Genomic DNA, 48,101 nt, shown 5'->3' with positions numbered 1-48,101 from the left:
ACCCGCAACCCCTTTTTTGGGAATTTTCACGGTTAGTCAAAAAACCTTCATAAACGCCTGTTTTATTGGCGTTTTGAGCCTGCGGAATTCCGCCAAGGTAAAAAGCCAACAAGCTTGATGCCCTTATTTTCAACTTTTTAGGGTGTTCTCGTGGACTGATCCACCTCGGGTTGGCCTAAATCATCCTCGATTGGCGACTCGGCCCCACGGTTCGGGTGGAATCGGTCGCACCTTACAGATGATGGACCTGCACCTGATCCCCACAGGCCTCGCGGGCGATATCGACCACATGCTGGTGGTGCGTCAGATAGATCGCCTGCCCCCTCTGTCCGACCCGCTGCATCAGCCGACATGCAGCCCGCGTGCGGTCTTCGTCGAAGGTCTCGAACACGTCATCGCAAAAGAACGGCAGGATGCGCCCGTTCTGTGCCATCTGGTCATAGGCCGCCGCCCGCAAAGCCAGATAAAGCTGGAACCGCGTCCCCTTTGACATGTCGGCGGCCTCTTTGAGGGTCATATCCGACGCCTGTACAGCTTGCAGGATATCGCCTGCGGATGTCGGCACCGTCTTGAGCTGGGAATACGCCCCGTTGGTCAGGTCGTGAAAGGCCTGTTCGGTCGCTGCCAACATGCCGCTTCTATGGGCATCGCGATACCGGCGGATCGCTTCCTCTGCCAAGGCATGGCCAAAGCGCCCTTGAAGATAGCGCAGCGCGGCATCTTCGAGCTGTGCCTCGAGGGTCCGCTTTTGCGCGACTAGGGCGGCAACCGTGTTATCTCCCCCCACAGCATCAAGGGCCATTTGCGCACGTGCCCGCGTCTCAATGGCCACCTCCAGCGCAGCATCAAGCCGGGTCAGATCTTGTGTAACCGCTTCCAGTTCCACCTGAGCGGCCTGTGCCGTCTGTTCATTCAAGAGGGCATCGGCTGCCGCCCATGATGGCACGGCCAGCAGAGCGAAAAGCTGCGTCTGTGTTTCCTGTGCCTGCGCCCGAAGTGCGATGACATCCTTGGCAAGGGTTGTCGCCTTGCGCAAATCATCCAGACTATCTGTCGGGATCGCCGGGTCGAACACCGATGCGATCAGGCGGACCTGTTCATCCAGAACCTCGATCTGCCGCGCCGCATCTTGCGCGACGTCCTGATGATGGGCGTATCTTGCGTCCAGATCCCTGCGTTGGCGTGCGGTTTCCTCCGCCTGGTTCACCTGCAAAAGATACGCCGCATAGCGATCAAGCGCGGGCATACTGCCGCTGTGGTCGAGCTTGATGTCGTCAAGACCGCGCTCGAAAGCGGCGATATTGGCCGACATCGTCTCGACCTGACGGGCAAGTTTGCGGATGATGGTATCGCTCTCGCGGATGCGGTGCAGCGTACGCAGACCGTCCCAGACAAGCGGGTCGGTTTTTAGGTGTGGTATATAGTGTGTGATCGCATTGACCCAATCGGCGCTTGCGGCCTTTGCAGTGCTTTGCGCGATGTCTTGGGCGGCAGTGCGACGGTCCACTTCGATCCTGGCGGATTTCACACTTGTTTCGGCCAATGTCAGCACTTGTTTTTGGGCAAGCTGCCCTGCCAATTGCGCCTTGGCCAGCTTCATCAAACCGGCAAGTGATCCGCTTTCAATGTCTAATATAGTAGACAGAGTTGATTTGAGCGTTTCGACCTCGGCGCGCAGATCGGTCTGCGTGGCCTTAACGGCGTTGAACGTGGCCGCGACCTCGGCTGCATCAGATGCGTCCGCAGTCCAGCCTGCGAAATCTTCGGCAGTCATGTTGTCGGGCAAACGATGGGCAACCAGATGGTCCGCCAATTGCGCGGTCAGCTTTGTTAGGGCAGCGGCTGCGGCGTCATGCTGGGCGCTGGCCTGAGCATGTTCTTGCGCGGCCTCGATCTCGCGGCGCTGCGCCTGACGGTTCTCGGCGATTTCCTTGCTTTGGGTCGCGCGCAATCTGGTTTGGGCATCATCGGTCTGCATGGCGACCTCGAACGCGTTGGCCGATGCGGCGTCCAGCGTGGCTTTATGTGCTGTCCACAGGCTGTCCCGCGCGTCCCGCGTTGCGACAGCCGTTTCATCGTCAATCATATCCGGCGAGGCTTGCGACAGCTTCATCTGGGTCTGCGCCTGCTGCCAGCGCGTTTGCGCGGCCAATTGTTGTTGCGCGGCGGTGGCAGCGACCTGGCTTGCCGCTGCAATATCCCGGCCAAGCTGGGCCGCCTGGGCTGGGGTCACCTGCAAATCAGGAACGGCGTCAAAAACCACGCCGGGGCGGGCCAGTTTGCGCAGGGCAGCATCAGCGTTTTGCCGCGCTGTGGCAAACGCATGCTCGGCTGCGGTAAAGCGCGCTACGATATCTTCGGCATCCGCGCTGGCAATCACCCGCTCCAGTGCCGGATCGCCCTTGACCGTTTGTGCGGCATCTTGGGCCTGCAATGTGGCGTCTTCCAGCTTTGACCGCGCGCCTTGGGTTTCCCCGATCGCGGCGGCATGGGCTTTATCCGCATCCGTCATCGCGGTTCTTAGCCGTTCAAGCGTGGCCAGATCGGCCTCGTCCAGCACATATTGGTCGGGATCGTCTGTCGGCAGCCCGATCCCCGACAAGCGCAGGCCCAACTCCGCCTTTTCATGTTCAAGCTCGGCCTGCCTGCGCGGCAAATCCAACAGCCCGGTCTGCGCGCGGCTTTTCAGTTCTTCCAACGCCTGCAACTGGTCTGCGGCGGCCAGCGCCTGCGGATCAACGGCCAGTGCCGTGCGCTGCGCGTCAATCGTCTCGACCTCGCGGGTCGCCTGTTCAAACGTCGACGTCAAAGCCACCCGTTGCGTCATCAGGGCCAACAGGTCCTCAGGCTCTATGTCCAAGGATGCCGGATAATGCGCAAGCGGCTGCACCTGTTGATCCAGCTCGTGCCACCGCGCTGCCAAGGGATAGGCCTTCAGAAGATTTTCAAGCTCCAGCTTGCGCAGGGCAAGGTCGGTCTTCTCCTGCCGCAAACTGTCTTCAGCCGCTTGGGCCTTTTCAAGGTCCGACCGCAATCCGCGGTAGGCCTGCGCGCTGACGTCCTGGTCTTTGATCTGCTTGTTGACCTGCGCAAGTTCGGCTTTTAGCCCCGCGAATTCCGACTTCGTGCCGCCCTTGCGGTAAATCTCGAGCGATCTGGCGTTCACGTCTTCCAGCACCTGCGACAGATCGCTGATCCCGGCCGCCGCTGAAAACAACAGCTTGCCGATCTCGCCTTTGCTTTTGGTGATCTCCTCGCCGCCTGCCTCGATCGTCTCGTCATCCAGACACAAAAGCTTGCGGTATTCTTCGACCGTCAAATCGCGCAGCGCGGATGTGAGTATGGTGTCGGGCGTGACCTGCCCCTGCCCGTCCAGCAAATTGGGCGCGCGTTTGGACAAACGGGTCAGGCTATGGGCCCTGCCGTCGATTTCCAGCACACCGCCCACCCGCAAATTGGCGCGTTGGTGTTTGAACGCATAGGCGTCTTTCGCCGGAAAGCCGAACAACAGCCGCAGATACCCTTCCATCAGAGTGGTTTTACCGGCCTCGTTGTGGCCAAAAACGATGTGGAAATCCGAGCCGCCTGCCGGGGCTGCGCCAAAATCAATGGTCCGGTCGGTGAAATGCCCAAAGGCAGCCAGATCAAGCTGGCGCAGGCGCATCATGTGCCCTGCCCCTGCATTCTGGCGACCATCGACAGGATGGCATCTTCGGTCAGACGGGTCAGCAGGTCGTCTTGCGCCGCTTCATCGGGCACCAGATCGCGGCGACGGTCTGCGGGCAGCAGCGCCAACATCTGTTCCAATTCGCGGCCCAAGCTGTCCAGCGACGCAGGCGACGCGGCAATGTCATGCATCAACTGTTCGACTTCGCCCACCGCACTATCCGTCGCCACAGCCGATACCGGGGCGACATCAAAGGTCAGTTTTTCGAGCCAAAGCCCGCCGATGTTTTCGGCCATCTGGGTGATTTCGGCCTGCCAGTAATCGGCCAGTTGCCGCAACCGCCACGCCAGTGCCGTTTGCCCCACCAAGCGCAGCCGCAAGATCGCAGCGCCCCTGCCCGCCTGCGCCCGCAAGCAGTCTCGCAGGGCGTCGCGCACATCATCGTCAGTTTCCGCCCCCTCCAGCACACAATCGCAGGCGCGGAATTCCAACAAAGATGTCGGCAGTTCAGATACCTCGATCCTGCCGTCCTGCACGGTCAGGATGCTGGCAGATTTCGGCCCTGCCTCGCCAATGTCGCGCCCTTGGGGCATCCCCGGCATCACGATCCACGGGTTTTCGCTGTGGATCTGCCGTGTGTGGACATGCCCAAGCGCCCAATAGTCAAACCCTGCCTGTGCCAGATCAGCCGCCGAACAGGGCGCATAGGGGTCGTGCCCCGCCGCCCCCGTCAGGGACGTGTGCATCATGGCGATGTTCACCGCCGATGGCACAGGGGGTTTGAACTTGGGCAGCAGGCTGTCGGGCGCATAGCGGTCGCGGAAACTGACGCCGTGTATATAGACGGGGTGATCGCCAAGCTGGACCATGCCGCCCTTGCCATCGAACACATGCACATTGGCGGGCAATGCGATTTCACCGGCGACGGGGTTTTCCGCATCATGATTGCCCTTGATATAGAAGACCTGCACGCCCGCCTCGGCCAGCCGCTGCATTTGCCCGGCAAGATAGGCGGCGGTCTTGGCGCTGCGTTCCTGACCGTCGTACAAATCACCCGCGATCAGAAACGCCGCGACATCTTCGTCGATACAGTATTGCACCATCGTTTCCAGCGCGTGACGGCTGGCATTACGAACCTGTGCGACAAGCCTGTCGTCCTTTAGCGCCAAACTGCTCAAAGGTGAATCCAGATGCAGATCGGCAGTGTGCAAAATGCGAAGTGTCAAACAAACGGGCCTTGTGGCAGGAAAATCAGCTGTGCATTCTTTGTCACGCAGTTCACTTTCGGTTGCAACCACTGGCTGCTGCTTTGATCCTTGGGATCAACGCGGTATGACACCGATATCCCTGTTCCAGAAAGCACGCCAATGAATTCGCCTGATGTCCCCCTGACCCAAGACCTTGTGCTGGTTGGGGGCGGGCATGCCCATGCCTTGGTCCTGCGCAAATGGGGGATGAACCCGTTGCCGGGGGCGCGGCTGACGGTCATCAACCCCGGCCCGACCGCGCCTTATACCGGCATGCTGCCCGGACATGTCGCGGGCCATTACAGCCGCGACACGCTGGAGATTGATCTGGTGCGCCTGTGCCGTTTCGCCGGTGCGCGGCTGATCCTTGCCCATGCCACAGATATCGACCGGACCGCCCGCCTGATCACGGTCGAGGGGCAAGGCCCGATTGCCTATGATGTCGCGTCGATCGACATCGGCATCACCGCAGAAATGTCGATTGCGGGCTTTGCCGACCACGCCGTCGGGGCCAAACCGCTCGATATCTATGCGCAGCGCTGGCGCGATTTTGTTTCCGCGACCACCCAAGGCACCGCCACCCCCACCGTTGCCGTGATCGGCGGCGGTGTTGCCGGATGCGAATTGGCGCTGGCGATGTCACACGCGTTGCAGCAGGCGGGCGTCAAACCGGCCGTTACAGTGATCGAGGCAGGCCCGCAGATATCAGGGGTTGGCGACACTGCGCGGCGCAAATTGCTCAGCGCGATGTCACAGGCCGGCATTGCCCTGCGCACCGATGCCCGTGTCACGCAGGTCACGGCGTCACAGGTGCTGCTTGATCGGCAAGAGCCCGTGCAAGCCGCATTGACCGTTGGTGCGGCGGGCGCATTTCCACACGGCTGGCTGGCCCGGACCGACCTGCCCCTGATCGACGGGTTTATTGAGACGACCCCCGATCTCAGCATCAAGGGCGATACATCGGTCTTTGCCGTGGGCGACTGTGCCGCAATGCCCTTTGCCCCGCGCCCCAAGGCCGGTGTCTTTGCCGTGCGCGCGGCACCTGTGTTGCACCACAACCTGCGTGCCGCATTGACGGGCGGTGCCCGCAAGATATTCAAACCGCAAAAGAACTACCTCAAGCTGATCTCGTTCGGCGGCAAATCCGCCATGGCCGAGAAATTCGGCTTCGCGGTTTCCGGCCCGCTACTTTGGCGTTGGAAAGACCGCATTGACCGGGCGTTTATGGACAAGCTGGATCACCTGCCCCCGATGAAAGCCGCCCGGATCCCCGAAACCTTGGCGCTTGGCGCACGCGAGATCATGCAGGAAAAGCCCCTGTGCGGTGGCTGCGGGGCCAAGGTTGGCGGGGCGCTGCTGGCCGATGCGCTGTCAAACCTCGATACCCGCGCCCACCCGCAGGTGGTGACGGGCGTAGGCGACGATGCTGCGGTGGTCAAAATGCCGGGGGGCGGTCTTCAGGTGCTCAGCACCGATCATTTGCGCGCAATGGTCCACGACCCCGTTCAAATGACCCGCATCGCGGCGGTCCATGCCTTGGGCGATGTCTGGGCGATGGGGGCCGCACCTCAGGTCGCGCTGTCCAGCCTGATCCTGCCGCGCATGTCCCCGCCCCTTCAGGCGCGCACCCTGCGCGAAATCACTGATGCGGCCCGCGCGGTTTTTGACGCCGCCGGGGCCAGTTTGGTCGGCGGGCATACGACGATGGGGGCCGAACTGACGATCGGGTTCACCGTGACGGGCACCCGTGACACGATGCCCATCACCATTGCCGGCGCACAACCGGATGATGTCTTGCTGCTGACCCGTCCCATCGGGTCTGGCGTGATGATGGCCGCCCATATGGAGGGAACCGCCCAAGGTCGCGATGTTGCGAACACTTTGGCGATCATGCAGCAACCGCAATCACAGCAGGCCGACATCCTGCGCGATGCCCATGCGATGACAGACGTGACCGGATTTGGTCTGGCGGGTCATGTGCTGGCGATGTGCAAGGCATCAGGCCTCTGCGCGACCTTGAGGCACGCCGACATTCCCGTCTACGCAGGTGCACGCGCCTTGTCTGATGCCGGGGTCGGGTCCTCGCTCTTGCAGGCGAACCGCGACAATGCACCCACCGCAGGGATCGACGACCCGCTGATCCATGACCCGCAAACAGCCGGTGGATTGCTGGCCGCACTCCCCCCAAAGGCGGCTGAAACCGCCCTGAGGCAGCTGGAAAGCAAAGGATTGCAAGGATGGATCATCGGAACGCTTCAAACCGGTGCGCCGTCCCTCACCCTTAGGTAACGCGCCGCGCCAGATCCCGTGCTGCTTGGGCAAGTGTGCTGTCCTCAAGATCCGCCAGCGCGATCACTTGCGTCGCCTTTTCGGACCGCCCCATCGACTTGGCATAGCGCGGGTCATAATGGGCCGACACCAGCCCTGTGGCCAGTTCTTCCCACGCGCCTTCATCCGCCAGTGAATGCCATGCAGCGATCACATCGCTCGCGTGATAGGGGCGCAGCATGTCAATCCGGCCATGCAAACGCGCGCTGTCTTCGGTCAGATCGGCATAGGCGGTGGCCAGAAACCGCGCCCGCGCGGCAAGCGGTGCCTGAACCTCGATCCGGGGGGCATCGCGCATGGCGTGCCACAGGCCCGAGGGCACCACACGTGCGCCGATCTTGCTGCTTTCCGCCTCCACCCAGGTCATGCGGGTCGGGTCCATTTTAGCCAATTGCGCTGCCAGCCGCGTCTCGAACATCTTTTGCGATGGCTGCCCGTCCCCGCGCGCGCCAAACAACGATCCGCGGTGGTTTGCGAACCCCTCAAGGTCGATGACCTGCTCGCCCGCGAGCGCCAGATGTTCCAGTAAACGCGTTTTCGCCGTGCCGGTCCCGCCTTCGATCAGGGTCAGCTTGTGAGGCAGCGGGGTGTCATACACGGTCTGGGCCACCAGCCGCCGATAGCTGCGATACCCCCCCTTCAGCAACTGGACCCGCCAGCCGATCTGTTCAAGGATTGTCGCAAACGACCCCGACCGCTGCCCGCCGCGCCAGCAATAGACCATGGGCTGCCAGCCACCGGGCTTGTCCGCCAGCGGCCCCATCAAATGTACCGCCGCGTTTTGCGCCACCAAGGCCGCCCCGATCTTGCGCGCCATAAAGCTGCTGTCTTGCTTGTAAATCGTGCCGACCTTTGCGCGCTCTGCATTGGACAGAACCGGCAGGTTGATCGCGCCGGGAATGTGATCTTCGGCAAATTCATCCGGAGATCGCACGTCAATGATCGTATCCGCGCCACAGGCCGCAATATCGGACAGGGCATTGAGGTGAAGAAGTGTCATGACGCGCTTTCCAAGATGGGGTGTCCTTGTTCTACCCGCTCAGATGCTGGCGTCCAGCGCGAAGCATATGTGGCCGATCTGCCGTTGGGAGGGTCGCGGCACGCCCTGCAAATTTTTGATCACGCCGGATTTGATGCCATACTCGCGACAAATAGTGTCACTATCCCCACAAGCAATCGACAGGATGGGCAAGTTTGGGTAGTCAACCTGCAAGGAATATAAAGTGCGAAGGTATTATTCGAATGCAGATTGAACAGACGCCGTTATCGGGTGTTTTGGTGATTACACCGGCGCGTTTTGGCGACCATCGGGGTTTTTTCTCGGAAAGTTACAGCGCGAAGGCGTTGGCAGAGCACGGGATCACCATTCCGTTCGTGCAGGACAACCATTCGCTGTCGATGACGCCGGGCACCGTTCGCGGGTTGCATTTTCAGGCACCGCCCCATGCGCAGGACAAGCTGGTGCGCTGCGGCCGCGGGGCGTTGTTTGATGTGGCGGTCGATATCCGCAAGGGCTCGCCCACCTACGGGCAGTGGTTCGGGGTCGAGCTGAGTTTCGAGAACGGCAAGCAATTGTTGGTACCTGCGGGGTTCGCCCACGGGTTTGTGACGCGCGCCCCCGAGACCGAGATTATCTATAAATGTTCGGACTATTATGCGCAGGCGACCGAGGGAGCGATTGCCTGGGATGATCCCAATATCGGGATCGACTGGGATATGGGCGATCTGTCGGCGGTTTTGTCAGATAAAGACGCAAATGCGCCCTCTCTGGCGGATCTTAACAGCCCGTTTACGTTTGAGGGTGCATAGATGAAGCTATTGGTAACAGGCGGCGCGGGGTTTATCGGCTCGGCTGTGGTGCGGCTTGCAGTGGCGCAGGGCCATAGCGTGGTGAACCTTGATGCGCTGACCTATGCGGCTTGTCTTGAGAATGTCGCCAATGTGGCCGACAGCCCGCTTTATGCGTTTGAACAGGCCGATATCTGCGACCGCGCGGCACTGGACCGGGTCTTTGCCGATCACCAGCCTGACGCCGTGATGCATCTGGCGGCGGAAAGCCACGTGGACCGCTCCATCGACGGCCCCGGCGCGTTTATCCAGACCAATATCACCGGCACCTATACCCTGCTTGAGGCCGCCCGCGCCTATTGGCAGGGGGCTGGCAAGCCGGACGGCTTCCGCTTTCACCACATCTCGACTGACGAGGTCTTCGGCTCGCTCGGCCCCACTGGGCAATTCACCGAAGACACGCCCTACGATCCGCGCAGCCCCTATTCGGCGTCCAAAGCCGCCAGCGACCATCTGGTGCGTGCTTGGGGCGAGACCTATGGGTTGCCGGTGATCATGACGAACTGTTCGAACAATTACGGGCCGTTCCACTTTCCGGAAAAACTGGTGCCGGTGGTGATCCTCAAGGCGCTCGCCGGGCAGCCGATCCCGGTTTATGGCGACGGGGCCAATGTGCGCGACTGGCTGTTTGTCGAAGACCACGCCGACGCGTTGCTGACCGTGCTGACGAAGGGCGCGTTGGGCCGCAGCTATAACATCGGCGGGGAAAACGAGGTCAGCAATCTGGAGCTGGTCAAGATGATCTGCGCCTTGCTGGATGACCGTCACCCCAGCGGTGCACCCCATGCCGATCTGATCACCTTTGTCACCGACCGCCCCGGCCATGACCAGCGCTATGCGATCGACCCGACGCGCATCCGGACGGAATTGAACTGGAAGCCGTCGGTCACGGTCGAGGAAGGGCTGGCGCGGACCGTCGACTGGTACCTCGCGAACGAAGACTGGTGGCGCGCCTTGCAAAACCGCCATGGCGTTGGCGAACGGTTGGGCAAAGCATGAAGATCCTCGTATTCGGCCACAGCGGCCAGGTCGCCACGGAATTGCGCGCGCTGGATGGCAACGGCATCCAGATCATCGCGCTTGACCGCGCTGCCGCCGATCTGACCGACCCCGCCGCCTGCGCCGCCGCGATTGACGCGCACGCGCCTGATGCGGTGATCAACGCCGCCGCCTATACCGCGGTGGACAAGGCCGAAAGTGACCGCGCCACTGCCGATCTGATCAATGCACAGGCACCGGCGGCCATGGCGGGTATCTGTGCGGCGCGTGATATTCCCTTCGTCTCGATCTCGACCGATTATGTGTTTTCCGGCGCAGGTTCAGACCCTTGGCAGCCCGATGATCCCACTGATCCGCAAGGGGTTTACGGGGCCACCAAACGCGACGGAGAGGTCGCGATTGAAGCCGCCGGTGGCCGCTATGCGATTTTGCGCACATCCTGGGTGGTGTCGGCCCACGGCAATAACTTCGTCAAAACCATGCTGCGCCTTGGTGCGGACCGCGATGCGCTGACCATCGTTGCAGACCAGATCGGTGGGCCAACAGGGGCGGCCGAAATCGCACAGGCCTGCGTAGCCATCGCGCAAACGCTTGTTTCAGATCCGGAAAAATCCGGGATCTACCATTTCTCCGGCGCGCCCGACACCAGCTGGGCCGATTTCGCCCGCGCGATCTTTGATCAGGCAGGCATCACCTGCGCTGTCACCGATATTCCTTCGACCGATCACCCCACGCCTGCCAAACGCCCGCTGAATTCGCGGATGGACTGCGGCACCACGCATACCGCATTCGGCATCACGCGCCCTGACTGGCGCGAAAGCCTGAACCGGATTATTGCCCAACTTGATGTTTCCAAGGACTGATTTCCATGACGCAGACCATGCCCCAGACGCCCAAACGCAAAGGTATCATCCTCGCCGGAGGTTCAGGCACGCGGCTTTATCCGATCACCATTTCCGTGTCGAAACAGCTGCTGCCGATCTATGACAAACCGATGATTTACTATCCCCTGTCGGTCCTGATGCTGGGCGGCATCCGCGAGATCGCGATCATCACCACCCCGCAAGACGCCGAACAGTTCAAACGCGCGCTTGGCGATGGCAGCCAGTGGGGCGTGTCGCTGAGCTATATCACCCAACCCAGCCCCGACGGTCTGGCGCAAGCCTATCTGCTGGCCGAGGATTTCCTTGACGGTGCGCCGTCCGCGATGGTTCTGGGTGACAACATTTTCTTTGGCCACGGCCTGCCCGAGATATTGGCCGCCGCCGATGCGCAGGAAACCGGCGGCACCGTCTTCGGCTACCGCGTGTCCGACCCCGAACGCTATGGCGTGGTAGATTTTGACGAGGCAGGTCAAGCCCGCCAGATCATCGAAAAGCCCGCCGTGCCGCCGTCGAACTACGCCGTTACGGGCCTGTATTTCCTAGACAACACCGCATCCGAGCGTGCCAAAACTGTGCAGCCCTCCCCGCGCGGAGAGCTTGAGATCACCACCCTGCTGGAAACCTATCTGCACGACGGATTGCTCAACGTCCAACGCATGGGCCGCGGCTATGCGTGGCTTGATACCGGCACCCACGGCAGCCTGCTGGACGCCGGCAACTTTGTCCGCACGCTGGAAACCCGCCAGGGTTTGCAAACCGGCAGCCCCGACGAAATCGCGTTCAACCAAGGCTGGATCACTGTCGCTGACATGGAAAAACGCGCCAAGCTCTTCGCCAAGAACGACTATGGTGACTATCTGGAAGGGTTGTTGAAGCCGGGCAATCGCGGTCCGTTTTAAGTTGATCCACGTCAAGGACCATCGCATAGTCTCGCTTTGATAGTTGGAGCACCGACGTGAAGGGGAGCGCTAAGTCTTGGATGAAGTGAACAGCGATCAGACCACGGGGCAGCCATCGCACGGGGCCCCCAAGTTCAAGCCTGTCACAGTGGCTGATCTTTCAAAGGCGCTTGGGCTGGGTTGGGCCGACCTGAAACGCGCACCGATGTTCGGATTGGGGTTCGCCGCTGTTTACGTGATCGCGGCATGGGCAATGGCATGGATTACATGGCAAACTGGCACGACCTTCTGGCTGGTGCTGGCGGTGTTCGGCTTTCCCCTGCTTGGTCCCTTTATCGCGGTCGGCCTGTACGAAGTGTCGCGCCGTGTTCAGGCAAAAGAACCGCTAGGCTGGGCTGAAATTCTGGGGGTGGTTGTGCTGCAACGCAAACGATCCTTGCCGATGATCGGCGCGATCAGCATCGTGATATTCCTGTTCTGGTTCTTTCTGGGCCACATGATTTTCGCGTTGTTTCTGGGCCTGTCCCCCATGTCCAATATCTCGTCCTCGGCCGAAGTATTCCTGACCCCGAACGGCTTGGCCATGTTGTCGGTGGGCAGTGTCGTCGGCGCAATTTTTGCCCTGCTTTTATACATGATCACCGTGCTGTCCATCCCGATGGTCTTGGACCGTGAGGTGGATTTTGTCACGGCAATGGCGACCAGCTTTGGCTATGTGGCGGCGCATCCGGCCGTGATGCTGGGGTGGGCTGTGTTCATTGCTGTGGTGACCTTGGTGTCACTTGTGCCGCTGTTTCTGGGCCTGTTTATCGTGCTGCCCTTGCTGGGGCACGCCACATGGCACTTGTATCACCTGCTGAGCGCCCCCCAGACAGAGTGACCGGCATCGATGTAGCCTACCGCAGCCGACCCTAGCCTGAAACGATTGCGCGATAGATGATCGACGCGATAAAGACGCCATTCGCAAACAGCAGACACATGGTGGCAAGCGATCCGAGGTCTTTGGCATCGCGGGCAAATTCCGCCCATTGCGGGGCCAGATGATCGACAATGCATTCGATCGCCGTGTTCAATGCCTCGACTGCGACAAGGACGAAAAACAACACCAGCAAGGCGCAGAATTCCATCAGGCTTGCGCCGCAAACGGCAAAGACAATCAAGCAGATCGGCAAGGCCAGCATGATATGGCGAAAGGCCGTTTCCTGCCACAGACGGCGCACCCCGCCGATGGAATACCCCGCCGCTGCGAACAGATGCGCAATGCCTGTGACGCGGGCAGGTTTTTCGCGGGGGGGCTCGGTGCTGTTGATCAATTGCTTAACCCTTTGGTCGCATTCTTGCAGGTCGCAAAAATATCCAGCGCATTGTCCCGTTCGGCGGTTTGGATGTCCAGCATTCCCAGCAGGGAATGGAACAGATTGTCATGCGACAGCGCTTCGCCGGCTTTTGCGGCCATGCAGCGCCGATCAATGCCAAGCTGGTCCTCAAAGTTCTGCGACATCCACAAGATGGCAGGTACTTTGGTTTGGGTGTCAGGGGCCATGAAATAGGGTGCCCCGTGCAGATACATCCCGCCCTCGCCCAGCGATTCACCGTGATCGGACATATAGATCATCGCCGTCGCAAGAGCGTCACGGGATTGCAAAACCCTGATGATGTCGGCCAGAACCTTGTCCGTATAGGCGATGGTATTATCATAGGCATTGGCGATTTCCTGCGGGGTGCAACTTTTGAACTCTGCGGTCCGGCAGGACGGTTTGAATTTCTCGAATGTTTCGGGATAGCGCAGATAATAGGTCGGGCCATGACTGCCGATCTGGTGCAGGACAAGTACGGTATCTTGCGTTATGGCATCCGCGAAATCCTCAACCTCTTTGAGGAATATACCGTCCATACATTCACCTGCGGCGCAGAATTCGGTGTTCGGGGTATTTGTGAGAGACCGCTTGGTCAGGCGGCTTGCGATGGCTTTGTCGCCGGTGTTGTTGTCCCACCATTCAACGTGAAACCCTGCGTGGGCCATCACGTCCAGCACGGATTCAGTCGCGATGCCGTTTTCGAAAGAATAGGTGCTGCGGGTGAATTTCGAGAACATGCACGGCAGGGAAACCGCCGTTGCCGTCCCGCAAGACGACACATCGGTAAAGCTGACAACCGGGAGCTTGGCCAGTTCGGGGTTGGTTTCCACGCCATAGCCATTGAGGCTGAAGTTCTGGGCGCGTGCGGTTTCACCGGCAACGACAATGGTCAGCACCGGCTTTGCATCCGGGCCATAGGCCGGGCCCTTGACGGCATCCTCCCCCGATTTCGCCACTGTCACATTCGCAGACCTGCGCATCATCTTGGCATAACGGATTGCGCCGACAATGGGCATCCCGGGTTGGAAGCTGCTCATGAAATCCTTGCGTTCGCGCAGGATCGACGCATAGGCTTTCATGTCTGACCACAACAGCCCGACCGTCAGCCCAAGGCACAACAAGGTGCTGACGACGGGTGTTAGCAGGGTTCTGGTCCGGCCGTGCGGTTTGATTTTTACGGCAAAAATCACCAGCACTGGCAGCACGCCAAACACTAGATTATGCAAGACAAAGCTGGCTGTGATCAGGTGTTTTGATTCAGTGACCGTTGTCACCATCACGTTCTGGATCATGTCGCGGTCGATAATGACGCCCAGATTATCCATATAATAGGATGTGATGGCGCTGAGGATGACGATGAATGCCAGAAACGGTTTCACCACCCACGGAAATGCAAAGACGCTGAAAAACGACAGCATCAGGGTGAACACCGCGAGGATATAGGCACCAAAGGACAGCGGATGCCCCGCGAACACATCCGACCCGATGGACCAGAACGTGTCGTTATCAATGTAGAATACGAAAACAAGCGTCGCGATGCTAAGCACCAGCGGCGAAACGGGGTATGCATCCCGAAGGTATGCGATGCGGGTTGTCAGGGTTTTGGAGAGGGTCATGAGTTCTTTGGCGCTAGGGGGTCGCGCGCTTTTGACCATCCGAAGCTTACGGCAACCTTATAATTTCGACCTGATGCAAAAATATATCTGTGAGCCGGACGTGACGCATACGGACCTGAAACGCCCCGATGCGTGCCTGTCCAATAGCGGTGACAGACACGCATGCGGTCTTGCGGTCATGGGCAATTCAGCACGGCAATGGTCAGGCCCCCATCGCCTTCCACGCCTGCATCCGGCGAAAGACATCTTCGGTGATGCGGGTCGATCTGTTTGCGCAGCCGCCATAATTGTGGATGCCCACCACATGACGCTTGGCCAGCATCTTTGAATAGCGCCACGCGGGGCTGCCGCTTTGGCCCGGTGCGGTGTCGAACATATAGGCCAGCCGGTCGGGTTCCACTCCCGTGATGCGACCCGCGTTATACCATTGGGTGCCAAACGCCTTGTCCCCGGGATAGCCGGAGTTGTTGGCCAGCAGGTTCTTCAGTTCGGCGTCCGGCAGGGAGGCAAAGCCGAACCATCCGGTCTTGTCCCCCAAGCGGGCAGTTTCGGGCAGGATGATGCAGCCATAGTCGTCTGCGACCTCACCCCGGTTTACCCATCCCGAAACGCTGTGGAATTCCTGACTGATGCCAGACCCATAGGGACGCAACTGGCCCGACATGCCCGGCACCACCTCGATGGATTTGACCCAGCCGCCATTGGGGGCGGAATGCACGCAATGCCCCGCTGTCATCACCGTTCGGGGCGAGATCAGCCACCCCGTGCCGCGGCTGCGCGCACCGTTGGACATGGTGATCAGCAACTGGCAGATCATCCGCCAGGGCGGTGTGCCGTCATGGCCGATCTGAACCCGGTCGTCGCGCCCGCACACCGCTTCGGTCGGCCCGCCCCCATAGTGGATAGAGGCCGCGACGGGCATCTGGTCGAATGCCTCTGGCAGACCGCAAGGCGCGGATTCACCCAGCCCGTGCACCATCGGTTCCAGCAGGGAAAACCCCGGTGCGCTTTCCAGGCTGCCGCCGCCGTGGGTCAGCAGGTCATGGCCGTCTTCCAACAAGGCCACACCTGCGGCCTCATCTGTTTCAGCCGCTTCGGCGATTTCCGCATCGGGCTGATCCAAAAAGCCGTCCAGCGCTGCATAATCTTCTGCCGTTGGTGCAGGCGGCGGTGGTTTCACACCCTTCTTGATGCGTGGTTTTGATTTCTTCGCGGTCATATCACGTCCTCTGGATTAAGGCGCACCGGACACAGGGCCCGGTGCGCGATTGCGCTTTAGACCCGGATCAGGCTTTGGACCGGATGCAGGAGAAAGCCGCCAAAGCTTCCTTTAGTGCGGTGCCGTATTTCTTGGCCGCAAAGGACCGGACAGCCTTTGCAACAAGCGGGACACAGGGCGCGAATTTGGCCGCCTTGCGCACCAGCTTGACGATTTTGGCGATGATCTTTTGCGCACGCTTTTTGAGGGCATTCACAACGGGATTGAAGATATCAAAGAAACCCTCTTGGCCGCCGGTGTTCCCATCCGCGATATCCAGCAGGCTGAGCGTGCCACCGGTTTCGGCGGACGGGGCGGCAAAGACCGTCCCGGAAATCGCGTCATCCAGTATGTCGTGCTCCGCAGCAGCGCCAAGACGGCCAGTCAGCTCGATCCCAAAATCGCTTTCCAGCTGCTCGAACTCCGCCATGATTTCCGCGATCTCGGCGTTTTGTGCGCCGGTGTTGGGGGCAGATGTGCCAGCGGATGTTGCTGTGGTGCTTGCAGTGTTGCTTACGACTTCGTTGTCCATGTTGGTCTTCCTTTTATCAGGTTGGGTGCCTCTCTTGTCGGAGGCGGGGTTCACCGCATCCACATGCTGTGGCTTGCGGGGGTGACCGGTGATCACCTGACGACAACCATGACGGCGACCCATCAGTGCAGCGCCATGCTGGCATCAGGGCACCGTCAGGCTGGCGCAATGCGGGACAAGACAAACGTCAATCACTCGGCTAGGTTGAAGGCCGAGGGGCCAGTGGATGAATAAACCAGCTTGTGAGAATCGGATTGTGTTGCGTGCCTTGGGTGGCGCGTGGATTGAACTGCCGGGGACGCCTGTGCGCATCACCGCGCGCAAGCAAGTCGCCGTCATTGCCTATCTGGCGCTGGACCGTTTCAGCGCGTCGCGTGACCTTTTGGCGGGGTTGCTCTGGGGCGATGTGCCCGATGCCAAGGCGCGCGCATCGCTGCGACAGGCATTGTCGGAATTGCGCGCGGCCCACCCGGTGCTGCGCGATGCCCTCAGGATCGACCGGGCCAATGTCATTCTTGATCCCGACAGGATCGAGATCGACACGGTTCAGTTGCTGGACGAATTGAAGGCCGGCCACCTGCCCGCCGCAATACGGTCCGGCAGCGAGTTGGTGAATGACATCCTTTACGGGTTCGAGACGATGGGCAGCCGTTTTGCCGATTGGCTGGCCGATACGCGGCGGCAGATTGCGGGCGGATACCTGGAGTGCATCACCCAAGCCGCCGCACGCGCAGACCTTGCCCCGACGTTGCGCATGGACATGGCCGATGCGGCCCTTGGCCTTGATCCGCTGGGTGAAAACCATTGCCGGTTCGCGATGCAACTGGCCAATGATCTGGGCGATATCGGGCGCGCGTTGCAGACCTATGCCGCGTTTTACGCCCGGATGGAGGCCGAGCTGGACATGGAGCCGTCGCTGCTGACCCAAGACCTTGCAGCGGCCATCAAGATGGGTGCGACCGAACGGAGCATGACGGCCCCTGTACCGGCACCGCGGGCAGAACCCGCACCGCTCCAAGACGCCCCGCCTGCCGCCGCAAACCCGCACTCGAGGCACGGCAGGCCGGTTCTGGCGGTTCTTCCGCTCAGGGCGATCGGCCCGCAGGATCTGAAGGACAGCCTGACGGAAATGCTGGTGGATGATGTGGTGATGAAAATTGCCCGCCAGCGCGAGATTTCGATCATCTCGCGGGTGTCGGTCCGGCATCTTGCCAGCCGCCCCGACGTCGCCGCCGTGTTGCGCGACAAGATGAACGTGCGTTATCTGCTCAGCGGGACCATCCGGTTGACCGACGGTGGCTATCATCTGAACGTCGAACTGTCGCGCACCGATGACGGGCTGCTGTTATGGGCGCACAGCCTTGAAGTATCAGAGGACGATCTGTTTCGCGCCAACAGCGACACCGCCGAACAGGTGGTGCACATGCTGGTCCCGCAATTGCACCGCTCGGAGCTGAGCGACATCCGCGTCAGCGACATCAGCAATCTGTCGGCCTATCAAAAGCTGCTCAAGGCGCAGGAACTGGTGTACACCCTGTCCGCCCCCCAGCTCGATACCGCCGGTCACCTGCTGCATGATGCGGTTGCAACTTGGCCCGGATACGTGCCCGCGCGGGTGGCATTGGCCGATTGGTACAGCCTGCGGGTGGGCCAGGGCCTGTCGGACACACCGGCCGCCGATATGGCTGCCTTGAAAAACGCGCTGGAACAGGCGCTTGCGCTGGACGGGCGCAGCGGTCGCGCGATGGCGATGCTGGGCCATAACATTGCGATCTATGAACGCCGCTATGACGAAGCGCTTGTCCTGTTCGACGATGCCTTGCGCGCCACCCCCGGTGATGCCGAAACCCTGCTTTGGACAGGCCCCACGCTGGCCTATGCGGATCACGAATGTGATGCAGTCGAGCGGTTGATGCAGGCCAGCAGGCTGACGCTCGATGATCCGTTGCGGTTTCGCTATGACCATTTCCTGAGCATCGCGCATTTCGCATCCGGTGACATGAAGGAAGCCGCCCGGATCGGCCTCGCCTCCATGGCGCGCAACAGCCGCTATACGTCGAACTTGCGCATCACCGCCGGTGCCTGCGTCGCCATCGGTGATATGGACAAGGCCCGCGAATTGGCGACGCGGATCATGCTGCTGGAACCCCGGTTCCGGGTGTCGAATTTCATCAGCAGACAGGCGTTCCGCGACCCTGCCCGCCGCGCCGATTTTGGCGATCTGCTGCGGCAGGCCGGCTTGCCGAATTAGCCCGCCCTCCCCGTCTTGACGATAGCTTGACGGCGCAGATTGCATCTTTCCCTTAACGCATCCACGCGAAAAAGGGGGACGGCAATTGTTTGGCTTTATGAATGGTGGCAGCAACGGGGGCAGCAATGGTGGCTCCAACGGCGGATCGAATGGAGGGTCCAACGGCGGGTCGAACGGCGGATCAAACGGCGGCAGCGCAGGGTTTTCCGTCCCCGCTGAAGGGATCGGCAGCACTGCGGGGGTTCTGCCTTTTGACGGTGTCGTCGCACTTGAAGACATTGACGTGGCCTGCCTGCCCACGGGGCTGAATTTCCCGACCGCATCCTGGTCACCCGATCTGCGCGCGCAATTGGTGCTGGGCGAATTCGGCAGCAGCGGTTGGCGCGATACCAACCCCGCCGGCACCGTCCCGCTCGAGCGGTGGGAACATAGCGACGGCTTTAGTCTGGCACCTGCCCCGCTGGATCACGTGGGCAGCGCCGAGGCCGAAATCGCCGCCCTGCTGGAAAAGCGCGACACCCAACGCAACGGCGCGCGGATGGCGGAAATCGCATGGCAAGCAGACCGCCCTGCCGATTACTGGACCACGCTTTTGTCAATCGACAGCGCCAGCAAGCCGGCCACCATGGCCGTGATCGCCTGCGCCTATACCGTGGGGCAGATGGTCGGGATGTATTTCAAAGACTTCTTTGCCCGAGCCCGCCCTGCGCATCTGTTGCCGACCCTGATGACGGTCGTGCCCACGCCCAATCATCCGTCCTATCCATCAAATCACGCGTTGCAAAACGAACTGGTGGCGTTGTTGCTGGTGCGCTTGCTGCCGGATTCATTGAAACATTGTTATAGCGACGCGATCAATTCGATGGCGTTCAGACTGGCCGAAAACCGCGAGATCGGCGGGCTGCATTTCTCGCAGGACACGGACGCGGGGCGCAAGATCGCCCGCTGGCTGGACACATCGTATCTGCGCAATCTCGATACGATGCAGGCGCTTCTGGCCGAGGCCCGGTCCGAATGGCATGTCACCGGCCACAGTGCCATGCGCAACCTGCCCTACCTGAACGGCATTTCCTACGCGAACAGCTTTCAGGGCTCAACAAACACCCCCAAGACGGAGGAAACGGTATGAGCATTCGCCCATCCTTTGGCGCTGTCGTTCCGGACAAGAACGCCTACCAAGCAGACCTTGGCACCAAGATCACCCGCGCGGCCCCGCTGCGGCTCGAGGTTGACGGCCCGATCTCGCTGGACGAGCCGTGGCGCTATCTGTGGCCGACACGCGACCAGTTCGGGCGGGGCACCTGTGTGGCCTTTGGCACGATTGCCGCCATCGAACTGTTCCGCGCCCGCGAAATGGATATGCCCCCCGAACGTTTGTCCGAACAGTTCTTGCACGAACAGATGTTGTCGCAATTTCCGCTGGCGCTTGCCGAAATTGATACGATGCCCGAAGGCGGATCGCTGCTGCGGCAGGCGTGGCAGGTGATCGAAAACCGTGGTGTGCTGGACGCCGACAAACAGCCCTACCGCCCCGCGGCACATGGCATTGGCCCCAGCGGTCCGCGCGCTGCGGCTGACCTTGAGGCGGCAGCGGATACGCAACGGTTTACCTGCCTGAGCTACGGCAGGGTCGGCCACCCCAAAAACGGCGACGACCCGCGCACCGTTTTCTTTTCGTCGGGTGACGAAATCGCGCTGACGCTGCTGAACTATCTCAAGGATGGCTATCCGGTGGTGATCGGCATTCCGCTGTTTTTGCATCCCAGCGGGCTGACCAACTGGACGTTGCCGTCGGTCTTGGCCCAAGGACGCGTGCATTGCCCCGATGATGCAGATGCCCCCGCCCTTGAGGGGCCGCGCGACGACGGGCATGTGATTTGCCTGACCGGTTTCATTCCGGATGCGGCCGAGCCCTTGGGCGGCTGGTTTACCTTTCGCAACAGTTGGGGAACCGAATTCGCCGCGCGCGCCCTTGGCGATGCAGCCCCCGTCGGATCGGCGGGCCGTGGCAACGGGATCCTCTCGGCGACCCATGTGAACGCATATTGTTGGGAATATCTGGTACCCGGACCGGGCCGCGACGATCAACCGGCGACAGCGCTGCCAACAACCTCGTGACCCGCAGCAATGCGGTATCTGACCTCCGTTAATCCAAGAAACCAAGGACGACCCCCATGGACTATGTCTTTGTTGCACGCGGCAAGAAGGGTGACGGGTTCAGCAATGAACCCTCTGCCAGCCATTTTCTGGCCATACCCGAAACATCAACCGACATGCTTTATTCACACCGGATCAGCAAAGCCGACTGGACCCGCGCCATCTTGGCCAAAGCAAAGGGCGGAACGCCAAACCCCAATACCGAAGGCGATATCCTGTTCTATGTTCATGGCTACAACAATTCGCAAGCCAAGGTGCTGGAGCGGCATCGAAAGCTGAAAAAGGGTCTTGAGTGGCACGGGTTCAAGGGCGCTGTGGTCAGTTTTGACTGGCCCAGTGCATCGTCGGCGTTGAACTACCTCGAAGACCGTATGGATGCAAAGCTGTCGGCCTTCCGGCTGGTCAAGGACGGGGTTGCCACGTTTTCAGCCCTGCAAAGCCCCGATTGCCGGATCGACATGCATATTCTGGCGCATTCGATGGGGTCTTATGTGGTCCGCGAAGCATTCGATGACGCAGATGACCGCGCGCGCATTGCTGGCAAAAGCTGGGCCGTCAGCCAGATCATGCTGGTCGGGGCAGATATATCGGTCAGTTCATTGAATGCGGGCAATCCCAAATCCTCGTCGCTGTACCGGCATTGCGTGCGGCTGACCAATTACTACAATCCCTTCGATGATGTTCTGTCGATCTCGGCGGTGAAACGCATCGGCGTGGCCCCCCGCGCAGGGCGTCACGGTATGGACCAGCCCCGCCATGAAAAATCCGTTAATGTCTATTGTGGCCGCCATTACGACCAAAACGTCCCGACAAAAGACATCTGTTCCGGCCATATCTGGTATTTTGACGACCGGATATTCATGCTGGACGTTTTCCATACCATCTCTGGTCGGTTGGACCGCGCCGCGATCCCGACGCGCGAACCGACGGACAAGGGCAATCTGGCTTTGGTGAAACCAAAGTAGGTTTGGCAGACCGGCCCTTACGGGTGCCCTTTTCTTCTGCCGGTACTGGTGCGAAAACAGGGGATGTCGAAAAAGACCCTGAACAAAGCAAATCTGGAGGCACTGGGCGCGGACCGTCTGGCCGAGCTGTTGATCGAGGTCAGCACCGGCAGTGCCGACATCAAACGCCGCCTGCGTCTGGAACTAAGCCACAACCTTGGCCCCGAGGAACTGGCGCGGGACGTGCGCAAGCGTCTGGTGTCGATCCGGCGGTCAAAAAGCTTTGTCGGATGGCGCAAGCGCAAGGCGTTGGTCAAAGACCTCGGCACCCAGGCCGAGATGATAACCGCCAAGATCGCCCCCGATGCCCCGACAGAAGCATTTGAACTGCTGTGGCAGTTCATCGAACTTGCCCCGTCGGTGTTCGAGCGCACGGACGACAGCCGCGGCGAGATCGCAGAGGTGTTTCATACCGCCCGCACCCATTTCGCCGACATCGCCCCCAATGCGGTGCTGGACCCGATTGATCTGGCGCGCCGGGTCTGGGACGCGGTGCAGGCGAACGATTATGGGGAATTTGACGGCATCATCGGCTTGCTTGCCCCTGCGATGGGGGCTGACGGGCTGGCCCATCTCAAGACGCTTGTGCTGGCCCACAAGGACCGGCCACTGAACGAAGGCGAAGACCACGCTGCCTTGCAGTTTTTGCGCGACTTGCGGGGCACCCGCGGTTCTCCGGCTGCCACGCGAAAGGCCCGCCTGATCAAAGCCAGCCTGCAAGACATCGCGACAGCGCAGGGTGATACCGACACCTTCATCGCGCAATACACCAAACATGATCTGGCCCGCCCGCGCATCGCGGCCGAGGTCGCCAAACTGCTGCTTGACGCAGGTCGCCCCCAAGACGCGCTGGACCGGCTGGAGGCCGCCCCCCCAGAGCCACATGACGCAGCCGTGGCGGATTGGGATACGGCCTATATCACCAGCCTGTTGGCACTGGACCGCCTAGCGGACGCGCAACACCACCGCTGGGAACGGTTTTGCGAAACGCTCGCGCCCCAGATGCTGCGGGACTACCTCAAGGTGCTACCCGACTTTGATGACATCGACGCGGAAGATGCCGCAAAAGCCCATGCCTTGACGGTTGAGGACCCGATGGCCGCGCTGCGGTTCTTTCTGGCGTGGCCGGACATTGCGATGGCCGCGCGTTTGATCGAAGAGCGGGCCAATACGATGGACGGTGACCAGACAGAAACCCTGACAGCTGCTGCCGATGCCTTGCGCGGCAGATATCCTTTGGCGGCTGTGCTGGCCTGGCGCGCGATGATTGATTACGTCCTGTGGTATGGCCAAAGCGCACGTTACGGGCATATCGCCGACCATCTGATGGATTGCGCTGCGGCAGACCAAGATATCGCCGACTATGGTACGTTTCCGTCCCATCAGGCCTATCTGGATGCCCTACAGAGACAATATAAACAAAAAACATCTTTCTGGACACGCGTATTTTAGGATCAGCGCTGTCGTTTGCCTGAAATCGGACAGCACGGTGCCACATGACCGCCCCCGTCGCGATCAACGCGCCGCGCCACTGTTTCTAGAAACGTCACAGAACCCGCCGCCACAATGTTTCTGTTTCTCGCCCAATTCCGGCCTCATTTCGTCGATACTTACCTGAATCAGCGGTCGAGTAGTCTTTTGATTGCTTGATAAACACCAGACCCCGGGGCGCTGAGCAGCCCCAGCAAGACGTAGAGCAGTGAGATCGAGCACCTGATGATGTCGGATTATAATACCTGTTTGGCACGCCACGAGCACAGCCCGATTTTTGCGGATTTTGACGGTATGCCCGCGCTGACATCATGCCCGCAGTTTACATCGCAGGGGGTGAACTGAAATGGCTGATACTTTTGGTGTATTCTACCTAGGCAACTTTGCAGCGTTGGACCCTACCGAAGGAAACAACACCGCTGAGAACGCAGGTGCCCTTGTTAACCAGACTTTCGGCTCCGCGACCGATCCGCTGTATGATGACCTTCAGGAACTGTCCCCCGGCAGCACTGGCTATGGCAATGATGCGGCCGGGGTCTACAGCTCTGACAACTCTCTCGGGTTTTTTCAGCAGCCCGACAGTTTCCGGATCGATGACGGCGCGGACCAGATATTTGATACGATCGTCACCTATACAGCGACGATTACCTATGCCAACGGGCTGCCGCCTGTCGTTGTCACTGCGATTATCATTCAAGACACCAACGGCAATCTGTATCTCGCACCAGCCCCGACCTCGAATTCCTATCAGGCGGCGTTGGAAGCCGGTCCTCTGGAGTCGATCCAGATCAACAGCGTTGTAACGGACACCTCGAACTTCACCGGTAGCCGCGTTGACGGCAATTATGTCCAGCCCGACGGCTGGGTCGATGGCACGACCGGCAACGACAACATGACCGAAACCTATGTCGATACTCAGGCAGACGAGATCGACCAAAACGCGAATGCAATCAACGCCGGTTCAGGCGATGACACTGTTAACGCGGGCGGCGGCAACGATACTGTTCTGGGTGGCGCAGGCAGTGACGTCATCAATGGCGGCAGCGGCAATGACGTCATTCGCGGCGATTCCTCGTTAGGGACGCAAACAACCTATTCCTGGGCGAACCAGGGTATCAGCGACGGCACCAGTATAACTGGCGGCATCACAGGAAATGCTGCGTCCGGCGACATTCGCGTCGCCATGACCATCCAGCAAGAGCAGAACTTTAATTCTGCCACGATGGAGCGGACCGACCCGCTTTATAACTATAACAGTGCAAACGACTCTTCATCCATTCGCCTGCAAGGCGGCGCGCCGGGGTCCGATGTTAACTCGGTAACGATGACGATCGATTTCTCGTCTTTGAATTCCACTGTATCAGACGAAGTAGCCAAAGTCAGCTTTGGGATCTTCGATCTTGATCAGGCGGCCGGTTTCAAAGACGAAGTCTTTATTCGGGCCTATGACGCCAACGGCAACCTCATCCCGGTTGACCTGACCGCAGGTAATACAGATACCATCCTTGTCGATGACGCGACAGGCCGGGCGGTAACGACCGGCGCTGGTGAGGGCCTCACAGATTCAAAGACCGGCTTTCTTCAGGTCGAAATCGCCGGCCCCGTCGCGCGGATTGAAATCGATTATAACAACATCGATCCGGGTGATGCGAACCATGCGATAAACGTTGGCGACCTGCAATTTACCACGATCAAGAATAACGACATTGGCAATGACACCATCGATGGTGGCGACGGCAATGACACCCTCTTTGGCGAGGCCGGTAACGATTCACTGACCGGTGGAACGGGCAATGACAGCATCAGCGGCGGTACCGGAAACGACACCATCGCAGGTGGGACCGGCGACGATACCATGTCCGGCGGTGACGGTGCCGACCGCTTTGTCATGGAAGACAGCTTTGGCACCGACGTTATTACCGGCGGCGAAGGCGGGACCGATACCGATACCCTGACCTTCAGCACATTGAGCAGCGGCGTCACCCTGAACTATAGCGGTGCAGAAGCCGGCACCGTGACCAATGGTGCCAACTCTCTGAGCTTTAGCCAGATCGAAAACACGGTTCTGACCAGCTCTGCCGATACTGTGAACGCGGTGGCAGGCGGTGTCACCCTTGATACCGGCGGCGGCAACGATACGATTACCGTAGGGTCCGGCGTTTATAACATCAACGCCGGTGATGGTGATGACACGATCATCCGCAATACCCTTCCAACGGCAGGCGATGTCGGGTCGGTTATTGATGGTGGCTCGGGTACGGATACCTATGTGGCTGGCAGCGGGCTGGGTGCCGCGACCATCAACCTTGAGAACAACCAGCTTGAATATCTCGGCCAAAGCCATGGTACCCTGCTGAACTTTGAAAATGTTTCCCTCGTTGACAGCTCGGCCAGTGTCATTGGTGATGCAGGCAACAACGTCATCACCGCCACTGGCAATTTCGACAACGTCTTGTTCGGTGGCGGCGGCGACGATTACATTGATGCGGGCGGCGGCAACGATTCACTGGACGGCGGCACTGGCAACGATACGCTGCTGGGCGGCGACGGCAACGATACATTGCTGGGCGGCGATGGCGCGGATTCGCTGGCGGGTGGCATCGGCAATGACAGCCTGTCGGGTGGCATCGGCAACGATACGCTGCTGGGCGGCGACGGCAACGATACGCTGGATGGCGGTACCGGCAATGACGTCCTGACCGGTGGTGCTGGCGACGACACCTTTGTCTATTCCGGCGGCAACGACCAGATCACCGATTTCAACACCGGCAACACCGGTGCGCTGAACGACGGTATCGAGACCAACAATGATTTCATCGATCTGGGCACCTACTACGGCAACATCTTTGATCTGCGGGCTGACTTTGCCGACGATGGCATCCTCAACCAGTCGAATTTCGCGACCACCGATTACACCGGAAAAACGCAATTCGCAGGCGGTTCGCTTGAATTCTTCGGCGTCTCTGCTTCGGGTCTGACCACCGATAACACCGGCGTCATCTGCTTTGGCGAGGGTGCCGCCATTCGCACGCCATCCGGCGATGTGCTGGTGCAGGACCTTAAGGTCGGCGATCTGGTCACGACAATGGACAACGGCCCGCAGCGCATTCGCTGGATCAACCGCCGCAGCTATGATGCTGCCGCGCTTGAGCAACACGAGCATCTGCGCCCTGTTGTGATCCGCCGCGGCGTATTCGGGGCCGAGCGGAACTTTATCGTGTCCCAGCAGCATGGCATTCTGACCGGCCGCAACGACGACCATTTCGCGCGTGCCAAGCATCTGGCCGAATGTACGCGCGGTGTGCGGATTGCCCATGGCAAAAAGCAGGTGACCTATATTCACCTCATGTTTGAAAGCCATCAGGTGATCTTTGCCGAAAACGTCCCCTCCGAAAGCTTCTTCCCCGGACCAATGGCGTTGAAAGCCATGCAGCGGCATGATCGCAAGGCTTTTTCAAAGGTCTTGCCGGGTCTTGGCAGGGGGGCTGTCACCCGCGCGCAGGTCGTCGACGTCTATGGCCAAACCGCGCGTAAATTTATCGGTCGAAGCGCGTTGCTGGCGGCGCATAACATCGTGCCCACGCCAAAACCTGCCCAGATCAAGATACCCTCTGCAAAGCTGATCCAAGCCAGCGCCGAATTGGTGCAGTCCGGTTTCGGACGCAAGGCGTTGATCAATGCGCCCATCCATCTGGCCTCTGCCGGTTAAGGGTTCAGCCCTGCCCGCAAACCCCCACCTGTCCTGAATTCACTGACAGTTGGGCCGCCCCTCATGTGATGTCGCATGGCCTGTCACGCTGTCACGCTGTCGCAACCAGCGCAGTTTGCGCCCCGCACAATGATGCAACCGGTTGCACCAAGGGGACCGGGGCATTGCGTTCGAGCGTCATGGGCCAGGTCACCAACAAGATCGCGCAGCCCGAAATACCTGTGTCGGTTACAAGAGCGGCCAGATCGCTGACCGGTGCCGAATGAAAGGCCTGCGTCGGTTTGGACACATCGACAGCCACCTGCACGATCGTATCTGCGGGCAATCCGCGCGCTTGCAATGCGGCGCTGATGCGGTCGGCCTGACGCACAGACATATAAAGCGCGGTGGTTGTGCCCGGCCCGGCAAAGCGGGTGCAATCGGGCAGCGGGTCTTGGGCGCTGCCGGTTCCGGTTGCCAAAACAAGCGTATCGGATATGCCCCTTTCGGTCAGGCTTTGCCCCATTGCGGCCCCCGCAGCCGAGGCCGCAGTCACACCGGGAACGATCTCGATGGCGATGCCTGCCTTGCGGGCACTGTCCAGCTCCTCTCCGGCGCGGCCGAAAATACCCGGATCGCCGGATTTCAAGCGCACCACACGGCGGCCCTTGCGGGCCTCTGCGACGATGACATCATTGATCCGGTCTTGGGGCCAGGCGTGGGCACCCACATATTTTCCGACAAACACCCGCTCCGCATCGCGGCGGGCCAGTTCCAGAACCTCGGGTTCGACCAGCCTGTCATAAAAGATCACATCAGCCTCTTGCAGCCGTTGCACCGCGCGCAGGGTCAGCAGATCACGCGCACCGGGGCCTGCACCAACCAGTGCGATGGACCCCGCGGTGTCACCCTGCGGCCGACCGCCAGAAGCGATAGCGCTTTTGATGGTTTCGGCCGCTTCGCGTTCACCGCCCCGTACCCAGGTCATCCGCGGCGTATCCGAGAACACCCAAGCCCAGAACGCCCGCCGCTGCGCATGGGCTACGCGGGCCGACACGGCCCCCCGCAAACGCCCCGCCAAAGCGGCCAACCCGCCGATGTTGACAGGCAACATCTGTTCGACCTGCGTTTTGATCTGACGTGCCAGAACCGGTGCTGTGCCTTCGGTCCCGATGGCCACAACAACCGGATCGCGGTCCACGATCGACGGGGTGGTGATCTCGCACAGGTCGGGTTGATCGACCACATTGACGGGGCATCGCGCGATCTGCGCCAAGCGGTGCAGGCAGGCATCAGCGGCGGGTGAACCGGTGGCAATAAACGCCATCGCAGCACCGTCAAACAACGCCGGGGTAATCGTGCCCGCGTGATGAACCGCGCGGTTCTGGGCGACCAGTGCAGAAAGCTCGGCATCCAGCGACGGCGCGGCCAAGACGATCTGCGCATCGGTTTTCAGGATCAACCGGGATTTCTGCGCGGCCTGTTCGCCGCCGCCTGCGATAACAACACGGCGTCCGGTGGTGCGGATAAACATCGGAAAGCTTTTCATGCGGCTGTCTCCTTATCTGTGGTGCGTGGTGCTGCGCGGTCGGCCCAAAGCGCGTCTGCTTTGGCCCCGGCGTCCGGGTATCCCAACGCAGCCAGCGCCAAAGCTGCGGTGCCGGTCACGACCCCTTGGGCAAAGGGATCGGCCTGATCGCCGGACCACAGCCCCGCCAGTGTCGTCGCGGCATCCGGCCCGTCACCCAGCCGCGTGTGACCGTCCAGAACTGCGGCTGACGGGCTTTCGAAGGCGACACCATTCTGGACGCCAAAAACGGTCACGGCCTTGCCCGGATGGCGTTCAAATTCACCACCGCCGCCCTTGATCACGCAAAGCGATGGCAAGCCCATGACTTGGGCCGCATCGCTTTGCAGCAGGCGGTATGAGGGGTGGAAAACACCCTGCACGCTGGCGCTGGCACCCGCAGGGTTCAGCATCCGGCACACCGTGTTGATACAGGACCGAAGCCCCAGCACATCGCGCAAGTTCAGCAATGCAAACAGGGCGGGGTGCAAATTTTCCAACGGCAGATATGCGATGCCATCGCGACGCAGGGTCGTCTCCGCCTCCGCGATCGTTTCGGCGCGGTCGATCCCCGCGTCCTGCAAGCCCGTGCGCACCGCCGGATCGCTGCCGTTCCAGCCGTGCAACAGCACCCCGTGCCCTGCCTGCGCAACCAGCCGCGCCGACAAAAGAAACCACGGCAGCCCCCGCGTCCGCCCTGCGGCATAGCTGGGCCAATCCAGATCGACACTGCTGATGGGGGGCAAAACCCCTTGGGCGGCCTGCGCAAAACCTGCGATTTCCTGCGCTGTCTCGCCCTTCATCCGCAGCAGCATCAACAGCGCACCAATCGCCTCGGGGGCGGCGGTGCCGTCCAACATCAGGCGCATGGCACCGGTGGCTTCCTCAAGCGTCAAAGACCGCGACCGCCCCGGCCCCCGCCCCAGAATGCGCACATATTCGGCCAAGCTCATTCCGCCGCCTCGCGCAGGTTAAGCTTGCCAATCAGGGCCGCAATTTCGGGGCGGCACGATCCGCAGTTGGTTCCGGCCTGCAAGGCAGCGCCGACGGCGTCGACAGTGATAAGCCCCTGTTCCTCGATCGCCTGGACGATGGTGTTTACCCCCACCCCGAAACACGAACACAGCATCGGGCCGGGGTTGGGCATGTCGGCAGCAGGGCGGCCGATCAGCACGTCGGGCACATCCATGCCCGGCACCGTCGCCAGATAATCGCGCATCACCGCGACCGGTTCGGGCGACACGAATAGCGCCGCCTCGACCCTTCCGTCTTTCATCAAGGCGACACGCGCCATACCCCGCGACATGTCAATGATCGACGATATTTCGCAATCGTAAATGCCGAAAAGTGTGGTCGCATAGTCGGCCCAATCCCCCACCGGTTCGGAGCCAGCCAGATCGGCACGGTATCCTGCCGCCGTTGTCGCCAGCGCCCAATAGGGCAGATCAGGTTTGATCGGAGCGCGCGAGACCGCGAACCCGTACCAGCGCGCCTTGAACCGTTGCACCGCGACCACGGCAGCCTTGCTTTCCGGCTGGCCTGAAACCGGGTCTGTGACCCCTGCGACCAGATCGTCAATCCGGGCCGAGGGCGCGGTTTCGCCAGTCCAGTGAATGGGGGCAAACACCTGCCCCGACTGCACCGTATCGGTGATCCGTGCACGCAGGATGGCGCTGCCTTGGGGGGCGGTGACGGCCACAAGATCGGCGGGCACCACGCCAAGCGTTGCCGCGTCATCAGGGTGAATTTCCAAAAACGGTTCCGCCATATGCGCCGACAAACGCGGGCTTAGGCCGGTGCGGGTCATGGTGTGCCACTGGTCGCGCACCCGCCCGGTGTTCAGCCGGAACGGATAGCGCGGGCCGGTGCGGGCAACGGGTGGGCGATGGGTCACCGGCACCAGCCGCGCCTTGCCATCGGGATGGTAAAACTGCCCGTCCGCAAAGAACCGCCCCCCCTGCCGTGTCGCGGTGACGGGCCAGCGTGTGGGGTCAAACGCCGCGAATTCGGCGTCGGTCAAATCCGACAGGCCCGAGATATCAAAGTCGCGCCCGAATTTACCAGCGACACCGGACAGCGCCGCAAATTCGCGAAAAATCTCGGCCGGGGTAGTGTAGTCAAACGCGGTTTTCCAGCCCATCCGCTGCGCGACCTGCGCCAGAATGGCCCAGTCCGGGCGGGCCCCGCCGGGCGCGTCCAGCACCGCACGTTGGCGGCTGATCGTGCGGTCCGAATTGGTAACGGTGCCGTCTTTTTCAGCCCATGCAGTGGCAGGCAGCAGCACATCGGCAAGCCGCGCGGTGTCTGTGGCCTGGGTTATGTCGCTGACCACGGTAAAGGGACAGCCAGCAATCGCGTCGCGCACGGCCTTGGCATCGGGCATGGAAACGGCGGGGTTGGTGTGGATGATCCAGATCGCCTTGATCGTGCCATCGGCCACGGCGCGAAACATGTCGACAGCTTTCAAACCGGGGGCATCCGGCATATGCGGCGCATCCCAAAAGCCGCGCACGGCCGCACGGTGGTCGGCGTTTTCCAGATCCAGATGGCAGGCCAGCATATTGGCAAGGCCACCGACCTCGCGGCCACCCATCGCATTGGGCTGGCCCGTCACCGACAGCGGCCCGCAGCCCTTGGTGCCGATGCGACCCGTTGCCAGATGGCAGTTCAGGATCGCGTTGACCTTGTCGGTCCCGCTTGAGGATTGGTTGACCCCTTGGCTAAAGACCGTGACGACCTTTTCGTGGCCCAGCCACATTGCACAAAACTGGTCGATCAACGCAGGGTCCAGCCCGGTGACAGAGACATCACCGGCCATGGCGGCGTGCAGCGCTTCGTCAAACCCGTTGCTGCGCGCGATCATGGCGGGGTCAAGCGCGCCGGCCTTTTGGGCCGCGACCAGCAACCGGTTGAACAGTGCCACATCACTGCCCGGTGCAAGGGGCAGATGCAGATCGGCGCTGTCGCAACTGGCGGTGCGGCGCGGATCGACGACGATGATCTTGGTGCCGCGCGATTTTTTCGCGGCCAGCACACGCTGGTGCAACACCGGATGGCACCAGGCAAGGTTGGACCCGACCAGCACGACCAAATCCGCTTCGTCCAGATCCTCGTAGGTGCCAGGCACCGTGTCTGTGCCAAAGGCGCGGCGGTGCCCGGCAACCGAAGACGCCATGCACAGGCGCGAATTGGTGTCGATATTGGCGGACCCGATGAAACCTTTCATCAGCTTGTTGGCGACATAGTAATCTTCGGTCAGCAATTGGCCCGACACATAGAATGCCACGCTGTCGGGGCCGTGGTCGCGGATCGTGTCGCGAAAACGGTCAGCGACCAGTTGCAATGCGCTGTCCCAATCGGCGGGCTTGCCGTTGATGTGCGGGGCCAGCAGACGCCCTGCCTGCCCCACCGTTTCACCCAATGCGGAGCCTTTGGAACACAGCCGGCCAAAGTTTGCCGGATGATCCGGGTCGCCCCGCACCGTCAGCCCGCCCTGCCCGTCAGCGCGCAGCAACACACCGCAGCCCACCCCGCAATAGGGGCAAGTCGACCGCGTCTCGGGCAGACCCGCGCCGTCCATCACGCAGCGCTCTGCTGTTTCAGCGTTGCAGCGTCGATCTCGATCCGCCCGTTCTGGACCCGCACCGGATAGGTGGCGATTTGCCCCACATCCGCGCCTTGGGCCTTGCCGGTGTTCAGGTCGAACACCCAATTGTGCAGCGGGCAGGTCACGCTTTGACCGTGCACAATACCGTCTGCCAAGGGGCCGCTCTTGTGCGGGCAGGTGTTTGATGTTGCGAAGACCTCGGACGCATCCGTGCGGAAGACGGCAATGCAGCCAAGCGCGGTTTTCAACAATCTTGCCCCGCGCAAGGGCACGTCTTCGATATGGCCAATATCAGTCCAGCTCATTCTGCTGCCTCCAATGTCAGGTCTGCAAGGGGCGCGTATCTGTCGGCCTGCTGGCTGACATGTTCTGCCCAGGGGTCGTTGCGATAGATGGTTTGGGATAGCTCGAATGCAGCAACAAGACGGGCGCGTTCGGCCAGATCATCGACGACCCGCGCCTTGACCCAGTCCAGCCCGACCTTGGCCACCCATTTATAGGGGCGGTCCAGATATTTTGCATTCTCGCGGTACAGCTGCACAAAGGCCGTGGTCAGTTCAATCGCTTCGGCTTCGGTTGCCGCATCGGTCAGACGTTCGGTTTCTTTCAGGTCCATGCCCGCAGCACCGCCAACGCTGATCTGATAACCGCTATCGACGCAGATGATGCCCACATCCTTGCAGGTCGCTTCGGCGCAATTGCGCGGGCAACCGGACACGGCCAGCTTGACCTTATGCGGCGTCCACGACCCCCAGAGGATTTGTTCCAACTTGATGCCCAAACCCGTGGAATCCTGCGTGCCAAAGCGGCAGTGATCGGTGCCGACACAGGTTTTGACCGTGCGCAGCCCCTTGGAATAGGCGTGGCCCGAGACCAGCCCCGCCTTGTTCAGATCAGCCCAGATCGCGGGCAGATCCGACCCTTTGACGCCCAAAAGGTCAATCCGCTGGCCGCCCGTCACCTTGACCGTGGGCACGTTGTATTTGTCGGCGGCATCGGCAATTGCGCGCAATTCGCCCGCATTGGTGATCCCGCCCCACATGCGCGGCACGACGGAAAATGTGCCGTCTTTCTGGATGTTGGCGTGTTTGCGTTCGTTGACAAAACGCGACTGCGGATCATCGCGATATTCCAGCGGCCAGTCGGCCAGCAGATAGAAATTGACCGCCGGGCGGCAGACGTGACAGCCGTTCGGAGTTTTCCATCCCAGTTCCTGCCAGACCGCCGGTTGGCTTTTCAGCGGCTTGGATTTGATCAGCCGCCGCACGTCTTCGTGGGTCAGATCGCAGCAGCCACAGATCGGCAGCGACGCGGGCGCGGCATAGGCATCGCCCAGCGTCACCTCGAGCAGTTGTTCGACCAGCCCCGTGCATGTCCCGCAAGACGCGCTGGCCTTGGTGGCCGATTTGAGCGATGGCAGATCGGCCGCACCGCCCTGAATTGCCGAAACGATTGTTCCCTTACAAACGCCGTTGCAGCCGCAGATTTCTGCATCATCCGGCAAGGCTGCAACGGCTGAGAGCGGGTCCGACGCGGCACCCCCCTGATAGGCCGGTCCAAAGATCAGCGTTTCGCGCATATCCGCGATATCGGTGCCGTCCTTGATCAGGCCAAAGAACCAGTTGCCATCCGCCGTATCACCATAAAGCACGGCCCCGATCAGACGGTCGTTCTGGATCACCAGACGTTTGTACTGGCCGCGCGCGGGGTCGCGGAACACGATATCCTCGCGCCCCTCGCCATCGGCAAAATCACCCGCGCTGAACAGATCACACCCGGTGACCTTCAGCTTGGTCGAGATCTCCTTGGCGACGAATTGCGCGGCTTCGCCGGTCAGGGTTTTGGCGACCACTTTGGCCTGATCGTAAAGCGGGGCAACCAGACCGAACACCGCGCCGTTATGTTCGATACATTCACCGACAGAAAGAATATTTTCGTCAGAGGTCACCATCTGGTCATCCACATGAATACCGCGACCCACCGCCAGACCGCTGTCCTTGGCCAGTGCCACATTCGGGCGGATGCCCACGGCCATCACCAGCAGATCACAGGGCAGTTCCGTCCCGTCATCCAGCCGCAAGGCGCTGACCTTGCCGCCTTTGCCCAGGATTTCCTGAGAGTTGGTCGACACCATCACCTTGATCCCGCGCCCTTCAAGCTCGCGGCGCAGAAGATATCCTGCCGCCTCGTCCAGTTGCCGTTCCATCAGGTGGCCCATGATGTGGATCACGGTCACGTCCATGCCGCGAAGGCGCAGACCCGCTGCCGCCTCAAGGCCCAAAAGACCGCCACCGATCACCACGGCGCGCGCACCCGGCGTGGCACCGGCGTCAATCATCCGGTTGGTGTCTTCGAGATCGCGATACGCGATAACCCCGTCCAGATCATGGCCCGGCAAGGGAATGATAAACGGTGCAGACCCCGTTGCGATCAGCAGCTTGTCATACGGCACCGCACCGTTTTCACCGGTCACGATTTGCGCAGCGCGGTCGATGCTGACCACCTTTTCGCCGAAACGGCAGGTCACGTCATTCTCGGCATACCAGGCATCATCATGGATCACGATTTCGCCATAGGATTTTTCGCCCGACAGAACCGGCGACAGCATGATGCGGTTGTAGTTCCCGCGGGGTTCCGCGTTGAACAGGGTCACGTCCCAAACGCCCGGTTCGGCCTCGAAGAGATGTTCCAGTGCCCGGCCAGACGCCATGCCCGCCCCGATCACAACAAGTTTTTTCTTGCTCATGGTTCTGGTCCTTTAGTTATAGCAGGCGACGATGTGAGACAGCGCGCCTTTTTGATAAATCGGCAGGCCGATAAAGGTGGTGTAACCGGCAGGCAGCCCCGCCGTGCTGCGCGCGACCACGGGCAGGCCCGAGCCCAACACTTGCCCCACGACACCCTTCCAGGCGGTCGCGGTCGGGGCCTCGTCATGGACACCGTCGCCATTGTCGCGCCACAGCGCCCCCTCGCGTTCACAAATCCCGTCAATCAACTGGGCCTTGCCGGCTTGGCCTTTGGGTGTGGCCCAAATCTCGAACCGGCGTGCAATCGGGGTGCCAAGCGCCGACAGCAGCGCCAGCACATAGGTCCGCATCCCCGGTACAGGCACCGGCAAACCAAGCCCCGTGGTCAGCCCCGCCTTGCCCGCCGCTGAGGCGCGGATGAACTTGTAGCCGGAACCCAGATCGCGCATCAAAATCGGTGCCTTGGCCGCCCAGACACCGCCCGGAAGGCCCTGCCCTTTGGGGAAATACGTGTGCTGCGAAACGAATTCGAATTCCTCGGCCGCGCCGTAATACCCGTCATCCAGCATCAGCAAGCCGTCTTTGTCATCGGTCCAGACCTCGATCGCACCGATGCGGGCAGCGTCGCTGGAACATAAAACCACCAGCACCGCCTTAAGGGTTTCCCCGTCAAAGACCGGCACCGCCACGGCAGATGTCAGCCCCGCATCACGGGCGGCTTGCGTGCGCTTGAAATAGCTGCCGTCAAAGGCCCGAAGAACCACCGGCCGCGCTTCGGCCCAGGCTCTGCCGGGCAGCCCCTCGCCCTTGGCGAACTGGCTTTGGCGCGATGCCGCCTCAAAGCTGTCGAGCCCGTTGTAATCGCCGCCGGCATAGACAAGCACGCCGTCTTTCGGAATCCAGACTTCGGCCACCTGAATAAACGTATCAATTTGCGGTTCGGGAATGCCGTCCATTTAGGGCTTCTCCTGTGGGGCGCATGGCGCGCTTTGGGTTTCGGTTGGCAACATGGGGGTCAGCGGCGCTACTCTGCCGCGATGGCCTTGCTGGTCGTTTTCGCAGCGGGCTTTGCGCCGTGTTCATATTCCTCAAGAAAATCAAGAACCTGCTGGCGGTAGCGGTAATAATCGGGATGCTCGAGCAACGCCTTGCGGGTGCGCGGGCGCGGCAGATCGACATTCACGATCCGCCCGATGGTCGCCTGCGGCCCGTTGGTCATCATCACCACGCGGTCGGCCAGCAAAATCGCCTCGTCCACGTCATGGGTGACGCAAATCGCGGTCACTTTGGTGCGCGACCACACCTCCATCAGCACTTCTTGCAGTTCCCAGCGGGTCAGGCTGTCAAGCATCCCAAAGGGTTCGTCCAGCAGCAGCAGTTTCGGCGACAGGGCAAAGGCACGGGCAATGCCGACGCGTTGTTTCATGCCGTTTGACAGGTCAGACGCGGTTTTATCCATCGCATCGCCCAACCCGACACGTTCAAGATAATATTCAACCACATCCTGACGTTCGGCCCGCGATGCACGGGGATAGACCTTGTCGACACCGATGGCGACGTTTTCCTTGGCGGTCAGCCAGGGAAACAGGTTGGGCGACTGGAAGACCACCGCGCGTTCGGGGTCTGCCCCTTCGACGTGACGGCCATCCAGCTTGATCGCGCCTTTGGAAATCTCGTTCAGACCTGCGGCCATTGTCAGCACGGTGGATTTGCCACAGCCCGAATGGCCGATCAGGGAAATGAATTCGCCGCGATCAACCTTGAGGTCGAAATTTTCGACCACGGTCAGCGGACCCTTGGGCGTGGGGTAAACTTTGTGCAGTTGCGAGAAATCGATAAAGCGTTCGTCGATCAACCCTTTTTGGGCGCTTGCGACCACGTCGGGCACATCCTCGACCGGGGCGGACATCCCGTGAATGGGCGTGATGCCAGGCAAAAGGCGGGTGCCTTCGACGCGGGATTCAATGCCCACATCCATCAGGTATTTGGTCACATCCGCGCGCAGGGCCTTAAAGTCGTCGTTGCTGTTCATCGCGATCCGGTCACGCGGGCGGTCGATCGTGACCGCAAATTCCGCGCCCAGCGTGCCATCGGGGTTCAGCGCAATGATCCGGTCGGCAAGGATGATCGCCTCGTCCACGTCATTGGTGATCAGCACACAGGTCTTTTTGTCGGCTTCCCAGATATGTTCGATTTCGTCTGCGAGGTTGGCGCGGGTCAGCGCATCCAGCGCTGACAACGGTTCATCCAGCAGCAACATTTCGGGGTTCATCGCCAAGGCACGCGCAACGTTCACCCGCTGGCGCATCCCGCCGGACAGTTCGGCCGGACGGCGCGCCGCTGCTGCGGTCAGGCCAACCATGCCCACATAATGCGCGACCTTTTCAGCCTTTTGCGCCCGCGACAGGTTCGGGAAAACCGTATCCACCGCCAGCCCGACATTGCCGCTGACCGTAAGCCACGGCATCAGCGAATAGCTTTGGAAAATCACGCCGCGCTCCGGGCCGGGGCCGGTGATCGGCTTGCCCTTGAAGGTGACGCTGCCGCTGGTCGGCTGGTCCAGCCCCGCCATCAGGTTGATCAGCGTTGTCTTGCCGGTTCCCGAAAACCCGAGGATCACCAGAAACTCGCCTTCTTTTACCGTCAGGTCGATATCCTTGAGCACATGGGTCGTATGGGTCCCCTGGCCGTGCTGTTTCGAGACGTTTTTGAAGCTGAGAATATCCATGTCGATCACCGGTTATTCGTGAAGGTAAAGAGCGATTGCAGGGCGAACATGACCCGGTCCAACAAGAAGCCGATGATGCCGATTGTCAGAACCGCCACCATAATCTTGGCCAGGCTGGAAGAGCTGCCGTTTTGGAATTCATCCCAGACGAATTTGCCAAGGCCGGGGTTCTGGGCCAGCATTTCTGCGGCAATCAGCACCATCCAGCCCACGCCCAGCGACAGACGCAATCCGGTAAAGATCAATGGCAGCGCCGAGGGCAGAACCAGCTTGGTGATCTTGGTCCAGGTGTTCATCTTCAAAACCTTGGACACATTGACCAGATCCTTGTCGATGGATGCGACACCCAGCGATGTGTTGATCAATGTCGGCCACAGCGAACACAGGGTCACGGTGATCGCCGACACAAGGAACGACTTGGAAAACATCCCGTCGTTGGTGGTGTAGACCGCGCTGACCACCATGGTCACAATCGGCAGCCACGCCAGCGGCGAGACGGGTTTGAAAATCTGGATCAACGGGTTCAACGCGGCGTTTGCCGTTGCCGACAGACCGGCCGCGATGCCCAAAGGGATGGCCACAGCCGAAGCAACCAGAAAACCGAAGAACACGGTCAGCACCGACGTCCCGATCTGGTCGTAATAGCTGGGCGCGCCGGTATAGGCGATGGATTTTACCTCGTCACCGCGGCCCGCATCAATCAGACGCTGGTTGCGCAGGTCAAGGCGTTCCATGAACTGCGCCTCTTTGGCGGATTTCGCGGCGGCGTCCTGATGCAGATTGACCGCTTCGGACCAGACCTGCCCTGGCCCGGGGATCGCCCCCAGTGACGTTTGCACGGTGGGGGCAAGCGTGGCCCACATCAGCAAGAACGCGGCAATCGCAAGCAAAGGCACACCCAACAGCCGCCAGATTTCGCCCAGCTGTGCCTTGGGGTTATCGCCGGCGGCGGCCTTGAGCAGAGGGGTTATCCAGCCAAGGCCCAAAACCTGAAACCATTTGTCGGCCTGACCGATCCGGGTGAAAAGGCGGGCCTTTCGTGCGGACCGTGCTTGATCGCGGGTGAATTCTGGGTCGACGGTTGTCATGGGTGTCTCCGTTCGGGTGCGGTGGTGCGGGTTATTTCAGAGTTAGGATTGAAGGTACGGGGCGGTGCAGATGACCGCCCCGATCGGGTCATCAGCCTTTGACTTCGCTGCCAACGACCACTTGGTCGCCTTTCAGGCCGATGGGCAGGCTTTCGAGATATGCGTTTGGCGTGCGACCGTCATAGACAATGCCGTCGATGATATCTTCGGCAGGTGTCGGGGCCTTGTAGCCGTCACTTTCCCAGGGGAAATCCGCCTCGTTAGCCAAGGCATCGTCGACCAGCAGGCGGGCGGCCTTGAGGTAGATGTCGGGGCGGTACACGCTGCGGGCGGTTTCGTCATACCACGCATCGGTTTGCGGTTCGGCGATCTGGCCCCAGCGGCGCATCTGCGTCAGATACCACACGGCGTCCGAATAGAACGGGTAGGTCGCATTGTGGCGGAAGAACACGTTAAAGTCGGGGATGTCGCGGCGGTCGCCTTTTTCGAATTCGAAAAAGCCGGTCATCGAGTTTGCGATCACTTCTTCATCCGCCCCCACATATTCAGGACGGCTCAGGATCGATACCGCCTCGGCGCGGTTGGCGTTGTCGTTTTCATCCAGCCACATTGCCGCGCGGATCAGCGCCTTGGTCACGGCGATTGTGGTGTTCGGATATTGTTCGGCAAAATCGGCGTTCATCCCAAAGACTTTTTCGGGGTTGTTCTTCCACAGCTGGTAATCGGTGATGACCGGAACGCCGATGCCCTTGAACACCGCTTGCTGGTTCCACGGCTCGCCCACGCAATAGCCGTTGATCGTTCCGGCCTCGAGCGTGGCGGGCATTTGCGGCGGGGGGGTCACGGACAAGAACACATCAGCGGCGATCTGGCCCGATACGTTGTCGGGGCTGTAATATCCCGGCTCCAACCCGCCAGCGGCCAGCCAATAGCGCAATTCATAGTTATGGGTCGAGACGGGGAAAACCATCCCCATGTTGAACGGCTTTCCTTCGGCACGGAACTGATCCACCACCGGGGCCAAAGCCGAGGCGCTGATCGGGTGAACGGGGCGGCCGTCCTCCATCGACGCGATATGCGGGCGCATCAGGTCCCAGACCTCGTTCGATACGGTGATGCCGTTTCCGTTCAGATCCATCGAAAAGGGCGTGATGATATGGGCCTTGGTGCCATAGCCGATGGTCGCGGCCAAAGGTTGCCCTGCCAGCATATGCGCGCCGTCCAACTGGCCGTCGATAACGCCGTCCAACAGCACCTTCCAGTTCGCCTGCGCTTCGAGCGTGACAAACAAACCTTCGTCAAGAAAATAGCCCTGCTCGTAGGCAACAGCCAAGGGGGCCATGTCTGTCAGCTTGATAAAGCCGAAGGTCAGTTCGTCTTTTTCCAGCTCCAGCAGTTGGGCCGATGCCGTGGTGGCCAAGGTTGCAGAAATCGCAAAACCTAGAATAAAACTTTTCATTTTCAATCCTTTCGGTAGCTTCGATGCTGGGGAGGCTGGCATCAAAAAACGCAAAAAGACCGCATACGCTATTCTCCAGAGAACTGGTCAACAGCGAGCGGCCTTGCTCGGAAATCCCGATCATTGGGAGAATTTCGTATCAGGGCACGCCATTGTGTCCCGATACTCAAGTTTGTGATGATGCCCTTGCTGAGATCAAAAGAATTCGCTGCAATGCGGCAATAATTTTAAAAATCGCGGCCGGGCCGGGAAAAACTGCACAGAAATTAATCAGTGCGCTTCGTCTGGGTCAAAAATCTGGCCATCAAAGAACGTGTCGGGGGGCAGGCTCAGCTCGCCTTTTTGGGACGCGACCGCCGTGATGTGAAGAATCGAACCCTCAAGCTTTTCCGAGGCACCGGGCAAATCCGCATCTGTGCCGATCATGTGTTTGCGGTACAGATCGCTGCGAAACACGGCCCCGCCCAGTCTTTGCGCCTCGGAGGATGAAAGACCGTTTTCAAGGCTTAGCCGGTGGGCGATCCATTTGGCCTGACTGCGCCAGGGGAAATTGGTGGTGCCCGCATGAAACCCGATGAAATCATCGACCGTGCGCTGTTCGGCCCGCGAAGAAATGGTGAAATGCCCGCTTAATGCGCGGTCAATCAATTCAGACGAGACATCAAGATAGCTGGGCCGCGACAGGATTTCGGCGGCGGTCGTCTTGCTTTTGGGCAATGACAGCCATTGTCCGGCCTTCCACACCGCGCGGATCAGATGGCCCAGTTTTTCCGGTTCGGTTTCCGCCCAGTCCTGACGCACGGACAGCACCTTTTCGGGGGCAAAGCGCCAGATCGCCGTGCCGGGCAGCAACAGCGCCCCTGCCCCTTGATCGACAGCCACCGACCCCCAAGGCTCGCCCACGCAGAATGCGTCAACCTCGCCCGTGGACAGTGCTTCGGCCATCAAGGGCGGCGGGATGGTGCGTATCTTGATCTGTTTTTCCGACAGGCCGGACCGTTCGAACCAGTAGCGCAGCAATTCAACATGCATGGAAAAGGGGAACGGCGCGCCAAAGACCAATGTATCTTTGGTGACCTGAGCAAGGGCCTGTGCGGCCTTCAGGGCATCTGCGAAATCGAAACCGTAGCCGATATCGCGCAACCGCTGTTCCAGCTCGCGGCCCACACCGATCACATCGCCATTTACCGACATGACCGATACCGCCGAAAGTGGCGTTGTCACGCCCCCCAACCCCATCGCCATCGCGACGGGCACGGGTGACAGCAAATGCGCGGCGTCCACACGACCGAAGGCCAGCATATCCCGGACCGACGACCAGGACGGCGCGGCGATCAGATCAAGGGCCAGCCCCTCGGCTTCGGCGAAGCCCATTTCCTGCGCGATGATCAGCGGGGCGGCATCGACAAGGGGCATATAGGCGACGGGCAAGGTTACCGTTTTCATGACAGCAACCCCGATGCCGTGACCAGGGCTTCGGCGACGTCGGCCACCCTGCGGCCCTGATCCATCGCCGCCTTGCGCAGCAATGCATAGGCTTGCACCTCGTCCAGCCCCTTGGCCTTCATCAGCAACCCCTTGGCGCGGTCAATGACTTTGCGTTCTTCCAATGCGCGCCGCGTTTCGGCCAGTTCATTGCGCATTTGCCGGACCATCTGGAACCGCGCGATGGCCGTGTCCATCACAGGTTTCAGCCGCTCGGGTGTCAGCCCGTCGACCACATAGGCCGATACCCCCGCCTCGACTGCCGCCCGCGCCAGCGACCCTGCGGCCCCCGACACAAACATCGCCACAGGCCGTTCCAACGGGCCAGAGGCAAGGGTCAATTCCTCGAGCATGTCACGGGTCGGGTTGTCGATGTCGATCAACACCACGTCAGGGGCATGGGCGGCAATCTTGCGGGCCAGACCAATGGTGGTGCCGATCACGAAGACCTCGCAATCACCGCTTTGGGTCAGCGCGTCAACAATCGCGACGGCCCTGTCCCGGTCTTCTTCTACGACAACAATTGTAAGCTTTAGATTCATGGCTATAGCCTTGGGGTGAAACGAAAGACGCTACAAGTTGCCGGACACTGGAGCAGCCTAACGGATGAAAAGAACGCTCGAATTTACCCCGGTCCGCCTAATATTTGTGCAGTTCTATTGGGCGGAGATTTGCGGTGGCATCTGCCCCCAACGCAAAGAGCGGCCCCGAAGGACCGCCTCATTGCTGTTTGCATAGAACCCGATGCCGCCCCGCATCGGCTGATGTCGTTATTCAGGTGCGTCCTTTGCACCGGTCATAAAGGCGACTGCGTCGGACATGGTGTAATCTTTGGGGTCAATCACACAAAGCCGCTTGCCAAGCCGGTGCACGTGAATGCGGTCGGCGACTTCGAAAACATGGGGCATGTTGTGGCTGATCAGGATGATCGGAATGCCACGCGACCGCACATCAAGGATCAGCTCCAACACCCGGCGGGATTCTTTGACGCCAAGGGCAGCAGTCGGTTCATCCAGAATAATGACCTTTGATCCGAAAGCCGCAGCGCGGGCGACGGCCACACCTTGCCGTTGGCCACCCGACAGGGTTTCGACGGCTTGATTGATGTTCTGGATCGTCATCAGCCCCAGTTCAGACAGCTTGTCACGGGCGATCTGTTCCATCCGGCTGCGATCCAGCTGGCGCAGGAATTTCCCGCGAAAACCGGGTTTGCGCAATTCGCGACCCATGAACATGTTATCCGCAATCGACAAGGCTGGCGACATGGCGAGGGTTTGATAGACCGTCTCGATCCCTTCTTTGCGGGCGTCCGTGGGGGATGTGAACCGGACCTTTTTGCCCTCAAGAAACACATCGCCCTCGTCTGGGACAATCGCGCCCGACACGGCCTTGATCAGCGATGATTTACCAGCCCCGTTATCCCCGATCACGGCCAGAATTTCGCCCGGATACAGATCAAAGTCGCAATGATCCAACGCGGTCACCTTGCCATAGCGTTTGACCAGACCACGCCCCTTGAGGATGGGTTCGATCGCGCCTGCTGCGATGTTATCTGCCAAAGTCATGCCGACACCTTTCTGATCCATTGATCCACAGCGACAGCACCAATGATAAGCGCGCCGATAAGAAGGAAGGTCCATTGCGCATCGGCACCGGACAACCGCAAGCCAAGGGTAAACACGCCAACGATCAGCGCCCCGAACAGCGGCCCCATGATCGACCCGCGCCCGCCGAACAGGGAAATGCCCCCGATCACCACCGCCGTAATGCTTTCGATATTCAACAACTGCCCCGATGTCGGGCTGACCGATCCGATGCGCCCGATCAAGGCCCAGCCGGCAATGGCGCAGATAAACCCGGTGACGGCATAGACAGAAATCAGCGTCCGTTTGACGTTTACGCCGGACAGCTGTGCCGCCTCGGGGTCATCGCCCACAGCATAGATGTGCCGCCCCCATGCGGTCTGGCTTAGCACATAGGCCAGCACCGCAAAGATCAACGCCATCGCGATCACACCAAAGGTAAAGGTGGCCCCACCGCGACCGGTTTCGTCTGCGCCGACTTTGAAGGTCGAGCCCAGAAATTGCAGCAAGGGCGCATTGGCCTCGATCTCTTGGCTGCGGATGGTTTCGTTTGCGGAATACAGGAAATTCGCGGCCAGCACGATCTGCCACATGCCAAGGGTCACAATGAACGGCGGCAGTTTCATCACCGCCACCAGCCAGCCGTTGACGGCCCCGATCGCCGTGCCGAATGCAAGGCCAAGGATCACGGCAAGTTCAACCGGCACCCCATAGCGAAACGTGAATTGCCCCATGATCACGCTGGACAGAACCGCAATGGCCCCAACGCTCAGGTCGATCCCGGCGGTCAGGATTACAAGGCTTTGTGCCGCAGCAACGATGCCGACGATTTGCACCTGTTGCAGGATCAGGGTCAGCGCAAAGGGAGAAAAGAACTTGGACCCCAGCAACATCCCGAACAGGACAATTGACGCCACAAGAACGAACAGGGGAACCAACGCAGGGTTGACGTGCAAGGCATGTTGAAGCCGTGCCAGAAAGCCTTTGCGTTCAGCGAAGGCCGCCACACTATCGATACTTGCCGGTTTGATAGCGGCCTCATAGTCATCAGCATTGCCTGACATTGCGCGTCCCCCCTTGGAATTATGATTTGTTGGCTCGGTCTGGGGGTAGAGTACCCCAGTTCCGGAAATGTCCTAGCTTGGAAAATGGGGCGGGAAAACCCGCCCCAGAATATCATTCACCCAAGCGGCTTAGCCCCAGCAAAGGTCTTTGCCTTCGGCAACCGAAATGCTTTCGACGCCCTCGGCTGGCTGGTCGGTCACAAGCGCCACACCTGTGTCAAAGAAGTCTTTGCCTTCGGTGTTTTTTGGCAATGTGCCATCTGCGGCATAGGCCGCGATGGCCTTGATCCCCAAGGATGCCATGCGCAACGGGTACTGCTGCGATGTCGCCCCAATCACCCCGTCTGCAATATTTTGCACACCGGGACAGCCGCCATCGACGGAAACGATCAGCACGTCCTTTTCGCGGCCAATGGAACGCAGCGCCTCATAGGCCCCTGCGGCGGCAGGTTCGTTGATGGTGTAAACCACGTTGATGGTCGGGTCGACGGCAAGCAGGTTTTCCATCGCCTTGCGGCCACCCTCTTCGTTGCCGGCGGTCACGTCATTGCCAACGATGCGCGCATCGTCTTCGTCACCCCATTTGCTGGGGTCACCCAGATCAATGCCGAACCCTTGCAAGAAACCCTGATCGCGCAACACGCCGACAGTCGGCTGCGACACGGCCAGATCCAGCATCGCGATACGCGCGTTCGCCGCATCGTCGCCCAGTTGTGCAGCAGCCCATTGGCCAATTAGCTCACCAGCCAGAAAGTTGTCTGTCGCGAATGTCGCATCAGCAGCTTCGATCGGGTCCAGCGGTGTATCAAGCGCAATCACCAACAGACCTGCTTCGCGGGCCTGCGAAACCGCACCCACGATGGAAGACGTATCGGATGGCGTCAGCAAAATGCCCGACGCGCCATCGGCGATGCAGGTTTCGATTGCCGCAACCTGTGTTTCATGGTCGCCATCAACCTTACCGGCATAGGAGCGCAAGGTGATACCGGCCTCGGCGGCGGCGGCTTCGGCACCTTCGCGCATTTTAACGAAAAACGGGTTGGTGTCGGTTTTGGTGATCAAGCACGCAGATACACCGTGGCTGCCAGCCATGGCAGCGCCCGCGGTTGTGATGGCAGCAATCGCAGTTCCGATTAGAAGTTTCTTCATGTTGTCCTCCCAAGAACAGTTAAATGGCAAGGCCTCCACCTTGCGTCATCGACGAGTTTCATCATCGCCGTTGCGCCCCAAATGACGCGATTCGACGGCGTCTGTCAATTAATTAGTTAACTTTCTTTATTAATCGAGATGGGGTATATCCATTCCCAAGGGAGGCCGCTAGGTTGCACGCATGGATGACGGGTTTGTAAGATCAATCAGTACGGGTTTAAGCCAGAAAGGCGTTCGGGATCACAACGAACGCCTGCTGTTGTCGTTGCTGCAAAGGCACGGCGCGATGCCGGGCAGCGATCTGTCGCGGCTGGCAAACCTGTCGCCGCCAACGGTGTCGGGCATTCTGCGCCGGCTCGAAGGCGAAGGCATCCTTGAACGCGGCGACCCTGTGCGCGGCAAGGTCGGCAAACCGTCGATCCCCATGCGGCTGGCCTCTGACGGGGCGTTTTCCTTTGGTGTGAAAATCGGGCGCAGGTCGGCGGATTTGGTGTTGATGGACCTGACAGGGCAAACCCGGCAATTGCGGCAATTGACCTATGCCAGCCCCGTTCCGTCTGAGATTTTCAATTTTCTGGATGAGGGTGTTCAAAGCATCACCCGCGAGATGTCGGACCGGGACGTATCGCATATTTGCGGCATCGGGATCGCCGCCCCCTTCGAGATGTGGAACTGGCCCGAAACATCCGATACCCAGAATGGTGCCTATACCACATGGAAGGACATCGATATCAAAGCGCAGGCCCATGCGTTGACCGGACTGCCGGTCATGTTGATGAACGATGCAACGGCGGCCTGTCAGGCGGAACACACCTATGGTCGCGGCAAGGCGTTTCGCGACTATGCCTATTTCTTTCTGGGGGCGTTTATCGGCGGCGGCATCGTGCTGAACAACGCTGTTTTCGAAGGGCGTCAGGGCAATGCCGGCGCATTGGGGTCGCTGCGCAGCATCGGGCCAAACGGTGAAAGCATGCAACTGGTCGACACCGCATCCATACACCAGCTTGAACTGCGCCTGCGCGAAGTCGATCTGGACCCGCAACAGCTTTGGTCCGATCCAGACAGCTGGCATCGCCTGTCGCGCTATGTGGACCCCTGGTTGGGTCAGACGGCTCAAGAGCTGGCCAAAGCCGCCCTGTCGACCTGTTCCGTCATTGATTTTGAGGCCATTCTTATCGACGGCGCATTTCCCGCCAGCGTGCGCGACGATCTGGTCGCGCGGGTTCGACGCTATCTTGTCACGCAAGATACCCGCGGGCTGATCCCCCCGCGGATCGAGGCGGGCAGTATCGGCGGCAAGGCCCGTGCCATCGGTGCCGCGACACGCCCGATCGGTGCGCAGTTTATGCTGAACGCCCGGCTGGACGAAACCTGACGGATCATTCCCCTTGGTCTTGAGGGCACGAACGTGCGCTTTATCCCAGACGGCCGGATGGCAAGGCATGTGCGAAGGCGCATGATGAATGTCATGCGACGGCTAGGAGGATGAATGAGCAGCAATATCCCACGGCGATTAGAGGGATTAATTTGCAGCAATAAGTGTCTGGTCGCTTGATGCACATAGGTCACCCCGATCAGGACGAAGTGAAGCTCGAAGTGACAGTGAAGCTCGAGCATCAAAGCCCGAATACGGTGCCAACTCACCTGATCCATTCAGCTTGTGAGGAAGGGCGGGTTCACATGCTGTGCCCTTTTAGTCTGCCCCATTCGGTTTATTACATAAGGAAATCGTTATTTTCCGACCCATTCCGCAGATACCCCCTTCGGGTTTTTCCTGGCAAAGCAGGTAAGCCTTACTTGTGGCCAAAGCTGAAGACACCACTGGAAAACTGCGTAAGACTGGGTCTTCGCCCCCCAGCCGGTTATGGCCCTGTAATAATTAACGGCGGTTCACACGTTGTCCAAAAGCTTTGCAGCATTACTAGAACCGACTTCATACCCTCCGTATTTTGGCGTTTCACAATATAGCCGTTCACCCTTTTCTTGTAAGCTTTTTCAATATCTTCGACATGATCTGAAGTCGTGAACATAAAAACAATGCTGCTAGAAAAATCGCTCGTCACTCTAAGTTTTTCAAGGAACTCGTGGCCGTTCATCCGGGGCATATTGATGTCCAACAAAACGATATAGGGCGCAGGAACCTTGCCTTGTTTAATAAGTTCCAAAGCTTCAATTCCATCCTGCGCGCGGACCACATGCGTATCCGGTGCCATTTTGGAAACAGTCCGCAAGACGATCATGGCATCAAGCGGATTGTCCTCGACCAGAAGAATGTTCATTTGACGTTTCAATCTACGCTACTTTCTTTGTCTGGCTGTCCTCAGACATGTATGTTTTGGGCCAATAGAACGTGAATTCAGCACCATTTTTCTCGGATGACGAAACCCAGACCGTATA

At 60.2% G+C, this 48,101-nt stretch carries 36 protein-coding genes (1 of these 36 only partly in view); 13 read left to right on the top strand and 23 right to left on the bottom strand.

Translation table 11 applies throughout. The features are described from left to right. Positions 1-232: 232 nt before the first annotated feature. On the bottom strand, positions 233-3,667 hold the full coding sequence (locus tag HGT1_RS17845; RefSeq protein WP_176251302.1) for a YhaN family protein: 3,435 nt from the start codon (positions 3,665-3,667) through the stop codon (positions 233-235). Further along, positions 3,664-4,893 carry a DNA repair exonuclease gene (locus HGT1_RS17840; RefSeq protein WP_176251301.1) on the bottom strand — a complete coding sequence of 410 codons (1,230 nt, stop codon included), beginning with the start codon at positions 4,891-4,893 and terminating at the stop codon, positions 3,664-3,666. The genes HGT1_RS17845 and HGT1_RS17840 overlap by 4 nt, the downstream gene beginning before the upstream one ends. A gap of 141 nt (positions 4,894-5,034) precedes the next feature. On the opposite strand from HGT1_RS17840, the gene selD reads away from it, so the two are divergent. Beyond that, complete coding sequence (gene selD, locus HGT1_RS17835) at positions 5,035-7,203, top strand: selenide, water dikinase SelD (RefSeq protein WP_176251300.1); 2,169 nt, start codon at positions 5,035-5,037, stop codon at positions 7,201-7,203. Here the strand turns inward: selD and mnmH are convergent. Further along, positions 7,196-8,242, bottom strand: a complete 1,047-nt coding sequence (mnmH, locus tag HGT1_RS17830) for a tRNA 2-selenouridine(34) synthase MnmH (RefSeq protein ID WP_176251299.1) — start codon at positions 8,240-8,242, stop codon at positions 7,196-7,198. The two genes, selD and mnmH, sit on opposite strands and share 8 nt — an antisense overlap. 242 nt (positions 8,243-8,484) lie before the next feature. On the opposite strand from mnmH, the gene rfbC reads away from it, so the two are divergent. The 5 genes from rfbC (at position 8,485) to HGT1_RS17805 (ending at position 12,752) form a co-directional block, all read left to right on the top strand. After that, entirely contained in the window at positions 8,485-9,051 is a 567-nt protein-coding gene (gene rfbC, locus HGT1_RS17825; protein ID WP_176251298.1) for a dTDP-4-dehydrorhamnose 3,5-epimerase, read from the top strand. Beyond that, positions 9,052-10,089, top strand: a complete 1,038-nt coding sequence (gene rfbB / locus HGT1_RS17820; protein WP_176251297.1) for a dTDP-glucose 4,6-dehydratase — start codon at positions 9,052-9,054, stop codon at positions 10,087-10,089. It begins immediately after the preceding gene. Continuing rightward, complete coding sequence (gene rfbD / locus HGT1_RS17815) at positions 10,086-10,952, top strand: dTDP-4-dehydrorhamnose reductase (RefSeq protein ID WP_176251296.1); 867 nt, start codon at positions 10,086-10,088, stop codon at positions 10,950-10,952. The genes rfbB and rfbD overlap by 4 nt, the downstream gene beginning before the upstream one ends. A gap of 17 nt (positions 10,953-10,969) precedes the next feature. Further along, the gene (rfbA, locus tag HGT1_RS17810; RefSeq protein ID WP_176251316.1) at positions 10,970-11,872 is read left to right on the top strand and encodes a glucose-1-phosphate thymidylyltransferase RfbA; all 903 of its coding nucleotides are present in this window, start codon (positions 10,970-10,972) and stop codon (positions 11,870-11,872) included. 76 nt (positions 11,873-11,948) lie between these two features. Beyond that, positions 11,949-12,752, top strand: a complete 804-nt coding sequence (locus HGT1_RS17805) for a DUF2189 domain-containing protein (protein ID WP_255200263.1) — start codon at positions 11,949-11,951, stop codon at positions 12,750-12,752. Positions 12,753-12,783: 31 nt separating this feature from the next. Here HGT1_RS17805 and HGT1_RS17800 read toward each other — a convergent pair whose 3' ends face one another. The 4 genes from HGT1_RS17800 to HGT1_RS17785 form a co-directional block, all read right to left on the bottom strand. Further along, complete coding sequence (locus tag HGT1_RS17800; RefSeq protein WP_176251295.1) at positions 12,784-13,185, bottom strand: diacylglycerol kinase; 402 nt, start codon at positions 13,183-13,185, stop codon at positions 12,784-12,786. Beyond that, a complete protein-coding gene (locus HGT1_RS17795) occupies positions 13,182-14,846 on the bottom strand; it encodes a phosphoethanolamine transferase (protein WP_255200262.1) in 1,665 nt (554 codons plus the stop codon). The genes HGT1_RS17800 and HGT1_RS17795 overlap by 4 nt, the downstream gene beginning before the upstream one ends. 202 nt (positions 14,847-15,048) lie before the next feature. Beyond that, a complete protein-coding gene (locus tag HGT1_RS17790) occupies positions 15,049-16,065 on the bottom strand; it encodes a serine protease (protein WP_176251294.1) in 1,017 nt (338 codons plus the stop codon). A 67-nt stretch (positions 16,066-16,132) separates the two neighbouring features. Continuing rightward, positions 16,133-16,636 carry a hypothetical protein gene (locus HGT1_RS17785; protein WP_176251293.1) on the bottom strand — a complete coding sequence of 168 codons (504 nt, stop codon included), beginning with the start codon at positions 16,634-16,636 and terminating at the stop codon, positions 16,133-16,135. A 226-nt stretch (positions 16,637-16,862) separates the two neighbouring features. On the opposite strand from HGT1_RS17785, the gene HGT1_RS17780 reads away from it, so the two are divergent. The 6 genes from HGT1_RS17780 to HGT1_RS18445 all read left to right on the top strand — a co-directional run bounded on the left by HGT1_RS17780 (position 16,863) and on the right by HGT1_RS18445 (position 27,248). Further along, entirely contained in the window at positions 16,863-18,887 is a 2,025-nt protein-coding gene (locus tag HGT1_RS17780) for a BTAD domain-containing putative transcriptional regulator (protein WP_176251292.1), read from the top strand. 85 nt (positions 18,888-18,972) lie between these two features. Then, positions 18,973-20,016, top strand: coding sequence for a phosphatase PAP2 family protein (locus HGT1_RS17775; protein WP_176251291.1), 1,044 nt, complete (start codon positions 18,973-18,975; stop codon positions 20,014-20,016). Beyond that, positions 20,013-21,005, top strand: a complete 993-nt coding sequence (locus tag HGT1_RS17770; RefSeq protein WP_176251290.1) for a hypothetical protein — start codon at positions 20,013-20,015, stop codon at positions 21,003-21,005. The genes HGT1_RS17775 and HGT1_RS17770 overlap by 4 nt, the downstream gene beginning before the upstream one ends. Before the next feature lie 56 nt (positions 21,006-21,061). Continuing rightward, positions 21,062-22,009, top strand: a complete 948-nt coding sequence (locus HGT1_RS17765; RefSeq protein ID WP_176251289.1) for an alpha/beta hydrolase — start codon at positions 21,062-21,064, stop codon at positions 22,007-22,009. A 63-nt stretch (positions 22,010-22,072) separates the two neighbouring features. Then, the gene (locus HGT1_RS17760) at positions 22,073-23,500 is read left to right on the top strand and encodes a DUF6880 family protein (RefSeq protein WP_176251288.1); all 1,428 of its coding nucleotides are present in this window, start codon (positions 22,073-22,075) and stop codon (positions 23,498-23,500) included. Positions 23,501-23,885: 385 nt separating this feature from the next. Continuing rightward, positions 23,886-27,248 carry a Hint domain-containing protein gene (locus tag HGT1_RS18445; RefSeq protein WP_176251287.1) on the top strand — a complete coding sequence of 1,121 codons (3,363 nt, stop codon included), beginning with the start codon at positions 23,886-23,888 and terminating at the stop codon, positions 27,246-27,248. 91 nt (positions 27,249-27,339) lie between these two features. Here the strand turns inward: HGT1_RS18445 and cysG are convergent, their stop codons facing one another. The 14 genes from cysG to HGT1_RS17685 form a co-directional block, all read right to left on the bottom strand. Further along, complete coding sequence (gene cysG / locus HGT1_RS17750; RefSeq protein ID WP_176251286.1) at positions 27,340-28,776, bottom strand: siroheme synthase CysG; 1,437 nt, start codon at positions 28,774-28,776, stop codon at positions 27,340-27,342. Further along, entirely contained in the window at positions 28,773-29,747 is a 975-nt protein-coding gene (locus tag HGT1_RS17745) for a glycosyl transferase family protein (RefSeq protein WP_176251285.1), read from the bottom strand. The genes cysG and HGT1_RS17745 overlap by 4 nt, the downstream gene beginning before the upstream one ends. After that, positions 29,744-32,374, bottom strand: coding sequence for a nitrate reductase (locus HGT1_RS17740; protein WP_176251313.1), 2,631 nt, complete (start codon positions 32,372-32,374; stop codon positions 29,744-29,746). Before HGT1_RS17740 ends, HGT1_RS17745 begins: the two co-directional genes overlap by 4 nt. Beyond that, entirely contained in the window at positions 32,374-32,706 is a 333-nt protein-coding gene (gene nirD, locus HGT1_RS17735; RefSeq protein WP_176251284.1) for a nitrite reductase small subunit NirD, read from the bottom strand. Before nirD ends, HGT1_RS17740 begins: the two co-directional genes overlap by 1 nt. Next, positions 32,703-35,147: a nitrite reductase large subunit NirB gene (gene nirB / locus HGT1_RS17730; RefSeq protein ID WP_176251283.1), complete on the bottom strand. Its 2,445-nt coding sequence runs from the start codon at positions 35,145-35,147 to the stop codon at positions 32,703-32,705. Before nirB ends, nirD begins: the two co-directional genes overlap by 4 nt. A gap of 12 nt (positions 35,148-35,159) precedes the next feature. Continuing rightward, complete coding sequence (locus HGT1_RS17725) at positions 35,160-36,104, bottom strand: GAF domain-containing protein (protein WP_176251282.1); 945 nt, start codon at positions 36,102-36,104, stop codon at positions 35,160-35,162. Positions 36,105-36,172: 68 nt separating this feature from the next. Continuing rightward, positions 36,173-37,876, bottom strand: a complete 1,704-nt coding sequence (locus tag HGT1_RS17720; protein ID WP_176251281.1) for an ABC transporter ATP-binding protein — start codon at positions 37,874-37,876, stop codon at positions 36,173-36,175. Positions 37,877-37,881: 5 nt separating this feature from the next. Next, positions 37,882-38,964 carry an ABC transporter permease gene (locus tag HGT1_RS17715; protein WP_176251280.1) on the bottom strand — a complete coding sequence of 361 codons (1,083 nt, stop codon included), beginning with the start codon at positions 38,962-38,964 and terminating at the stop codon, positions 37,882-37,884. A gap of 91 nt (positions 38,965-39,055) precedes the next feature. Next, a complete protein-coding gene (locus tag HGT1_RS17710) occupies positions 39,056-40,423 on the bottom strand; it encodes a CmpA/NrtA family ABC transporter substrate-binding protein (RefSeq protein WP_176251279.1) in 1,368 nt (455 codons plus the stop codon). Positions 40,424-40,693: 270 nt separating this feature from the next. After that, positions 40,694-41,869, bottom strand: a complete 1,176-nt coding sequence (locus HGT1_RS17705) for an ABC transporter substrate-binding protein (protein ID WP_176251278.1) — start codon at positions 41,867-41,869, stop codon at positions 40,694-40,696. Then, positions 41,866-42,450, bottom strand: coding sequence for an ANTAR domain-containing response regulator (locus HGT1_RS17700; RefSeq protein ID WP_176251277.1), 585 nt, complete (start codon positions 42,448-42,450; stop codon positions 41,866-41,868). The genes HGT1_RS17705 and HGT1_RS17700 overlap by 4 nt, the downstream gene beginning before the upstream one ends. A 228-nt stretch (positions 42,451-42,678) precedes the next feature. After that, positions 42,679-43,440: an ATP-binding cassette domain-containing protein gene (locus HGT1_RS17695; RefSeq protein WP_176251312.1), complete on the bottom strand. Its 762-nt coding sequence runs from the start codon at positions 43,438-43,440 to the stop codon at positions 42,679-42,681. A 29-nt stretch (positions 43,441-43,469) separates the two neighbouring features. Then, positions 43,470-44,555: an ABC transporter permease gene (locus tag HGT1_RS17690; protein ID WP_176251276.1), complete on the bottom strand. Its 1,086-nt coding sequence runs from the start codon at positions 44,553-44,555 to the stop codon at positions 43,470-43,472. A gap of 129 nt (positions 44,556-44,684) precedes the next feature. Then, complete coding sequence (locus tag HGT1_RS17685; RefSeq protein WP_176251275.1) at positions 44,685-45,704, bottom strand: sugar ABC transporter substrate-binding protein; 1,020 nt, start codon at positions 45,702-45,704, stop codon at positions 44,685-44,687. Positions 45,705-45,885: 181 nt separating this feature from the next. Here HGT1_RS17685 and HGT1_RS17680 point away from each other — a divergent pair, with 181 nt between their 5' ends. Continuing rightward, the gene (locus tag HGT1_RS17680; RefSeq protein WP_176251274.1) at positions 45,886-47,079 is read left to right on the top strand and encodes an ROK family transcriptional regulator; all 1,194 of its coding nucleotides are present in this window, start codon (positions 45,886-45,888) and stop codon (positions 47,077-47,079) included. A 487-nt stretch (positions 47,080-47,566) separates the two neighbouring features. Here the strand turns inward: HGT1_RS17680 and HGT1_RS17675 are convergent, their stop codons facing one another. Beyond that, positions 47,567-47,983, bottom strand: a complete 417-nt coding sequence (locus HGT1_RS17675; protein WP_176251273.1) for a response regulator — start codon at positions 47,981-47,983, stop codon at positions 47,567-47,569. A gap of 13 nt (positions 47,984-47,996) precedes the next feature. Further along, positions 47,997-48,101, bottom strand: partial view of a CHASE domain-containing protein gene (locus HGT1_RS17670; RefSeq protein WP_255200261.1) — the final stretch only. 1,674 nt of this gene lie beyond the right edge of the window; 105 of the gene's 1,779 nt are visible here — the last part of the coding sequence; its start codon lies off the right edge, out of view — the gene reads right to left on this strand; its stop codon occupies positions 47,997-47,999.

Origin of the sequence: Sulfitobacter sp. HGT1, assembly GCF_013282155.1 — a bacterium.
GTDB lineage: Bacteria > Pseudomonadota > Alphaproteobacteria > Rhodobacterales > Rhodobacteraceae > Sulfitobacter.
This window is presented reverse-complemented; position numbering and strand designations above follow the sequence as displayed.

Bases quoted from the DNA above. Each gene is read 5' to 3' on its own strand.
- HGT1_RS17845 (WP_176251302.1), bottom strand. From the start codon at position 3,667: ATGATGCGCCTGCGCCAGCTTGATCTGGCTGCCTTTGGGCATTTCACC.
- selD (WP_176251300.1), top strand. From the start codon at position 5,035: ATGAATTCGCCTGATGTCCCCCTGACCCAAGACCTTGTGCTGGTTGGG.
- mnmH (WP_176251299.1), bottom strand. From the start codon at position 8,242: ATGACACTTCTTCACCTCAATGCCCTGTCCGATATTGCGGCCTGTGGC.
- rfbC (WP_176251298.1), top strand. From the start codon at position 8,485: ATGCAGATTGAACAGACGCCGTTATCGGGTGTTTTGGTGATTACACCG.
- rfbB (WP_176251297.1), top strand. From the start codon at position 9,052: ATGAAGCTATTGGTAACAGGCGGCGCGGGGTTTATCGGCTCGGCTGTG.
- rfbD (WP_176251296.1), top strand. From the start codon at position 10,086: ATGAAGATCCTCGTATTCGGCCACAGCGGCCAGGTCGCCACGGAATTG.
- rfbA (WP_176251316.1), top strand. From the start codon at position 10,970: ATGCCCCAGACGCCCAAACGCAAAGGTATCATCCTCGCCGGAGGTTCA.
- HGT1_RS17795 (WP_255200262.1), bottom strand. From the start codon at position 14,846: ATGACCCTCTCCAAAACCCTGACAACCCGCATCGCATACCTTCGGGAT.
- HGT1_RS17790 (WP_176251294.1), bottom strand. From the start codon at position 16,065: ATGACCGCGAAGAAATCAAAACCACGCATCAAGAAGGGTGTGAAACCA.
- HGT1_RS17785 (WP_176251293.1), bottom strand. From the start codon at position 16,636: ATGGACAACGAAGTCGTAAGCAACACTGCAAGCACCACAGCAACATCC.
- HGT1_RS17780 (WP_176251292.1), top strand. From the start codon at position 16,863: ATGAATAAACCAGCTTGTGAGAATCGGATTGTGTTGCGTGCCTTGGGT.
- HGT1_RS17770 (WP_176251290.1), top strand. From the start codon at position 20,013: ATGAGCATTCGCCCATCCTTTGGCGCTGTCGTTCCGGACAAGAACGCC.
- HGT1_RS17765 (WP_176251289.1), top strand. From the start codon at position 21,062: ATGGACTATGTCTTTGTTGCACGCGGCAAGAAGGGTGACGGGTTCAGC.
- HGT1_RS17760 (WP_176251288.1), top strand. From the start codon at position 22,073: ATGTCGAAAAAGACCCTGAACAAAGCAAATCTGGAGGCACTGGGCGCG.
- HGT1_RS18445 (WP_176251287.1), top strand. From the start codon at position 23,886: ATGGCTGATACTTTTGGTGTATTCTACCTAGGCAACTTTGCAGCGTTG.
- cysG (WP_176251286.1), bottom strand. From the start codon at position 28,776: ATGAAAAGCTTTCCGATGTTTATCCGCACCACCGGACGCCGTGTTGTT.
- HGT1_RS17745 (WP_176251285.1), bottom strand. From the start codon at position 29,747: ATGAGCTTGGCCGAATATGTGCGCATTCTGGGGCGGGGGCCGGGGCGG.
- HGT1_RS17740 (WP_176251313.1), bottom strand. From the start codon at position 32,374: ATGGACGGCGCGGGTCTGCCCGAGACGCGGTCGACTTGCCCCTATTGC.
- nirD (WP_176251284.1), bottom strand. From the start codon at position 32,706: ATGAGCTGGACTGATATTGGCCATATCGAAGACGTGCCCTTGCGCGGG.
- nirB (WP_176251283.1), bottom strand. From the start codon at position 35,147: ATGAGCAAGAAAAAACTTGTTGTGATCGGGGCGGGCATGGCGTCTGGC.
- HGT1_RS17725 (WP_176251282.1), bottom strand. From the start codon at position 36,104: ATGGACGGCATTCCCGAACCGCAAATTGATACGTTTATTCAGGTGGCC.
- HGT1_RS17720 (WP_176251281.1), bottom strand. From the start codon at position 37,876: ATGGATATTCTCAGCTTCAAAAACGTCTCGAAACAGCACGGCCAGGGG.
- HGT1_RS17715 (WP_176251280.1), bottom strand. From the start codon at position 38,964: ATGACAACCGTCGACCCAGAATTCACCCGCGATCAAGCACGGTCCGCA.
- HGT1_RS17710 (WP_176251279.1), bottom strand. From the start codon at position 40,423: ATGAAAAGTTTTATTCTAGGTTTTGCGATTTCTGCAACCTTGGCCACC.
- HGT1_RS17705 (WP_176251278.1), bottom strand. From the start codon at position 41,869: ATGAAAACGGTAACCTTGCCCGTCGCCTATATGCCCCTTGTCGATGCC.
- HGT1_RS17700 (WP_176251277.1), bottom strand. From the start codon at position 42,450: ATGAATCTAAAGCTTACAATTGTTGTCGTAGAAGAAGACCGGGACAGG.
- HGT1_RS17690 (WP_176251276.1), bottom strand. From the start codon at position 44,555: ATGTCAGGCAATGCTGATGACTATGAGGCCGCTATCAAACCGGCAAGT.
- HGT1_RS17685 (WP_176251275.1), bottom strand. From the start codon at position 45,704: ATGAAGAAACTTCTAATCGGAACTGCGATTGCTGCCATCACAACCGCG.
- HGT1_RS17680 (WP_176251274.1), top strand. From the start codon at position 45,886: ATGGATGACGGGTTTGTAAGATCAATCAGTACGGGTTTAAGCCAGAAA.
- HGT1_RS17675 (WP_176251273.1), bottom strand. From the start codon at position 47,983: ATGAACATTCTTCTGGTCGAGGACAATCCGCTTGATGCCATGATCGTC.